This window comes from Ruminococcus flavefaciens MA2007 (assembly GCF_000621845.1).
Taxonomy (GTDB): domain Bacteria; phylum Bacillota; class Clostridia; order Oscillospirales; family Ruminococcaceae; genus Ruminococcus; species Ruminococcus flavefaciens_E.
Genome location: NZ_JHXF01000006.1, coordinates 230,686 through 288,356, shown reverse-complemented (window position 1 = coordinate 288,356; position 57,671 = coordinate 230,686). Strand labels below are relative to the sequence as shown.

General features: G+C 47.1%; 60 protein-coding genes (2 of these 60 only partly in view). 35 read left to right on the top strand and 25 right to left on the bottom strand.

All coding sequences use genetic code 11. From position 1 onward, the window contains the following. A protein-coding gene (locus T497_RS0103205) for a prepilin peptidase (protein ID WP_051530494.1) crosses the window boundary here: on the top strand, positions 1-208 show its 3' portion. It extends 665 nt beyond the left edge of the window; the window shows 208 of its 873 coding nt (coding positions 666-873); its start codon lies off the left edge, out of view; the stop codon is at positions 206-208. A gap of 61 nt (positions 209-269) precedes the next feature. Here the strand turns inward: T497_RS0103205 and T497_RS0103200 are convergent, their stop codons facing one another. The 12 genes from T497_RS0103200 to T497_RS0103145 form a co-directional block, all read right to left on the bottom strand. Next, positions 270-1,271, bottom strand: coding sequence for a type II secretion system protein (locus T497_RS0103200; protein ID WP_028514367.1), 1,002 nt, complete (start codon positions 1,269-1,271; stop codon positions 270-272). Positions 1,272-1,285: 14 nt separating this feature from the next. Further along, the gene (locus tag T497_RS17915) at positions 1,286-1,879 is read right to left on the bottom strand and encodes a PulJ/GspJ family protein (RefSeq protein WP_080693277.1); all 594 of its coding nucleotides are present in this window, start codon (positions 1,877-1,879) and stop codon (positions 1,286-1,288) included. A gap of 15 nt (positions 1,880-1,894) precedes the next feature. Continuing rightward, entirely contained in the window at positions 1,895-5,347 is a 3,453-nt protein-coding gene (locus T497_RS0103190) for a polymer-forming cytoskeletal protein (protein ID WP_028514366.1), read from the bottom strand. A gap of 68 nt (positions 5,348-5,415) precedes the next feature. Next, positions 5,416-6,210 carry a hypothetical protein gene (locus tag T497_RS0103185; RefSeq protein WP_028514365.1) on the bottom strand — a complete coding sequence of 265 codons (795 nt, stop codon included), beginning with the start codon at positions 6,208-6,210 and terminating at the stop codon, positions 5,416-5,418. 2 nt (positions 6,211-6,212) lie between these two features. Further along, positions 6,213-7,817 (bottom strand): pilus assembly protein PilM, encoded by a 1,605-nt coding sequence (pilM, locus tag T497_RS0103180; protein ID WP_028514364.1) that lies wholly within the window; start codon positions 7,815-7,817, stop codon positions 6,213-6,215. Positions 7,818-7,838: 21 nt separating this feature from the next. Beyond that, a complete protein-coding gene (locus T497_RS0103175) occupies positions 7,839-9,038 on the bottom strand; it encodes a type II secretion system F family protein (protein WP_028514363.1) in 1,200 nt (399 codons plus the stop codon). Positions 9,039-9,570: 532 nt separating this feature from the next. Next, positions 9,571-11,394 (bottom strand): excinuclease ABC subunit UvrC, encoded by a 1,824-nt coding sequence (gene uvrC, locus T497_RS0103170; RefSeq protein ID WP_028514362.1) that lies wholly within the window; start codon positions 11,392-11,394, stop codon positions 9,571-9,573. Between the two features lie 272 nt (positions 11,395-11,666). Beyond that, positions 11,667-12,206, bottom strand: a complete 540-nt coding sequence (locus tag T497_RS0103165; RefSeq protein ID WP_028514361.1) for a DUF5662 family protein — start codon at positions 12,204-12,206, stop codon at positions 11,667-11,669. Beyond that, entirely contained in the window at positions 12,196-13,251 is a 1,056-nt protein-coding gene (locus T497_RS0103160; protein WP_028514360.1) for a LacI family DNA-binding transcriptional regulator, read from the bottom strand. Before T497_RS0103160 ends, T497_RS0103165 begins: the two co-directional genes overlap by 11 nt. Positions 13,252-13,650: 399 nt before the next feature. Then, on the bottom strand, positions 13,651-13,827 hold the full coding sequence (locus T497_RS18210) for a hypothetical protein (RefSeq protein WP_155266836.1): 177 nt from the start codon (positions 13,825-13,827) through the stop codon (positions 13,651-13,653). 50 nt (positions 13,828-13,877) lie between these two features. Next, entirely contained in the window at positions 13,878-14,960 is a 1,083-nt protein-coding gene (locus T497_RS0103150) for a hypothetical protein (protein WP_028514359.1), read from the bottom strand. Between the two features lie 33 nt (positions 14,961-14,993). Beyond that, positions 14,994-17,501 carry a hypothetical protein gene (locus T497_RS0103145; protein ID WP_028514358.1) on the bottom strand — a complete coding sequence of 836 codons (2,508 nt, stop codon included), beginning with the start codon at positions 17,499-17,501 and terminating at the stop codon, positions 14,994-14,996. A 541-nt stretch (positions 17,502-18,042) separates the two neighbouring features. Between T497_RS0103145 and T497_RS0103140 the strand changes: the two genes are divergently transcribed. The 23 genes from T497_RS0103140 to T497_RS0103030 all read left to right on the top strand — a co-directional run bounded on the left by T497_RS0103140 (position 18,043) and on the right by T497_RS0103030 (position 36,699). Beyond that, positions 18,043-19,065 (top strand): glycosyltransferase family 2 protein, encoded by a 1,023-nt coding sequence (locus tag T497_RS0103140; protein WP_028514357.1) that lies wholly within the window; start codon positions 18,043-18,045, stop codon positions 19,063-19,065. 21 nt (positions 19,066-19,086) lie between these two features. Further along, complete coding sequence (locus T497_RS0103135) at positions 19,087-20,160, top strand: WG repeat-containing protein (RefSeq protein WP_028514356.1); 1,074 nt, start codon at positions 19,087-19,089, stop codon at positions 20,158-20,160. A gap of 15 nt (positions 20,161-20,175) precedes the next feature. Continuing rightward, positions 20,176-20,886, top strand: coding sequence for a hypothetical protein (locus T497_RS0103130; RefSeq protein WP_028514355.1), 711 nt, complete (start codon positions 20,176-20,178; stop codon positions 20,884-20,886). Between the two features lie 16 nt (positions 20,887-20,902). Further along, entirely contained in the window at positions 20,903-21,403 is a 501-nt protein-coding gene (purE, locus tag T497_RS0103125; protein ID WP_028514354.1) for a 5-(carboxyamino)imidazole ribonucleotide mutase, read from the top strand. A 43-nt stretch (positions 21,404-21,446) separates the two neighbouring features. Then, positions 21,447-22,103 (top strand): DUF4272 domain-containing protein, encoded by a 657-nt coding sequence (locus T497_RS15640; RefSeq protein WP_051530493.1) that lies wholly within the window; start codon positions 21,447-21,449, stop codon positions 22,101-22,103. After that, the gene (locus tag T497_RS0103115; RefSeq protein ID WP_028514353.1) at positions 22,100-22,750 is read left to right on the top strand and encodes an HAD hydrolase-like protein; all 651 of its coding nucleotides are present in this window, start codon (positions 22,100-22,102) and stop codon (positions 22,748-22,750) included. The genes T497_RS15640 and T497_RS0103115 overlap by 4 nt, the downstream gene beginning before the upstream one ends. Before the next feature lie 190 nt (positions 22,751-22,940). Beyond that, complete coding sequence (gene purC / locus T497_RS0103110; protein ID WP_072300021.1) at positions 22,941-23,660, top strand: phosphoribosylaminoimidazolesuccinocarboxamide synthase; 720 nt, start codon at positions 22,941-22,943, stop codon at positions 23,658-23,660. Positions 23,661-23,663: 3 nt separating this feature from the next. Next, the gene (locus tag T497_RS0103105) at positions 23,664-25,088 is read left to right on the top strand and encodes an amidophosphoribosyltransferase (protein ID WP_028514351.1); all 1,425 of its coding nucleotides are present in this window, start codon (positions 23,664-23,666) and stop codon (positions 25,086-25,088) included. A 59-nt stretch (positions 25,089-25,147) separates the two neighbouring features. Beyond that, positions 25,148-26,185, top strand: a complete 1,038-nt coding sequence (gene purM, locus T497_RS0103100; RefSeq protein WP_028514350.1) for a phosphoribosylformylglycinamidine cyclo-ligase — start codon at positions 25,148-25,150, stop codon at positions 26,183-26,185. Between the two features lie 120 nt (positions 26,186-26,305). Further along, positions 26,306-27,187: an expansin EXLX1 family cellulose-binding protein gene (locus tag T497_RS15635; protein WP_028514349.1), complete on the top strand. Its 882-nt coding sequence runs from the start codon at positions 26,306-26,308 to the stop codon at positions 27,185-27,187. A 46-nt stretch (positions 27,188-27,233) separates the two neighbouring features. Next, a complete protein-coding gene (gene purN, locus T497_RS0103090) occupies positions 27,234-27,857 on the top strand; it encodes a phosphoribosylglycinamide formyltransferase (protein ID WP_028514348.1) in 624 nt (207 codons plus the stop codon). A 4-nt stretch (positions 27,858-27,861) separates the two neighbouring features. Further along, positions 27,862-28,479 (top strand): putative ABC transporter permease, encoded by a 618-nt coding sequence (locus tag T497_RS15630; protein WP_051530491.1) that lies wholly within the window; start codon positions 27,862-27,864, stop codon positions 28,477-28,479. 17 nt (positions 28,480-28,496) lie between these two features. Further along, complete coding sequence (locus T497_RS0103080) at positions 28,497-29,042, top strand: putative ABC transporter permease (protein WP_242839959.1); 546 nt, start codon at positions 28,497-28,499, stop codon at positions 29,040-29,042. A 21-nt stretch (positions 29,043-29,063) separates the two neighbouring features. Then, positions 29,064-29,777 carry an IMP cyclohydrolase gene (locus tag T497_RS0103075; RefSeq protein WP_028514346.1) on the top strand — a complete coding sequence of 238 codons (714 nt, stop codon included), beginning with the start codon at positions 29,064-29,066 and terminating at the stop codon, positions 29,775-29,777. 26 nt (positions 29,778-29,803) lie between these two features. Beyond that, positions 29,804-30,286, top strand: a complete 483-nt coding sequence (locus tag T497_RS0103070; RefSeq protein WP_028514345.1) for a hypothetical protein — start codon at positions 29,804-29,806, stop codon at positions 30,284-30,286. Positions 30,287-30,319: 33 nt separating this feature from the next. After that, the gene (locus T497_RS0103065) at positions 30,320-31,501 is read left to right on the top strand and encodes a phosphoribosylaminoimidazolecarboxamide formyltransferase (protein WP_028514344.1); all 1,182 of its coding nucleotides are present in this window, start codon (positions 30,320-30,322) and stop codon (positions 31,499-31,501) included. Between the two features lie 55 nt (positions 31,502-31,556). After that, complete coding sequence (locus T497_RS0103060) at positions 31,557-32,123, top strand: hypothetical protein (RefSeq protein WP_028514343.1); 567 nt, start codon at positions 31,557-31,559, stop codon at positions 32,121-32,123. A 143-nt stretch (positions 32,124-32,266) separates the two neighbouring features. Then, entirely contained in the window at positions 32,267-32,788 is a 522-nt protein-coding gene (locus T497_RS0103055; RefSeq protein WP_028514342.1) for a hypothetical protein, read from the top strand. A gap of 24 nt (positions 32,789-32,812) precedes the next feature. Continuing rightward, positions 32,813-33,322: a hypothetical protein gene (locus tag T497_RS0103050; RefSeq protein WP_028514341.1), complete on the top strand. Its 510-nt coding sequence runs from the start codon at positions 32,813-32,815 to the stop codon at positions 33,320-33,322. An 11-nt stretch (positions 33,323-33,333) separates the two neighbouring features. Beyond that, positions 33,334-33,873, top strand: coding sequence for a hypothetical protein (locus tag T497_RS0103045; RefSeq protein ID WP_028514340.1), 540 nt, complete (start codon positions 33,334-33,336; stop codon positions 33,871-33,873). 21 nt (positions 33,874-33,894) lie between these two features. Then, positions 33,895-35,181 carry a phosphoribosylamine--glycine ligase gene (gene purD, locus T497_RS0103040; protein WP_028514339.1) on the top strand — a complete coding sequence of 429 codons (1,287 nt, stop codon included), beginning with the start codon at positions 33,895-33,897 and terminating at the stop codon, positions 35,179-35,181. Positions 35,182-35,192: 11 nt separating this feature from the next. Beyond that, positions 35,193-35,813, top strand: a complete 621-nt coding sequence (locus T497_RS0103035) for a hypothetical protein (RefSeq protein ID WP_028514338.1) — start codon at positions 35,193-35,195, stop codon at positions 35,811-35,813. A gap of 214 nt (positions 35,814-36,027) precedes the next feature. After that, entirely contained in the window at positions 36,028-36,699 is a 672-nt protein-coding gene (locus T497_RS0103030; RefSeq protein ID WP_028514337.1) for a hypothetical protein, read from the top strand. A gap of 74 nt (positions 36,700-36,773) precedes the next feature. Here T497_RS0103030 and groL read toward each other — a convergent pair whose 3' ends face one another. The 3 genes from groL to T497_RS0103015 form a co-directional block, all read right to left on the bottom strand. Further along, positions 36,774-38,396 carry a chaperonin GroEL gene (gene groL / locus T497_RS0103025; protein ID WP_028514336.1) on the bottom strand — a complete coding sequence of 541 codons (1,623 nt, stop codon included), beginning with the start codon at positions 38,394-38,396 and terminating at the stop codon, positions 36,774-36,776. A 161-nt stretch (positions 38,397-38,557) separates the two neighbouring features. Then, positions 38,558-38,830 carry a co-chaperone GroES gene (locus T497_RS0103020; RefSeq protein ID WP_024860912.1) on the bottom strand — a complete coding sequence of 91 codons (273 nt, stop codon included), beginning with the start codon at positions 38,828-38,830 and terminating at the stop codon, positions 38,558-38,560. A 151-nt stretch (positions 38,831-38,981) separates the two neighbouring features. Further along, positions 38,982-40,097 carry a hypothetical protein gene (locus T497_RS0103015; protein ID WP_028514335.1) on the bottom strand — a complete coding sequence of 372 codons (1,116 nt, stop codon included), beginning with the start codon at positions 40,095-40,097 and terminating at the stop codon, positions 38,982-38,984. Positions 40,098-40,155: 58 nt separating this feature from the next. Here T497_RS0103015 and T497_RS0103010 point away from each other — a divergent pair, with 58 nt between their 5' ends. The 3 genes from T497_RS0103010 to T497_RS0103000 all read left to right on the top strand — a co-directional run bounded on the left by T497_RS0103010 (position 40,156) and on the right by T497_RS0103000 (position 44,177). Beyond that, positions 40,156-40,467: a YabP/YqfC family sporulation protein gene (locus T497_RS0103010; RefSeq protein ID WP_028514334.1), complete on the top strand. Its 312-nt coding sequence runs from the start codon at positions 40,156-40,158 to the stop codon at positions 40,465-40,467. Continuing rightward, positions 40,415-41,572, top strand: coding sequence for a sporulation protein YqfD (locus T497_RS0103005; RefSeq protein WP_028514333.1), 1,158 nt, complete (start codon positions 40,415-40,417; stop codon positions 41,570-41,572). The genes T497_RS0103010 and T497_RS0103005 overlap by 53 nt, the downstream gene beginning before the upstream one ends. A 118-nt stretch (positions 41,573-41,690) precedes the next feature. Further along, positions 41,691-44,177, top strand: coding sequence for a glycoside hydrolase family 9 protein (locus T497_RS0103000; RefSeq protein ID WP_028514332.1), 2,487 nt, complete (start codon positions 41,691-41,693; stop codon positions 44,175-44,177). Positions 44,178-44,283: 106 nt separating this feature from the next. On the opposite strand, the gene T497_RS18455 is transcribed toward T497_RS0103000, so the two are convergent. From T497_RS18455 to T497_RS17280, 3 genes are all read right to left on the bottom strand, one after another. Continuing rightward, positions 44,284-44,457 (bottom strand): hypothetical protein, encoded by a 174-nt coding sequence (locus T497_RS18455; RefSeq protein WP_196243006.1) that lies wholly within the window; start codon positions 44,455-44,457, stop codon positions 44,284-44,286. Between the two features lie 24 nt (positions 44,458-44,481). Continuing rightward, positions 44,482-45,189 (bottom strand): PspA/IM30 family protein, encoded by a 708-nt coding sequence (locus T497_RS0102990; RefSeq protein WP_028514331.1) that lies wholly within the window; start codon positions 45,187-45,189, stop codon positions 44,482-44,484. A 158-nt stretch (positions 45,190-45,347) separates the two neighbouring features. Beyond that, the gene (locus tag T497_RS17280) at positions 45,348-45,617 is read right to left on the bottom strand and encodes a hypothetical protein (protein WP_051530489.1); all 270 of its coding nucleotides are present in this window, start codon (positions 45,615-45,617) and stop codon (positions 45,348-45,350) included. 305 nt (positions 45,618-45,922) lie between these two features. Here T497_RS17280 and T497_RS0102980 point away from each other — a divergent pair, with 305 nt between their 5' ends. The 8 genes from T497_RS0102980 (at position 45,923) to T497_RS17275 (ending at position 53,896) form a co-directional block, all read left to right on the top strand. After that, positions 45,923-47,302: an O-antigen ligase family protein gene (locus tag T497_RS0102980; protein ID WP_196243005.1), complete on the top strand. Its 1,380-nt coding sequence runs from the start codon at positions 45,923-45,925 to the stop codon at positions 47,300-47,302. Between the two features lie 42 nt (positions 47,303-47,344). After that, on the top strand, positions 47,345-48,271 hold the full coding sequence (locus tag T497_RS0102975; protein WP_028514329.1) for a transporter: 927 nt from the start codon (positions 47,345-47,347) through the stop codon (positions 48,269-48,271). 80 nt (positions 48,272-48,351) lie between these two features. Continuing rightward, a complete protein-coding gene (locus T497_RS18745) occupies positions 48,352-48,690 on the top strand; it encodes a hypothetical protein (protein WP_028514328.1) in 339 nt (112 codons plus the stop codon). Beyond that, positions 48,602-49,087: a Tim44 domain-containing protein gene (locus tag T497_RS0102965; protein WP_242839962.1), complete on the top strand. Its 486-nt coding sequence runs from the start codon at positions 48,602-48,604 to the stop codon at positions 49,085-49,087. The genes T497_RS18745 and T497_RS0102965 overlap by 89 nt, the downstream gene beginning before the upstream one ends. A 50-nt stretch (positions 49,088-49,137) precedes the next feature. Next, complete coding sequence (locus T497_RS15620; protein WP_037324299.1) at positions 49,138-49,830, top strand: sporulation initiation factor Spo0A C-terminal domain-containing protein; 693 nt, start codon at positions 49,138-49,140, stop codon at positions 49,828-49,830. Between the two features lie 229 nt (positions 49,831-50,059). Next, positions 50,060-50,767 carry a response regulator transcription factor gene (locus tag T497_RS0102955; RefSeq protein WP_028514326.1) on the top strand — a complete coding sequence of 236 codons (708 nt, stop codon included), beginning with the start codon at positions 50,060-50,062 and terminating at the stop codon, positions 50,765-50,767. Between the two features lie 48 nt (positions 50,768-50,815). Beyond that, a complete protein-coding gene (locus T497_RS0102950) occupies positions 50,816-52,282 on the top strand; it encodes a sensor histidine kinase (protein ID WP_028514325.1) in 1,467 nt (488 codons plus the stop codon). A gap of 3 nt (positions 52,283-52,285) precedes the next feature. Beyond that, positions 52,286-53,896, top strand: coding sequence for a S1C family serine protease (locus T497_RS17275; RefSeq protein WP_051530487.1), 1,611 nt, complete (start codon positions 52,286-52,288; stop codon positions 53,894-53,896). Here the strand turns inward: T497_RS17275 and T497_RS0102940 are convergent. The 7 genes from T497_RS0102940 to rpsM all read right to left on the bottom strand — a co-directional run. Then, positions 53,890-54,291, bottom strand: a complete 402-nt coding sequence (locus T497_RS0102940) for a TIGR04086 family membrane protein (RefSeq protein WP_028514324.1) — start codon at positions 54,289-54,291, stop codon at positions 53,890-53,892. The genes T497_RS17275 and T497_RS0102940 overlap by 7 nt on opposite strands. Positions 54,292-54,345: 54 nt before the next feature. Further along, entirely contained in the window at positions 54,346-54,870 is a 525-nt protein-coding gene (yajC, locus tag T497_RS0102935) for a preprotein translocase subunit YajC (RefSeq protein ID WP_028514323.1), read from the bottom strand. 168 nt (positions 54,871-55,038) lie between these two features. Continuing rightward, positions 55,039-55,380 carry a 50S ribosomal protein L17 gene (gene rplQ / locus T497_RS0102930; protein WP_028514322.1) on the bottom strand — a complete coding sequence of 114 codons (342 nt, stop codon included), beginning with the start codon at positions 55,378-55,380 and terminating at the stop codon, positions 55,039-55,041. A 48-nt stretch (positions 55,381-55,428) separates the two neighbouring features. Beyond that, positions 55,429-56,394 carry a DNA-directed RNA polymerase subunit alpha gene (locus tag T497_RS0102925; RefSeq protein ID WP_024860929.1) on the bottom strand — a complete coding sequence of 322 codons (966 nt, stop codon included), beginning with the start codon at positions 56,392-56,394 and terminating at the stop codon, positions 55,429-55,431. A 66-nt stretch (positions 56,395-56,460) separates the two neighbouring features. Next, positions 56,461-57,060: a 30S ribosomal protein S4 gene (gene rpsD / locus T497_RS0102920; RefSeq protein WP_028514321.1), complete on the bottom strand. Its 600-nt coding sequence runs from the start codon at positions 57,058-57,060 to the stop codon at positions 56,461-56,463. A gap of 21 nt (positions 57,061-57,081) precedes the next feature. Then, positions 57,082-57,486 (bottom strand): 30S ribosomal protein S11, encoded by a 405-nt coding sequence (gene rpsK / locus T497_RS0102915; RefSeq protein ID WP_024860931.1) that lies wholly within the window; start codon positions 57,484-57,486, stop codon positions 57,082-57,084. Between the two features lie 14 nt (positions 57,487-57,500). Beyond that, positions 57,501-57,671, bottom strand: partial view of a 30S ribosomal protein S13 gene (gene rpsM, locus T497_RS0102910; RefSeq protein WP_028514320.1) — the 3' end only. The gene runs 198 nt beyond the window's last position; 171 of the gene's 369 nt are visible here — the last part of the coding sequence; its start codon lies beyond the right edge, outside the window — the gene reads right to left on this strand; its stop codon occupies positions 57,501-57,503.

The following is a 57,671-nucleotide window of genomic DNA, read 5'->3' as shown; positions in this document are numbered from 1 at the left end:
AGCAGGTGCCTTCCTCGGAACACGGGCTGTTATCGCTTCAACATTTGTTGGTATCATTACTGCCGCTTTCGGAGGATTACTCGTCAAGGCAGTTACAAAGGATTCAAAGTTTGCCTTCGGTCCGTTCCTTGCAATTGGAATCGCCGTTGGCTCACTGTGGGGCAATCAGATAGCTCAGTGGTACTTGAACCTCCTGGCTACCGAATAAAAACAGTGAAAAATAAGTACAGGCAGCAGCATTGAACTGCTGCCTGTTTTTTTACATATTCTTATCTGAGCTCATCGCCGTATGCATATACAAAGTAGATATCGTTATTGAAATCTATCTTTGGATTTACCTTTTCGGTCCAAAAGCTCCAGCCTGATTCAGGGATAGTCGGATTGGATACAGTACTCTGCATCTTTACCTTTCCGTCATCGCCTCTAATCGGTCTGCTTACTCCGGCATCAAGATTTGATCTTGATTCTGAAGGAGTATTGATATTTGTCAGCGGCAGGTTAGCGATCTGAACAGCTACAGGATTCTTAAATGCTCTGTAGTTATTAACATCTACATAACCGTGCTGTGAAACATCCTTGTCAAGAACTATCTCAATAGACAGATCATCGCGCTGAGGAACGTCCTCTGTATCATCAAAGTCCTGCTTGATAGCCTTGTAGGTCTCTTTCTGATCTCCGCCTGCAGGTGTCGGAACCGATACAAGCTGTGAATGTCCAAGTGCATAGCTGAAGCTGTAGCTTGAATCCGGTGCACTGAAGAATGCAGGATTAAGAACTGCTCTCTCCGGTACTACATCGATGATCTCGTTGCCTACTGCTTCTGCATTGTCGAATACATATTCTGTCAGAGTAATCTGACCTGCGGGAGCTGTTGTGCCGTCAGGAAGCGTTGCAGCTTTATTCAGAAGACGAAGTATATATATCTTGCCTCTTACGCCTCTTATTGACGTACCGTCATCAGATTTTACAACATTATCGTAATGCTCTTTTCTGAATTTTTCAGCAAGCTCCTGCATTGAAGAATATTCACTAAGATTATCTCCTGTGAGGACATATAAGCTATCGGCATATTCAAGAGCACCCTGAAGATACTCCTGAATATTATGCGAATAGGAATATGTTTTCTCTGCAAGAGCTGTATTCTTATACATTCTTGATACAGGTGTAGTAAGTGCAAGTGCCGCAGCCATAAGAACTGAGAAGATAGCCATAACTACCAGAAGCTCTACAAGGGTAAAGCCCTTGAGCACTGATTTTTTCATTTTATCCATATGTCTGCCTCCCATTATGTTGATGAATTAGAGTCAGCTGGATTTGCATTCGGATCAGCTGGGTTTGCGTTAGGATCCGCATTAGGATCAGTGTTAGGATCCGCGTTAGGATCAGCATTAGGATCCGCGTTAGGATCAGCGTTAGGATCAGCATTAGGATCCGCATTAGGATCAGTGTTAGGATCAGCATTAGGATCCGCGTTAGGATCAGCTGTCTTGTATTTTACAAACTGGAAGTTAAGTCCGCCGTTTGCCTTATTTCTGATAGCGATCTTGTCTGCTTCACTGAGACCGTCCTCAATAATTTCTCTTGTGTTGTACTTTACAGCTTCAAGAGATACAGAAGCCGGATCACCCATATCATTTATGCTTACATCAACTGAGATATTTGAAGGTGTAAGCTCAACAGGTGATTTATCAGGCCGTCCGTTTGCTGCAACAGGCGACTCTGCTGAAATTTTGCTTTTCAGGACATTTGTCGCTCTGTTTGTAGCGTCTATATGCGTTCCTACAAGTATGAGCAGACCGCCCATAACCGCAAAGATCGCAATAGAAATAATCATTTCAACCAGAGTCATGCCCTTTAAGCTTTTTTTACTTTTTTTCATAGAACACGCCTCCTTTTATGTGGCTGAATAGAACTCGAAGAACCATTTCTCGCCAGTAGCGGCTCTGATTACTCTTGTGGTAACACCCTGATTACCCTGCTGATCAGTATCGCCTTGGTCGCCTATCTGGCCTGATTCGGTGTAGTAGAGACCGAAGTCATTCTGTGTCTGTAATACATCGTCAAACAGAGCGTTACCAATAATACATGGACAACCCTGAACCTGATCTCCGCCACGTGTCTGTGCACCCTGTGGCTTCTTCGTCCAATCAACACCGTATTCATCGATGTAGTGAACTCTGTATTTACCTACTACAAGGCTTTGGAAATCAGTGTATGGACACTTGAATGTTCCGGTAAGTGTACAATTGTTACTAAGGAATAATTCTGAATCATTTTCTCCGTAGAATTCCATACGGAAATCAGTATTTGTATGATTTACCATATTGATCTCTAAAGGATTGGAATCATCTGTACCGCTTGCTATCTTCTTATTGATGATAGAGCCCTTGTCGATCTTTACAGTTCCCTTGATAAAGAACTTGACTTTTCCTTCCTGCTTACTATTTGCCGGGTTTGTGAAATCAACGTGTATCTCAGCTTCATTGCCCATAGTAACATTGTCTAATACTACCCAGATTTCTTTACCAAGAGGATTGATCTCAATTACCTTAGGTTTATATTCTTCATCCTTAGAATAGTTTCCATTTGTATATACAGCTCTTTTATAAGGTCTGTCTTTGGCTTTAATCTTGCCGTCATTGCCGTCATTGACGCTCATATCGGAACCACTTATCGAACCTGTGATAACACAGTTACCTGTGATGATATCCTTATCTGTCGGATGTCCCCAGATACTTGTGTTACTTGCATTTTTCTTATAATTGCCATCGAGAGCAATTGCTGTTTCCTTAGATGTCTCGTCTGCATTCTCCAATGTAGCAGCTATAGCTTCGCCTGCTGCTTCCTTAAGAGTACGAGGATAGTCAACGCCTGTCTTCTTGAATCCAAGATCCTGACGAACCTCCTGAAGAGTCTTTATGATCTTTGTTCCATCAGGTGCAGAGTTAAACATACCCGTAACACCCTCGCCGCCTTCGACTGTGTAATAGCCATAAATCTTTTCTCTTGTCATATCCTCAGGATATGCAGACTTTCCATACGCTTCAATGCTCTTTATTTTATCAGCATCGTCTATTGGAGCCTGAGGCTCTTGACGCGGTGCGTCAAAAGTTTCCTTATCTACTTCAATACCATTAATATAGTACGTATACTGGTTTGCACCAACATTTACAGGAGGATTAATTTGCTGACCATTAGCATCTGCCTTATTATAATGAGGAACCACTGCATTTGGAACAATATTACCTGTAAGAGGATCGATCATAACCTTTTCGTAATCACATTTAATTGATGTTTCACGATATACAGTTTCATTTGCTGAATTGGTTACGCGCTCAAACTCACAAGGATATGCCGGTCTGTTATAATCCGACGATTCCTCAGCATTTGCAAGGTCTATCCACTTTTCTACTACACTGGCAGTTTCTGGATCCGACATGTTTGTCTGTCCCTCTAAAAGAGCCTTTATGATATCGTCTACATTCTTTATTACTTCGTAACTGTCTGCAGTAGCATTTTCTTTTTCATCAGGGAAATAATAAGTATAATCTCCGCCATTTCTGCACATTATTATGCCCGGACAATAGTTGTCCTTATACTTATAGAAAGTTCTTTTAACATCACCTTCAATAGGATTACCATACATATCTCCTGGTTTATAACTGTAATTGCCTGCATCTACATAATGTTGATCTGGATTCCATACAAACCATTCACGCTTAGGGCAAGTCAATACTTTAATATCATCCCAATTAGGCTCTTCACCCTCCTTAGGCTCATACTCAGGAGGACCATCATAAATATTCTTTACTCTAGTGTATGTAGGTGTAGCATTATTGTTATTATTATTGTTATTACCGTCGACAGAATAACCTTCTATATTATCGCAGTAAACATGACCGTCAACAATAAGTGTACCTGTTACTTCAAGTTTTCCGCCTACAACGAGATCACCGTGAATGTGTACGGTTGCAGGTCCTGTAATTATACAATTCTCAGTAACACGAACATCGCCGTCATATTCACCACCGCCGAGGTGAAGTCTTCCGTTACAGAAGATATTACCACCCTCAGAATAATTCTGAGACGCTGTCTGGTTTACTGTATCATATGCCCACCTATAAAGCTGTGAATTATTCTGGTTATTTCCGCCAAAATAATTATTTCCTTTTTCTACCTTTCCATTTGTAGTAGGGTTAGTAACATCATAGAACTCGCCTGGCTGATACCTATCCATAAAATACATATCAGCGTGAACAAGATAATTGTTATTACCTGTAGCCATTGTACCAACAAAAAGGTTATATGGTGAAGCTGGTCGGTTTATATGCTGTGACATTTGCTTGTTTTCGCCCTTATAAGTAATAAGATTTCCGTCTGAAGTCTGAGTAGTAAAGGCGTCATTAACATATAAATATGGTATCTGCTTCTGAGTAAAATCATGATTCATCTTATAATTCAGCTCAACAAGCTCATTATTTGGGAGTAAGAGACTTCCTGTTATAACAGTCTGTGATACAGGAACATCAGCAGCCTGATCTACGTTAATACCGAATGTACCAGTTTTAAAAGATACATCTCCGTTAATGAATGTGAGTGTAGTATTAAGCTCACATGAGTTATCAAGCACATAACTGTATTTCATACCGTTTTTTTCGGCGTCGCTGGATAGACCGATACCCATACCGCCTGTGTAACGTCCGCCGTTTTGGAAGACACCGTCACCAACAGTATTAAGTCCCTTGATACCGCCTGTGTTTGTTCTTGGGGTAGTAGGTACTGTCTCTGTTTCCTCGGGTTCACCGGGCATTTTTGTCAGATATGCAGTTACAGTGGATTCCTCTCGACCAACACGAGCAGTAGCTGTGATCTTAACTCTTTCGATCTGAACCCACTTCTGAGTTTCCTTCCAATCGTAAACCCATTCAGTCTTTTCAGGGTGCTGAGGATCGGATGGATTTGTAAGATTTTCTCTTTCAACGGTTATCTGATTGTCATGCCAAACGCCGTGTTCGTCCCAGTAGCCAATAATACCCATGGCTCTGTCCTGCGATCCACCTTCGTTAAAAGTTATTGTCGGGTGTATAATATTAGTATTTCCGTCGATTCCGAGATTAACTATCTTATTACGGACTTCTTCACTTGCCTCTAAAGCCTGAGTGAAGCCCGTGATCGCAGTTTTAGCCGTATAGCTTGCCTGCGATGACGAGTAGGACTTATGCGCGCGATTGTTTGAAGCAGTCGCAAGCGCAAGGGTACCCGTCAGAAAAATTATGAGTAATGCCATTACTGCGACAACGGTGAACAAGACCGTACCGCGCAGTCTGTTGTTTTTCTCTGTTTTCATTTCCCTAACCGCCTTTCAAGTTATATTTTTCTCATAACTATAGCGTTTGAAGTAGGTATTTCTGCATTTTACTTCATCTCAACGTCGGGCTCTTCCATTTCAATTACTGAGTAAAGTGATAATACGATCTGTGCATCAGAAATATTCTTTATTTCCTTTTCGCCTGCCTGAACAGAAACCTCTTCGCCGTCCTTTGACTCCGGAAGCTCTACTCCAGCCTTTTTAGCAGCGTCCTTACCAAATGTATAATCGCTAAGAGTTACCGAATTAATAACAACTGCCTTATCAAAATTCTTCATAGCATCAAGATACTTCCAGATATTTTCCTTTGTACCTGTGATCTTCATAGCATACTGTGTCTTGATAACGCTTTCCTTTGCTCTCTGAGAAAGAGCAGTACTCTCAGCAATAGAAGCCTCGTACTCTTTCTTAAGGGTGCCGTTTACGTCAGCCTGATCTCTGAGTGCTGAAAAGCCGTCCTTGTTTGAAGAATAGTAGTAGTTAAGAGGAGTAACTGTTGAATCGCCGAGTTCAAGGTTCTTTATCTTGATCTTGCACTCATCAGCATACTTCTGCATATAACTATCAACTTTTATCTGTGATTTTACCTCATCAAGAGGAACAAAAATCTTTGTAGCGTCGCTTGCATCACTGTAAAGGCTGCGGATAGATTCCTGTAATGAAGGTATCTTTGCTATCTTAGCCTCATAATCAGCCTTTATTGTCTGCTTTTCTGCCAGGATCTTTTTATCTGCCTTATTCTTGTTGTTCATATTCTTTACGGGTACAAAAAATCCTATAAGCAGAATAACGATTGCTAACAGTACACCTGCTATGATCTTGTCTCTATAATTAAGTTTCATTATTACTTCTCCTCCTCTGAGCTTTCTGCAGGATGATACGCACTCTTATTGCCTTCAAGCTTTACACTTGAGCTGAATGTGATTCTATCCTGTGCTTCTTCCTTGCCCTCTACCTTTACAGTCTTGATAGTATAGCCCTTATATGAAGCTTCACTGAACAAGTCGCTCGCGAAAAGGTTCTTTGCGAAATTAGCAGGTATTCTCTGTGCATACTCTTTGCTTGAAGCATCACAGGTAACATTGAATGTTATAGTACCGTCAGCGTACTTAGGAGAACTTACCTCCATAAACTCGATCTTATCGTCCTTCTCATCTTCGCAGGTCTTTTTAAGGATCTTCTCGATCTCCTCGTAATCCTTGCCTACGATACGAGGCTGTGACTGATATGCATCACTTGCATTGTTCATCTTTGTATTATATGCCTGAACAACATCCTGGATTTTAAGAAGCTTTGCATGGTGATCAAGCTTTTTCTTTGTATCAGGACTATCGATGTAGTCAACACATTCCTTGATATCATGCTGGATGCCGATATTCTTGAGCTTCAGGATACCCCAAGCACCGCCTACGATAATGCCGGCTGCGAGAAGTGAAGCAAGAAGGATAACGCTTCCCATTGCATCATTGTTCTTTCCGCCGACACGGTTCTTAACAGCTGTGCTGAAGTCTGTGTCGAGAAGGTTGATCTTTTCGATCTCTCTGTTTCTCTTGAACATAGCGCCGATAGCGTTAGCGTAGAGAGAGAACTCAAGATTTTCATGACCGTGGATCTGTGGAGGAACGTTGATAAGACTTGTCTTGAGGTCGAGCTTTTCAAGCTCATCAGTAAGTCTTACATACTCATGTGTATCTCCGTAGAAGATAACGTTCTCAATGGACTCACCTGTGTTACGGCTTCTGTGGAACTGGAGCATACGGAAGATGTTCTCGTTGACTGCTTCAAATACGTAGTCATCCGAGTAACCGTAGTCGGCAGCGTCGATAGAAGCGAAACGTGAGAATGAAAGCTGTCCCTGCTCATAGAGGTTGAGTGAGATGAAGTTGTTATCGATCTGTACAGCAAGGAGAGGCATCTTTGACTTGATCTTTGTATCGGCAAGAAGTACCTTTGTGATACAGTTGCAGCCGATCATTACTGATCTGAGTGAGATGCTGAGGAGCTTGAACACTTCTCTGTAGCTGTTTACGATCTCATAAGGACAAGCTGTAGCGAGGATCTTGTACGAAGGCTCGTTTACATCTCTGCTGTCTGCGTCGCCTACTATAATGTAGGATACGCTGTATGAATCGTCGAGGTTGAGCTCAGCCTGCATCTGGAGCTTAACTGTCTTCTGGAGATCCTGACCTTTGCCCTTGGCAACTGTCATTTCCTTGAAGATAGTAAGGTTGGAGGAAATCGAAACGATCGCTTCTTTATCAGGCATTCTGTGCATTTTAAGTACGTTGTTAATGAGTGTAGCAACTGCAGGAACATCCTTAACGTGACCGTTTACGATAAGTCCCTCTTCAACATTTACGGTAGCAGCAGAACTGATCTTGATCTTGCCGTTACTTTCAACGCCCTTAACAACTCGTATATTTCTATCAGTGATATCAAATGAAAGCATTTATCTTTCCACCTTTCTTTATTAACCGTTTTCTACGTTTTCCATTGCTCCGTAAAGCGCTGGGTAAATACCACATACGACAAGTCCGATGATAACGCCCATGAAGATAAGGAGTACAGGCTCTATCGTACTAACAAGTCGCTGAACGGCTGAATCTGATTCATCTTCGTAGTAATCAGATGTTTTCTCAAGGATCGAGTCAAGCGCACCTGACTCTTCGCCGACGTAGATTACCGAGCAGAACATAGGCTCGAAAATCTCTGTACGTGTTATCGCAGACGAAAGCGTCTCGCCCTGTTTTACTTCGTCGATAACGTCAACGAACTTTTCGTCTACGTAAGCATTACCGAGGATCGATGATGCTCTTTCGAGGCATTCAACCATCGGAAGACCGCTTGAGTAAAGTGAGGAAAGAGTTCTTGCGAAACGTCCTGTGTAGATCTTTGTAACGAGAGGACCGAAGCCCGGACCTTTGATAAGCATTCGGTCAAACTTTATTCGGAATCCCGGAGTTCTGAGAGCTGCTCTGAAGCCCAGAACCGCTACGATAAGGATAACGACAAGTATGTACCACTTATGTGTCAGGAAGTCACTGATTCCGGCCATTATTCGAGTCAGAACAGGCATATCTTCCTTGCTGTCGAACATATCGATGAACGTCGGCATGATAACTGTAAAGAGGAAGATTACGATAACTACACAGAGCACCAGAAGTATGATAGGATATATCATAGCGCCTCTGATAGTGTTCTTGAGTTTATTTTCCTTTGCATAGTGGTCTGACATTCGGTTCATAATGATATCCAGCGAACCTGAGCTCTCGCCCGCGCCGACCATCGAGATAAGGAAGTCCGGGAATGAACCCGAGTGCATTTCGAGAGATGACGAGAAGGATTCACCCTTCTGTACGTTCTCGTAAATGTCCTGCCAGATCGCTCGCGGCTTTTCGTTTTCCTGCTCTTTTGTCAGGATATCAATGGCTTTTACAAGTGTAAGACCTGATGTGAGCATCGCAGCAAGCTGTCGGCAGCAGAATGCGAGCTCGTTGGTTTTAAACTTGTAAATTGATTTTGTGTCATCTGAATCGCTCTCCTTGTAATCCCTGACATACAAGCCCTTTTCCTTGGCTTTCTGCAAGAATTCCTGCTCATTCTCCGCGTTAATGATTCCCTTAGCCTGTCTGCCCTTCGCGTCCTGAGCTACATAGGAAAAACTCTTCATGAAACCACCTCCATAATTAATTACTTGTGATGAACGTTTCTCACTGCCTTAATAATAACAATTATAACATTTATAGTGTTACTTTTCAATCGCTTTTTTGACATAAATAATCTACCGTTTTTTATCAATATTTACCAAGATTTATACCATCGGTAATATCAAGACGTCCAAACGGCTATTATTCTGCGAAAAACAATATAAAAAGGCAGCACAACATGAGGTATAAGCACACTGATACCAAACATTGTTAAACTTCCACAATAATTATATCACACCCGCTTTTAAATTGCAACATAAAAGCTCATATTTTTCACGAATTTTTACAGAATTGTAAACTGCGGCAATTTGCATATTGGTAATTTAGTCATTTTGACCGTTCTGTCCAAAGATTCGAGTACAACTATACAAAATAATACGACAAAATCCGCATTATTGTTTATTTATTTTACTATAGCTACCCCGTTTTTAAATTTCAGGCGCCGTATACTATTATAATATACTGGTATTATTTGCTGAATATTCTTACTACCGTTCACATCTCGCGGATAGCCCTCCAGAGCTCCTGCGCAGTCTCCATATTCACTCCTGCCGCAGCGGCTAATTCCTCGGGCGAAGCCTCCCTCAGCTTCGCTATGGTCTTGTACCTCATAAACAGCTTCGCCGCCTTTTTTTCGCCTATTCCGCGTACTTTCAGCAGCTCCGAGCTGTAGGTCTTTTTCTTGTGCTTTGTATGCATGAAGCTGACGGAATAGCGATGCACCTCGTCCTGTATCCGCGTCACTAAGTCAAACACCGAACGCAGGCTGTTTATCTGTATCTCCCTGCCGCCCGTTGCGATAGCTCTGGTGCGGTGCTTGTCGTCCTTGACCATGCCGAAGAGCGGTATGTCCAGCCCGAGCTCCCGAAGCAGCGGTGCTACGGCATTTACGTGACCTTTTCCTCCGTCAAGGAGTATCAGGTCGGGAGTCCTCGTGAAGTACTCGTCCCCCTCCCCTGTCACGATATGCATGAGCCGCCTTTTCAGCACCTCGCGCATACTTCCGTAGTCGTTTTGCAGCTCCTGCTCTTTGACGGTGAAGCGCTTGTAGGCTTTTTTCAGCGGTCTGCCGTCCTCGAATACCACCATTCCTGCCACCATTGATTCAGAAGACAGGTTGGATATGTCGTAAGCCTCGATATATCGCGGCGGCTTGGCAAGTCCCAGGCTCTGCCCCAGCTGCTCCAGCGCAAGAACTTCTTTTCCCGTGCGGTCATTTTTTATGGCAGCATATTCGGCGCTGTTGTTTTTTGCCAGCTTGAGAAGCTCCAGCTGACGGCCTTTCTGGGGCACATGGAGCTTCACCTTTCGCCCTGCCTGCCCCTCCAGCATTTCTGTCAGGAGCTCCGAGTCCTCGGGTATGCGCTCGACGATGACAGAGTGCGGTATATCAGGCTTTTTGTAGTAAAATTGCAGCATGAACTGACTGAGGATATCGTCGCCCTCGTCAGGCAGCGGAAACTCGAAAACAGCCTTGTCGAAAAGCCTGTTTTCGCGGTACATCAGCACGGAAATATACAGACCGCCGCTGTACTCGGCAACTCCGATAACGTCCGCGGAATCCACGCCGCTGTTGATTATCTTCTGCTTCTCGGAAGCCTTTTTCACGGCGTTTATCCTGTCGCGTAGCATAGCCGCTTTCTCAAATTCAAGCGCCTCCGCAGCCTCGTTCATCTCCGCCTCCATACGCTCAACGGACTGGGCGCTGCCGCTCTTTATGAACTCCACAGCCTGCTCGACTGCCGCCTGATAATCCTCGGCGCTTATCCTGCCGCGGCATACTCCCATGCACTGCTTTATGTGATAGTTCAGACAGGGACGGCTTTTGCCGAAATCCTGCGGAAATTTACGCCTGCAAGTGGGCAGCATGAAAACACGGTTCGCCTCGTTGACAGCCTCCTTTGTGATGAAGCCGCTGGTATAGGGACCGAGGTAACGTCCGCTCTGCTTGGTGTTTTTTTCGTTGGTTATGCGAGGGTACTCCTCGTCGGAAATTCGGATATAGTGGTAGCCCTTGTCGTCTTTCAGGAGGATATTGTACTTTGGCTTGTGCTGCTTGATGAGACTGCATTCAAGCAGCAGAGCCTCGTATTCGCTGTCCGTAACGATGAAATCGTAGTCGTAGACGTTGGAGACCATAGCTGCGACCTTTGGAGCGTGGTCGGGATTTTCGCGGAAGTAGCTGCTCACGCGGTTATGGAGATTTTTCGCCTTGCCGATGTAGATTATGGAGCTGTCCTTGCGGCGCATGATGTACACCCCAGGGGACGTTGTCAGCTTAGCGGTCTTTTCGCGCAGATACGGCAGTCTCGGGTTCATGTTCTCCCTCCTTTTCTCAAAAATACAGAGGACGCCCCACGGCGTCCGTTTTAGTAATTAGTGATTAGTGAATTAGATTTGCCGAAACCATGAAAGGGATTCCAAAGGGACTGTGTTCCTTTGGCGGAGTGACTCCCCATAAGATGGGGAGATGTCCGTAGGACAGAGGGGACGTACCGGTAAGGTCAGAGGCAGCGCCCCGAAAAAACGAAGGCGCTTCGCAAGGCGTCCCCTAATGGGCTGTCGCGGACGCCGTCCCCTACAGCTAAAGGCTAACGGCTCTTTCTGACGTGTCGGCGGATATAGCGGAACACCTCGTCCTCGCCCTTATCACGAAGCATCGTCAGCAGAAATTCCAGCTTCGCCGCCGTCGTTTTTTCGATGATACGGCGCGGCTTTGCTCTGAGAAAATACTCCAGCGGCATCGAGTCGTTGTACTTCTCCTTGTTATAGGTCTTTGAAGCCGCAACACGGTCACAGAACATCTCAAATATAAATATATCGGGCATTTTCACGGGTTCGAGCCGTTTCGTTTTCATGTTGTAGTCCGTCCAGTACTCGAAGTGATGACGGTTCCTGCCCTTGTGGTGCATCCAAGCCTTTGAAGCGCCGTCCACCTCGCGCTCACGCTCGTTGGGACTGCGGTCTCCCTGATAATACTTCACTCCGGGGATAAACTCCGTCGGCGAGAATTTCGACAGGTCATGTAACAAGCCCCTCAGCGGTATACCCGCCTTTACGCAGTGGATAAAGACCGTATGACGGTGGTGGAGCACAGTCCGCAGGTGTCCGAAAAAGTTCTCAATAAGCATTTGGACGCTCCTCACTGTAGCTTCCGTTTATATCAAGCACACTTTCTTTTTCAATGAGTTTACCGCTGATTATGCGGCGTCCCTCCCTGTATTTCGGATCAGCCAGCTTCTTCGCCATTATCTTCACGGAGACCTCAGCCATTTTGGTAAGGTCTACCTCAACCGTCGTTATAGTAGGTATACAGATACTTGAAACGGTATAATTATCGTAGCCCACCACGCTGATATCCTCGGGAACGCGGACTCCCTTGGTCTTGAGTGCCGATATTACGCGGAATGCGGTCTCGTCGCAGTTGCACACAAAAGCCGTGGGCATTTCCTCGGGGAAGTCTATCTTCTCGTTGAGTATACCCTTTTCGTTGCGGTCTCCGATTATCCATTCCCTGCGGAATTCCAGCTCGTTTTCCATAATGCACTTCACATAGCCCAGATAGCGGTCATTGATGCTGCTGGTAGCGTTCAGCGTACCGAAAAAGCCTATTTTACGGTGTCCCTTTGACACCAGATAGTCCGTGAGGATATAGCCGCCGTTGAAGCTGTCGGAAATTACCGAGTCAATATCGTACCTGTTGTCGTAGAAATCCACGAACATCAGCGGTATAGTCAGCTTTTTCAGACATTCTATGTAGCTCCTGTGGACTTGTCCGATAACGATGACGCCGTCCACCTTGCCGTCAGTGACCATATTCGGCAGTATACCGTTAGTTTCGCTGTCTGCGGTCACGCACTCATAGACCGTGCAGATATTCAGCTGTGCAAGCTGATTGGAGATACTCGCGGTGAGCTCCCAGTAGAAAGTACCTCGTGCGCCAACGAAACGCTCGGAGGTAAGTATACCCACGTTTTTGCTGACCTTGGACATGGAAAGGCGTTTTCTCTCGCTCTTGGTATTTGAAGGTTTATAGCCCATTTTCTCTGCTGTCTCGCAGATCTTCTTTCTCATCTGCTCGCTTACTCCGTCGCGCCCTGCAAGAGCATTTGAGACCGTAACAACGCTGACGCCCAGCTTTTCTGCAATGTCCAGCATTTTAACTCCGTTTTTCATATGCCACCTCTTTTTAAGTAATTATAGCTGCTGCCTATAGCTTATAATACTGAAATTTCAAAGATCTCGCCTTAAATTAACAAGATATATTATATCATGCTTTAAGTGATAAATAAAGTCATTTTTCAAATTTTGTTGCAAGTGCATAAATCAGCGTAGGAAATTTGTGCATATAAACAAAGCGGTTCATATGTAGGGGCTGACGTCCTCGGCAGCCCATTAAGGAACGCTCTTTCTTGCAGGACGTCCCCTATGGAGTTTCTCGGTTATCGCCTTATCATCACGGGCGAGCGGAACTCGCCCCTACATACGGTATTTACATTTTCAAACTCGGGACGTCGAGGACGCCGTCCCCTACAATATTCCGACAAAAAAGGACGTGATATCTCACGTCCTCGCTTAGTCTCCCTCATGTTCGGGCAGGAACGGATAGACCTCGTCATAGGAGGCTCGCTCCATCATGTCCTCTGCGGAATACGGGATAATTCCCGTCCTATCGCCCCATGAAGCCGCAGGACAGATGTATTCATCGTCGCTTTCGGGCTCGGGCACGGGGATCTTCTTGTTTTTGCTCATAAAAAATCATCTCCCACAGCTATTATCTGCAGGAGATGAGATATTATTCATTATTCCTCGGGAGAATCGTTCACCGTCTGAGTGATATTCGGCTTTTCGCCCTCCTGTACAGGAACTGCCATTTTAGCGTCAGGCTCGTATTTGAGGATAATTTCCTTGACCTTTTCGTCACGGGTGAGGTTATAGGTCATTTTCAGAGCTTTAAGCGCATTCGGTATGTCCTGTTCAATGAGATAATTCGCGGAAAGCTGAGCCGCTACGGAGATAACGTCCTCGTTGGGACCGAATTCAAAGTCATATTTCTTCAAAGCCTCGACCATTTGCTCGTGGGAAGGCTTGGTAATATGACTGCCCTTGCGGTTTGCGATGTCTCTCAGTTCATATTGTATGGCAGGGTGCGGTGCAAAGATAAGGCTTGCAGTATAGAAAGCCACTGCGTCGTCATACTCGCCCATATCTGTAAGGATATAGCCTACATTGGCGTAAACTCGCGCAATTGCCACAGGTGAGGAAGCACATTTAAGAGTTTCTCTCGATGTTTCAAGAGTCATTCTCTTGTTTTTCAGAAGCTTGTAGACCTCTGCGAGCTCGAATCTTGGTCCCACATCAACGGGATTGTACTCGATAGCGTCCTCAAGTATCGGGATAGCGTCAACGGCAGAGCCTGTTTCCACCATAAGATAGCCGTATGTAGTGATAAACGTTGCGAAATCAAAGGGAGTACGGTTAAGAGTTTTCTCGGGCTTGTATCTGAGCTGATACAGGTTATCCTCAAAGGGATTTCTGAGAGAAACGAACTTGTTCTCCTCGCCCTCGCCGTAATCCAGCTTTATTTTCTTGTAAAGTCTCTCTGCAAGGGCTTTAGCCTCGACAGTATTCTTTTCCTTTATGAGCTTTATTATCTTCTCATGCACTTCGTCGAGACGCACACCGTCAATGGTGATAAGTCTCTCTATCTCGTCCTTCTGCGACTGCGGCATAAGCTCGATAAGAAGCTGTGTTGCGGCTTCTACGCCCTCCACATTCTTCTGCTTGGCGAAGCGCTCTGCCTCCTCGCGGAGGAACTTGCTATTCTCCTCGTCAGAGCCTGTGAGCTTAGCTCTCAGCTCCTCGAGGATCTTGTTTTCTGCCATTGTTTTTCCTCATTTCATTTGTGAATGACCGACTCAGAAGCCTCTCTTGTTCATTTCCTTTCTGAACTTAGCGTCGATCTTGTCCTGCTTCTTCTTAGCCTTGAGCTCGGACTTTGTCATGTAGCGAACATCTTTGTCGAAGGACTGCTGAAGTCTTGGAGAAGAATTGTTTCTTCTGTTGTAGGAAGATGATGCAGGAGCCTTGTACTCGTCGAATACAGGCACGTTCTGCTGAGACTGAGCAAGCTTCTTCTGTCTTGCTGAGTCATCGCCCATTGTTGAGAGAACGTCCTCAACAGAATTGAGGATAGGGCTGTTAGCCTGAAGTCCCTGTGTCTCGATGAGGTTCTTGTCAGCATACTCTCTTGAGCTGGAAATAGCGTTGATGAATGCCTGTGATGTTGACTTTGCGTGTGGGTTTACAGCTATCTTGGAAATATTAGCTGTAGGAACGCCCTCTGTCTGAACAGGCTTCTTAGGTACGATAGACTTTACGGGTGCAGGTGCAGGAGCAGGAGCTGCTGCGGCTCTCTGAGCCTGTGCTGCTGTCTGCTGAGCAGGAGCTGCCTGCTGCGGCTGTGCAGCCTGCTGAGGCTGTGCGTTGAGAGGTGCGAAAACAGGCTTGCCGTTCTGGTCATAGCCCATAAGTCTCATTGGAACGTACTTGTATACAGGCTGATTGTTAGCGTCATAGCCTGCAAACTGTGGTACCTTTACTATCTGAGGCTGAGCCTGCTTTGGCTGCTCAGCACCTGTATTCTGTGCGTTAGCATCGAAATTATTATAATCGCTCATGTTAAATTCAAACTCCTCTTCTGCCATATAAGGCGCATTATAGATTGGTGCGGTTATATCATCAAGCACAGGTATCTGCATATCGTCAAGACCTTGTGCAGCGATGTCTTCAATTGTGGGCAGCTCGTCTAATTCAGGCACTGCGATATCGTCTACCTTAGGAGCGCCGTTGAGGGCCTCTGCCGCAAGCTGTGCTGCGGAGGGCAGCTCGTCGAATTCGGGAGCTGTGATATCATCAACTGTAGGAGCTCCGTTGAGAGCCTCTGCCGCAAGCTGTGCTGCGGAGGGCAGCTCATCGAACTCGGGAGCTGTGATATCGTCAACTGTAGGAGCTCCGCTGAGAGCCTCTGCCGCAACGCTTGCAGCAGACGGGAGCACGTCATTTTCGGGAGCTACTATATCCTCAACAAGCGGGATATCTCCGTACATATAAGCTGTATTCGGATCAATGGGCTGACTGTTCACAGGGGCAGCCATATCATCGAGAACAGGTGCATTCAAGCCGCCGGGAACTCCACCGTAGGGCTTTGAAGCTGCCTCGATAGCTGCGCCGATATCGTCGATAACAGGAGCAGCGATGTCTCCTATAGTCGGGATATCAAGGTCTGCCATTTCACCGGGCTGAACGTTCTCATAGCCGTCGGGAGCTGCTGCAGCACTTCCCTGTGCGGCAGCGTCGCCGCCGAAGAACTGGTCTGCAACATAATCCCACGCTGTATCCTGCGGAATATTCATCACAGGAGCGTCAGCATACTCGTCCAAAGGTGTTATGACACCCTGTATAAGGTTGCCCTGAGCGTCATAAAGAGGCTGGCTGCCGTCGTAGATGACGGGCTGACCGTATACGGGCTCTTCCTGTACGGGAGCGCTGTTGTTTATCGAGAACAGGTTCATTATATCCTCGTCGCTGTGTACAGGCTGAGGAGCCGGTACAGGCTCGGGGACAACGGGCTGTTCATAGCCGTAGCCGCCCATAGGCTGCTGCGGAGCTGCATTATACTGCTGAGGTGCATTATAATAAGGTGTTGTGTCTGTATTCTGTGTCTGCTCAGGAGCAGGTATAGCGAACTGTGCAAGGAAATCGTCCTGTTTAGGAGCGGCAGCAGCGGGAGCAGGTGCTGCATTATCGCCGGGCTTGTTTATTGCAAACTGTGCGAGGAAATCGTCTTCGGCAGCAGGTGCGTTTGCAGGTGCAGGAGCAGGTGCCTGTGCTTCGTTATTCGGAGCATTTATTGCAAACTGTGCAAGGCTTTCGTCCATAGGAACGCCTGTGCCCGGAACGGTCTTTCCGTCCTTATTAAGGAACTGATCGTAAAGCTCCTGTTCCTCGGCTTCTTTGGCAGCAGCCTCGGCAGCACGTTTTTCCTCTGCTGCTTTTCTCTGCTCCTCAAGAGCCTTCTTTCTCGCTTCCTCTTCCTTTCTCTTAGCATCGGGATCTCTTGTGATCCTTGCGGTAGTATTTCCCAGCGGAACGATTCCTGCGTCGTTCATGCCGAGCTTTTCACGCTTTTTCTCTTCTTTAAGAAGAAGAGCCATTTCCTTTTTGTCAGCTTTTATAAGCTTTTTAGCCAGATTGGCTTTACATTTCTCACAGGTTATCTCCTTCAGATCCGTCATCTGCGAAGTTCTGTGGAAACGAGTTACATTTTCAGGCTTCAGAAGGTTGATACCACAGCCTGTTTTCTTTTCGTTTTCGGTTCCGTGAACCAGCTTGTCAAACGAAGATGTTACCAGTGTTATATCCATATTCCTCTCTCCCAACCGCAGCAAACGCCGCATATTCCGCTTTTACGGCAGCGGAACGCCGATTTCCCACATCGCCGCAGGGCTTCGCTTAATGATCTGACATCACCGCCTTGCGAAGCGTCCGCAGCGCGAACAACTATACAAGTATATTATACATGACATTTCAAAAAAAATCAACACTTTCTTCAAAAATGAACGCAAAAATTATACCGATTTTAAAATTTTCGGTGAAAATAACAAATCGTTATTGATTTTTTTGTCAGAAATTCCATACTTTGTTTAAGGTAAATTATACAAATAATAACATACGCAAATACGCCATATTTCGTTATTTTTTTGTTTTTTACCTCCTGCCCGACTATCAGATAGACCAAAAACCGCTCCCTTATGTGTCATTATTTTACATAGGTGTAAAAAATTATGAAATCATACATTTTGCTATTGCATTATCATGGATTTTGTTGTATTATTAATAGTGTATTGGCAGATAAGGAAACGGCTTTTCAAACTCTGTCACAGCTTCTTTGAAGGAGGAAAAAACGTGAAACTCGTTTCAGTAGTAGTTCCATGCTATAATGAGCAGGAAGTCCTGCCCATGTTCTACGAAGAGATAACCAAGGTGACCGACCAGATGTCAAAGGATTTCCCCGAGCTTACCTTTGAGTATCTTTTCATCAATGACGGTTCAAAGGATACCACTCTTGACATTCTCCGCTCTCTCTCGGAAAGGGACAAGCGGGTAAGATATATTTCATTCTCCCGTAATTTCGGCAAGGAATCAGGTATGTACGCAGGTCTGAAAAACGCAAAGGGCGACTTCGTTGTCGTTATGGACGCAGACCTCCAGCACCCCCCTGCTTTCCTGCCCAAGATGTACAGCTATGTACGCAGCGGCGAGTATGACTGCGCTACCACACGCCGCGTCAGCAGACAGGGCGAGTCAAAGGTGCGCTCATGGTTCGCAAGACTTTTCTATAAAATAATGAACAAGATATCCCAGACCGAGATAGTGGACGGCGCTCAGGATTTCCGCTTCATGACCAGACAGATGGTTGACGCTATCCTCGATATGACCGAGTACAACCGCTTCTCAAAGGGCATATTCAGCTGGGTAGGCTTCAATACCCGATATATCGAATACGAGAACGTAGAGCGCCCCGCAGGTACTTCCTCATGGTCGTTCTGGGGACTCTTCAAGTACTCCCTTGAGGGTATCATGGCGTTCTCGACAGCTCCGCTGGCTATCGCCTCGCTGCTGGGAATCATAACCTGCTTCATAGCATTCGTGCTGATAGTCATCACTATCATCAGGTCAATGTTCGGCTGGCTGGACGCTCCCGACGGATATCCCACCATGCTGTGCCTCATATTCCTTTTCAGCGGCTTGCAGCTCTTCAGCGTAGGTATTCTCGGACAGTACCTTTCAAAGACTTATCTTGAGACGAAAAATCGTCCTATCTATATAACTAAGGAGACCGAGGACCTCTACCGTCAGCGCAAGGCTGAGGCTCAGAAGTCAGCTCCCGAGGCAGGCGGCAGTGCTCCCGAAAATGAGAGCAAGTGACCGTAAGGAGGCTTTGAGATAATGAATAAGCAGACAAGACTCATAGTCTCCCTGTTATTTATCGGCATCATCGTGCTTGCAGTGGCTATCACGCGCTTTTACTCCAGAACGGAAAAGAGCGCAGACAGCCAAAAATCGCAGAACGACATCGAAAAAAGGCTGAACTTTGATTCCTCGGGCAACCGTGCTTTCAAGAATGGCGAAGGACTTGTGGGTATCATCGACAGCAGTGAACGTATTATAGTCTCTCCCGAATGGGAGAGCATAAGGTTCACCAACAATAAGGACAGATGTATCGCTTCAAAGCGTATCCGCGGCAAGGAGCTCTTCGGTTGCATTGACTATGAGGGAAATATCGTTGTTCCCTTTGTTTACTCGAATATAGACCTCATATCCAGTGCCGAGCGCGTGATATACATAGCTCACGCTGCCGACAAGAAATCCTCTGTCGTCTATAACAGCGACTTTTCCCCCTGCTTTTCAAGAGCATGGGACAGCTGCGAATACAACAGCGGCGAGCTCACTGTCACAGCAGGCAGCGGCTCATATACATATCTTGTGAAAAACTCGGTGTTCGTTTTCAAGAATGCCGTTATAACGGGCGAAGCTCTGAAGTGCGACTACAGCATAAATGTAAAGGCTTCGGGACTTACAGTGCCCATGATAGAAAAGATAAACGAAAATGTAAAAAAATACATTGAATTTGCTTACGAAAGAGACGCAAAGAAAGCCGAAAATCTGCTTTCCGAAATGGATATCTCCTCAAAGGAGGATTTCCATTGCCTTTTCCCCGATGAAAAAAGGGTAACAACAAAAAAGCTTATCGGCTTATCGGATATCACGGTGACATCAGCACCGTCAAGCGGCAAACTGCCGCAGTACATGGTCACTCTGAAAGCACTCACAGGTATCACCTACAAGAATGAGGAGAACAAGCCTAAGCGCCTTAAAGAAAAATATGAGGCTGTTATCATGTTCACAGGCAGCTCAGAGGACGACTTAAAATTGATATCAGGCTATTTCATCGATGAAAAGCCCGATTATCCAATACCTGCTCCCGAAGCTCAGCCTGAGACAGAGCCGCAGGAGAACTGATAAAAAGGAAAAAATATGAAAAGAAAGCTTGCATTTATCGCCGCAGCCGCTCTGCTTATGACAGCAGGCTGCGGAAAAATAAACGATCCTGCTGCTGAGACAGAGGAAAGCACAACAGTCACCGAGGCTGAGACCACCACCGCCGAGGAGACCTCCGAGACAGCTGTGGAAACCACTGCCGAGCCGACTGCTGCCGCTCCCGAAACAACTTCGGAAGCTCCCGCGGAAAACAACGCCGCAGCAGGCATAAATGTACTGTCGGAGCTCCGCACAGGCATGACAGAAGATGAAGTCTTCTCCATTATAGGTGAGAATTACGACTACAAATCAGATGTGCGCTACAATTCAATGGAATACGATTACAGCTTTGCGTCCGATGAAGTTTTCGGCACAGGGCTCAGCGGATATATGTTCGCAGAGTTTGACAGTGAGAGCAAACAGCTCATATGCTGCGGCTATCACATCGGCGCTGTAGGCAATGTGGATGAGTCAGAACACCCATACGGCGAAGATAAGCTTGCAGAGGGCTATGCAAAGGTCATTGAAAAGCTCACCGCCGACTACGGTGACGGACAGCGTCCCATAGAATACTCAGGCAAGGGCATAAAGGACGAAATATCATGGAGTGACGGCTCCGACCAGCTCTGGGCTATATACGGCACAGACCTGTGGGGTAAGGAAAGCGGCGTGAACGAGATGATCGTCTCGCGTTCTATAGAAAGATAAATAAGGAGAAAAAATCATGGCTAAAAAAGTTGCAGTTATCATGGGAAGCGACAGCGACTTCCCTGTTGTAAAATCAGCTCTCACAGAGCTCAAGAAGTACGGCGTAGAGTTCGAGTGCCGCGTAATGAGCGCTCACAGAACTCCTGCTGAGGCTTGCGAATTTGCTTCAAACGCAAGAGCAAACGGCTTCGGCGCTATCATCTGCGCAGCAGGCATGGCTGCTCACCTTGCAGGCGTTGTGGCAGGTCACACAACTCTCCCAGTTATCGGCATACCCATGAAGTCAAAAGCTCTCGAGGGAGTTGACGCTCTCCTCGCTACAGTTATGATGCCTCCCGGAGTACCTGTTGCTACTGTTGGTATCGACGGAGCAAAGAACGCAGCTGTACTCGCTGTACAGATGCTCTCTCTTGCCGACGAGGAGCTGGCTGAAAAGCTTGCTGCCGAGAAGAAGGCAATGGCTGAGGGCGTTATCGCCAAGGACAAAGCTTTACAGGAGCAGATAGCTGCTCTTTAAGGTATAAACGACATCATATTTCACTGCAAAAGGAGGTTTATTCATGACACCAGAAGAAAGAAAAGCTAATTCCGAGAGGATACTCACCGAAAAAGGCATAGGCTTTCAGGAGGAGATCCCCCCTATAAAGCCTGCTTCAGAGGTAAAGCTCAGAAGCTTTGACGACATATGCAGGCGTGCGATAGCCGCTCTGCTCTCAACACAGTCAGCTATCGAGCTCAGCGACAAGAATCCCGAGGGCATTGAGAAATTCAAGCGCCTTATGGTATATTTCGGCGTCGAGGAATGTCTTAACAAGTATGAAACGCTTGTCATGGAGAAAAGAGCCTCCAAGGAAGACCTGGTCGAGGTAGTCTGGGAGTACGAGTGCTGCTGGGCACTGTTCTGGATACTGGGACTTGTAGACGATATCACAGACGCAGGAAAGATATGCGACTGCGAAAAGGCTATAAGGTTCGTTTCACAGTGCGAGAGCTTTGAGGATTTCAAGGCTCAGTGCAGTCTGAGAAGCGTTGACGAGATACTGGACATGGCTGACCTCTATTTCCGCTATGACTGGGCTTGCGACCACCACAACCACGTCGACAGCGACTGGGCTGTGGGAGACCTCGACAGTGATATAGTCTACGAGCGCAGACTGGCTATCGAGTGGACAATGAGGACCACCGACGACTGGTTCGATATACAGCTTGATACATGACAGATAATTTCGATACCCTTTTATTCGACCTTGACGGCACTCTTACCGATTCAACCGAGGGAATAGTCAGATGCCTTGAATACGCTTTAGAGCGCATGGGCTTTGATATCCCCGAGGATAAGAATAAATTTCTCGGACCGCCGCTGTACCGCTCCTTTGCGGAGTTCTGCGGCATGAACGAGGAGCAGGTAAACGAGGCTGTCAGGATATTCCGCGAAAGGTACTCCACCGTGGGGCTCTTCGAGAACCGCGTTTACGAGGGAGTCCCCGAAATGCTGAAAAGGCTCAGAGACGGCGGCAAAAGGATAATGGTCGCCACCAGCAAGCCTGAGGTATACGCGGTGCGCATATTTGACAGATTCGGACTGTCGCAGTTCTTTGAAATAGTGGGCGGAGCCAATATAAACGGCACACGCAACGACAAGGACGAGGTCATCGAGTACGTTCTCGAAAAAGCAGGTATTTCCGACAGGAGCTCTGTGCTCATGATAGGAGACCGCAGACAGGACGTTATCGGAGCTCATAAGACAGGACTGAAATGCATGGGTATTCTCTGGGGCTTCGGCTCAATAGAGGAGCTCACCGAAGCAGGGGCGGACTTCATAGCAGAAACGCCTGAAAAAGCAGCGGATATGCTGCTCCAATAACTATTCATAATTCGTAATTCATAATGCATGATCGCGGTGTCACCTCGCGACATATTTAAATAATATCGCATAAGCGATACGATAATTATGAATTAAGCATTATGCATTGATTTTAAGCCTACAATTTCCGCGATGATGCGGAATTGCATATACAATCATTCATTTATTATTCTCAAGGAGGAATTTTAAAATGTCAAACATCGAAAAGAAGGAACAGCTCTATGAGGGCAAGGCTAAGAAGGTCTATGCTACAAACGATCCTAACCTCGTGATCGTTGATTACAAGGACGACGCAACTGCGTTCAACGGCGAGAAGAAGGGCACTATCTCAGGCAAGGGCGTCATCAATAACAAGATGACAAACTATATGTTCAAGATGCTCGAAAAGGAAGGCGTTCCCACTCATCTCGTTGAGGAGATCAGCGACCGTGAAACTATCGTTAAGAAGGTTTCCATCGTTCCCCTTGAGGTAATCATCAGAAACGTTGCAGCAGGCAGCTTCTCAAAGAGAATGGGCGTTGAGGAAGGCAAGAAGCTCCTCTGCCCTATCCTTGAATTCAGCTACAAGAACGACGACCTCGGCGATCCATTCATCAACGACTACTATGCACTTGCTCTCGGTATCGCTACCAAGGAAGATATCGACACTATCTCAAAGTATGCTTTCAAGGTAAACGAGTTCATGGTAAAGTTCTTCAAGGGACTCAACATCGACCTCATCGACTTCAAGATCGAGTTCGGTAAGACTGCTGACGGCACAATTATCCTCGCTGACGAGATATCACCTGATACCTGCCGCTTCTGGGATTCAACAACCCACGAGAAGCTTGACAAGGACCGCTTCCGCAGAGATATGGGCGGCGTTGAAGAAGCATATCAGGAAATCATGAAGAGACTTATGGGAGAGTAATATATGGGCGGTTTTTTTGGTGCAGCCTCTAAAAACGACTGCGTTACCGACGTATTCTTCGGAACAGACTATCACTCACATCTCGGTACAAGACGCGGCGGTATGACCTCATGGTCTGAGGAGAACGGCTTTCAGAGAAATATCCACAGCATTGAAAACTCTCCTTTCCGTACAAAGTTCGAGAATGACGTAACAAATATGAGAGGCAAGCTCTGTATCGGCTGTATCAGCGATACAGATCCTCAGCCTATCCTCGTGCGCTCAAAGCTTGGCATCTACGCTATCTGCTCTGTAGGTATCATCCGCAACGCCGACAAGCTGGTAGACGAGCTCCTTGAAAAGGGCTGCGCTAACTTTGAGTCGATGAGCAGCGGCAATATCAACTCCGGCGACCTTATCGGCGCTCTTATCGCACAGAAGAACTCCTTCGTCGAGGGTATCCGCTATGCTCAGGAGAAGATAGAGGGCACTATGTCCCTTATTATCCTCACAAAGGACAGCATTATCGCTGCAAGAGACCAGTTCGGCAGACTTCCTATCATCATAGGCAAGAGAAGCGACGGCTTCTGCCTTTCAACCGAGTCCTTCGCTTTCCAGAAGCTGGGCTATGCCACATATAAGGAGCTTGAAGCAGGCGAGATAGTCGAGCTCACAGCCGACGAATGTAAGACCATTGCCGAGGGCGATCCCTCAAAGATGAAGATATGTACCTTCCTGTGGACATACTACGGCTATCCCAATGCCGTATACGAGGGCGTCAACGTTGAGGTGATGCGTACCCGCAACGGCGAGATAATGGCTGAAAACGACATCAAGAACGGCAGACTTCCCGATGTTGACTATATCTGCGGAGTTCCCGATTCAGGCACTCCTCACGCTATCGGCTATGCTAACAAGAGCGGCATACCATTTGCAAGACCGTTCATCAAGTATACTCCCACATGGCCGAGAAGCTTCATGCCTACAAACCAGAGCATGAGAAATCAGGTAGCTAAAATGAAGCTCATTCCCGTACATGAGCTTATCAACGGCAAGAAGCTCCTCTTTGTTGACGACAGTATCGTAAGAGGAACACAGATGAGAGAGACCGTTGAGTTTCTCTACGAGCACGGCGCTAAAGAGGTACATATGCGCTCTGCCTGTCCACCAATAATGTACGGCTGCAAGTACCTCAACTTCTCACGCAGCACTTCCGAAATGGAGCTTATCGCCCGCCAGATAATCGACGAATTTGAAGGTCCTGTAGGCGTAAGACACATCGAGGAATACAGCAATTCCGCAACAGACAGAGGACGCAGACTCAGAGATGAGATATGCAAGAGACTCCGCCTTACCTCACTGGAATTCCAGACTCTTGAGGGCACAGAAAAGGCTGTAGGTCTTGACGCCTGCAAGCTCTGCACATATTGCTGGAACGGTAAAGAATGAAACTATAATTCTGTCTCCCTGCCTGCGGCAGGGAGACAGGCGACTATGGAGGTAGATTAATGAACAACAGTTTTTCCGAAAGCTACAAGAAGGCAGGCGTTGACGTTACCGCAGGCTACAAGTCAGTTGAGCTGATGAAGGAGCACATCGCCCGTACTATGATAAAGGGCGCTCTTTCAGGCATCGGCGGCTTCGGCGGTCTCTTTGAGCTGGATATGACAGGTATCAGCAAGCCTGTTCTCGTTTCGGGCACAGACGGCGTTGGTACTAAGATAAAGCTGGCTTTCATCATGGACAAGCATGATACTGTAGGTATCGACTGCGTTGCCATGTGCGTAAACGATATCATCTGCTGCGGCGCAAAGCCACAGTTCTTCCTTGATTATATCGCCTGCGGCAAGAACTTCCCCGAGAAGATAGCTACTATCGTTTCAGGCGTAGCAGAGGGCTGCGTTCAGGCACAGTGCGCTCTCATCGGCGGCGAGACTGCCGAGCACCCAGGTCTTATGCCCGAGGACGAGTACGACTTAGCAGGCTTCTCTGTAGGCGTTGTTGACAAGGACAAGATCCTCCAGCCCGATACCCAGAAGGCAGGCGACGTTCTCATCGCTATCAAGTCCAGCGGCGTTCACTCAAACGGCTTCTCTCTCGTAAGAAGAGTCTTTGACGTAAACGAGCATAACCTCAATATGCACTTCGACGACCTCGGAACTACCCTCGGCGAGTGCCTCCTCACACCCACACGCATCTATGTAAAGGCTGTAATGAGCCTTCTTGACGCTGTTAAGGTAAAGTCTATCTCTCATATCACAGGCGGCGGCTTCTATGAGAATATACCACGTTCTCTCCCCAAGAACCTCGCTGCAAAGATCGAGAGAAACGCAGTACAGGTGCTCCCTATCTTCGACCTCATCAAGAGAACAGGCGATATCCCAGAGAGAGATATGTTCAACACCTTCAACATGGGCGTCGGCATGATAGTTTCTGTTGACAAGAACGACGCTGACAAGGCTATCGCTGCTATCAAGGCAGCTGGCGAGGACGCTTACGTTCTCGGCGAGCTTGTCGAGTCAGAGGAAGGCGTTATCATCTGCTGATAAAGCAAGAGATACTTCAAACATCATAGCAATTACCGCAAAAATATCCGAATTCACAATAAAAACTACAAGCACCACGGGATATGGGATTTGGAAGATTTTTAAAGTATGGTGATGTTTATGAAATTTGTAAAATTTGCGGCTGTGGGAATGGTTTGCGCCATTCTTGCAGCGTCGCCTTTATACGGCGGAGCGGCTTCACAGATAGATATGGATTATAACTCCGACGGCAGAGTGGACAGCTTTGACCTTATAACCGCCCGTAAAAACAAGGAGATATCAAGAGCCGAGCTCAATGCTCTCCAGAAGTTCGTGCTGGGCGTAAACGGCAAGATACCCACTGAATTCGAGATACCCGACCTGCCCATAGACGAGGACGCTATCCTCGAACCCAAGGGCACTGTACATACAGGCGAGGGTACCTTCTACGGCGGAGGCTATACAGGCGGTCACGCTATGCTTGATCCCGTTTCCCACGACTACTGGATAGTCGCTATGAACCACTCCGACTACAACGAAGCACAGCTTGCAGGCGCTTATCTTGAAGTCACAGGCGAGCTGGGCACTATCAAAATGCTGGTAACAGACGAGCTCCCCGAGGGCAAAAAGGGCGACCTTGACCTCTATACGGACGCTTTCCCCCTCATCGCTCCCGTTGAGAAGGGCAGAGTTCCCGTAAGCTGGAAGATAATCCCCCTTGATACCGCGGCAACAGCTCCTATCTCATTCAAATACAAAGAGGGCAGCACAGAGTTCTGGTGCGGAGTACAGGTGCGCAATCACCGCTACCCCATAACCAAGCTGGAATACCTCAATGAGGACGGCGAATTCGTTGAGATACCGCGCCGCCCGTACAATTATTTCGAGACCAGAGAAATGGGCAAGGGACCTTTCACATTCCGCATAACCGATATTTACGGTCAGGTGGTAATAGACAAGGATATCCCCCTGTCCTACGACGATACCGAGATAATACAGGGACACGTTCAGTTCCCCGAATAAGCGGCTGAGTATCACCTGCCGCTTTTATACAAAGGAGGAAAACCTCATGAAGAATATAGTCGTGCTCGTTTCGGGCGGCGGCACTAATTTACAGGCTCTTATCGACGCCGAAAAGTCAGGCATCATCAAGGGCGGAAAAATAACCTGCGTTATCTCCTCAAAGGAAGGCGTGTACGCTCTTGAAAGGGCTGCGCAGAATGGCATAAAAAGCCGCGTTATCCCGCGTAAGGAGTACGCTGACATAGCGTCCTACACAAAGGCAGTAACCGACGCTCTCATCGAGGAAAAGGCAGACCTTGTGGTATATGCGGGATTCATGACCATACTCGACAAACAGGTAGTAAAGGCGTTCCCCTACAAAATGATGAACGTTCACCCTGCACTGATACCCAGCTTCTGCGGAAAGGGCTTCTACGGACTGCACGTCCATGAGGCTGCTCTCGCGGCAGGAGTGAAGCTCTCAGGCGCAACGGTACATTTCGTAACCGAGGAGTGTGACGGCGGACCAATAATAATACAGAAAGCTGTCCCCGTAGAAAACGGTGATACTCCCGAGTCACTCCAAAAGCGCATAATGGAACAGGCTGAGTGGAAGATACTCCCCGAGGCTGTATCCCTTTTCTGTCAGGACAGGATAGAGATAATCGGCGGCAAGGCTTTCGTAAAGTAAAATCATGGCAAAAATAAAGGAATTATTGGAAAAACAGACCATTCAGAAGCTGTTTCTATGCTTCTGGATGTACGCGGTTCTTGGCTGGTGCTACGAGGTATTCCTCGAAACAGTGGTCTACCGCTGGGGATTTCACAACAGAGGCAATATGTTCGGTCCCTACTGTCCCATATACGGCGTGGGAGCGCTTCTGTTCCTGCTGTGCTTCGGCTGGCTCATGAAGAAAAAGGACGTAAAATGGCTGAATATCGTAAAGCCGCTGCTCATCTTTCTCGGCTGTATGGCTGTGGCGACTCTGGTGGAGCTTGCCGCTACCTACATTCTTGAAGCCACCACAGGCTCGTGGCCGTGGCAGACCTACGCGCGGTACAAGTACAACTTTCAGGCGCGTATCGCCCTCAGTACCTCTGTCCGCTTCGGACTTGGCGGTATGCTGTTCATGTATGTTGTACAGCCATTCTTCGACTGGCTCCTTTCAAAGCCAAAGAAAAGAACTCTCAATATCATCACCCTTGCGGTGCTGGTGATAGTCCTGACGGACTTCATATTCACAAAGGCAACAGGCTATACACCTAAGCTGGCAGAAGCCGCTGTGTTCATACATCACATTGTAAGGCTATGACAAAAATAAAGGAATTATTGGAAAAACAAACTATCCAGAAGATGTTCATATGCTTCTGGCTGTATGCCATACTGGGCTGGTGCTACGAGGTATTCCTCGAAGTAGTCGTATACAAATGGGGCTTTACCAACCTCGGCATAATGTACGGTCCATACTGTCCCATATACGCGGTGGGAGCAATGCTGTTCCTGCTGTTTTTCGGCAAGCTGATGAAAAAAGAGGGCGGACGCCTTTTGCAGATATCCCGTCCCTTTATAATATTCTTCGGAAGTATGGCTGTGGCTACTGCGGTAGAGCTTGCAGGCACATACGTCCTCGAATTCTTCACAGGCGGCTGGCCGTGGGACACCTATGCGGACTACGATATCAACTTTCAGGCAAGGATAGCTCTCTCCCCCTCGCTAAGATTCGGCATGGGAGGTCTGCTGTTCCTGTATTTCGTCCAGCCCTTTTACAACTGGCTTCTTGCAAAGCCAAAGAAAAAAACTCTCAACATCATCACGCTGATATTGCTGGTGATAGTTGTGACAGACTTCACGCTCTCACTTATTTTAAGATATTAAAATCCGAAAGGAGTATTTATTATGAAAAAGCTTGATTTAGCAAAGGAACTCAGCACAAACGCTTACCCAGGAAGAGGTATCGTCATCGGTAAGAGCGACTGCGGAAAGTACGCTGTAACTGCTTACTTCATCATGGGCAGAAGCGAGAACAGCCGCAACCGCGTATTCATTGAGGACGGCAAGGGTATCCGCACAGAGGCTTTCGATCCCTCCAAGCTCACTGATCCCCACCTCATCATCTACGCTCCCGTAAGAGTTCTCGGCAATAAGCTCATCGTTACAAACGGCGACCAGACCGATACTATCTACGAGCTCATGGACAAGCAGTACACCTTTGAGCAGGCTCTCCGCACAAGAGAATTCGAGGACGACGCTCCTAACTTCACACCTCGTATCTCAGGTATACTCCGTTTCGGCGAGGAGGGCTTCAACTACGCAATGTCTATCCTCAAGAGCGCTAACGGCAATCCCGATTCCTGCCAGAGATACACATTCAGCTACACAAATCCCCTTGCAGGCGAGGGACACTTTATCCACACATACATGGGCGACGGCAATCCGCTCCCGAGCTTCGAGGGCGAGCCTAAGCTTGTCGGCATCAGCGGCAATATCGACCAGTTCACAGATATGCTCTGGAACAGCCTCAACGCTGACAACAAGGTATCCCTTTTCGTCCGCTATGTGAACCTCGAAACAAATGCTGAGGAGACACGTATCGTAAACAAGAACAAGTAATAACGCCGCCTTTCGGCTTGATAATTATGAAAATATCATTTGATCTTGATGAAACTCTGTTCGTAAATCCTGCGGAAGTCCCCACAGAGCCCGAGCTTAAATTCCCGTATAACAAGCTATACAAGGATAAGCTGAGAAAGGGCGCTGTGAAGCTTCTCACGGAGATAAACAAGTCCGATACAGAGCTGTGGATATACACTACCTCCAACAGAACGGAGCGCTATATCAACGGTATATTCAAGCATTACGGCATAAGGATAGACAGCATAGTCAACGCCGTCCGCCACGAAAAAGAAGTGGCAAGGGGCAGGGCGAATTTCCCATCGAAATATCCTGCGGCTTACCGCATAGACCTCCATGTGGACGACGAAAAGTCCGTCTACGAAAACGGTATCGCCAATGGCTTCCGTGTGTACCGTATAAGCAACGACGATGCAGACTGGGCTGACAATATCCGCAAAGAGCTTGAAAGGATAAGAAAAGTCAATCAGGCAGATCAAAAGGCATAAGAATTATGAATTATTATAAGGAGGACATTAACAATGTCAAATGAAATGCAGTTAAAATACGGCTGTAACCCGAATCAGAAGCCTTCAAGAGTCTATATGGCTGACGGCAGCGAGCTCCCTATTGAGGTTCTCTGCGGAAAGCCCGGCTATATCAACCTTCTTGACGCCTTCAACGGCTGGCAGCTTGTCAAGGAGCTCAAAGCTGCTACAGGTATGTGCGCAGCTACTTCATTCAAGCACGTTTCACCTGCTGGAGCTGCTATCGGCAGACCGCTCAGCGATGACCTCAAGAAGATATACTGGGTAGACGACCTTGGCGAGCTCACTCCCCTTGCAAGCGCTTACGCAAGAGCAAGAGGCGCTGACAGAATGTCCTCTTACGGCGATTTCATCGCTCTTTCAGATAAGGTTGACGTCTGCACAGCAAAGATGATACAGCGCGAGGTATCAGACGGCGTTATCGCTCCCGATTACGAGCCCGAGGCTCTGGAAATTCTCAAGTCCAAGAGAAAGGGCACTTACTGCATTCTCAAAATGGACGAAAACTACAAGCCTGCTCCTATCGAGACAAAGCAGGTTTACGGCGTATCCTTCGAGCAGGGACGCAACGAGCTTGACATCAACCGCGAGCTCCTCGCTAACGTTGTTACAGAGAACAAGAATATCCCAGACGACAAGAAGGACGACCTCCTTATCTCTCTTATCACTCTTAAATACACACAGTCAAACTCCGTTTGCTACGTAAAGGACGGACAGGCTATCGGTATCGGTGCAGGACAGCAGTCCCGTATCCACTGCACACGTCTTGCAGGTCAGAAGGCTGACAACTGGTGGCTGAGACAGTCCCCACAGGTAATGGGACTCCAGTTCGTTGACGATATCCGCCGCGCAGACCGCGACAACGCTATCGACGTTTACATCGGCGACGAGTACGAGGACGTTCTCCGCGAGGGCGAGTGGCAGCGTATCTTCAAGGTTAAGCCTGCCGTATTCACACGCGAGGAAAAGAAGGCATGGCTTGCCAAGAACACAGGCGTTTGCCTCGGTTCAGACGCTTTCTTCCCATTCGGCGACAACATCGAGCGTGCTAAGAAGTCAGGCGTTGAGTACATTGCAGAGCCCGGCGGTTCTATCCGTGACGACAACGTTATCGAGACCTGCAACAAGTACAACATCGCAATGGCATTCACAGGTATCCGCCTGTTCCACCACTAATGACCTACGGGCTGCGGTCAGGATATGACCGCAGCCTTTACTATGGAGAGATATTATGAAAAAATACAGGATAACAGCTTTTATGGCTGCTTCGCTGCTGTTCGCAATGAGCAGCTGTATGGAAAAGAAGGCTGCTCCCACCTCTTCGGAAAGCTCAACGGAAACCGCATCAGATGTCATTATGACGGAAAACGTCCACAGCGGCGCCAAGTACGAAAACGGCACCTACAGCGGCGAAGGCTTTTCGCTGTATGCAGATCCGAACATCTGGAAATGGAACGGCGATAACAGCGAAGCTGCCTGCGACTTGCAGCTCATTGTGGATAAGGAGATAAACACCTGCGGTATCAGCGTCTATGTATCAGACGACGACCACGGCGGCAAAAGCGCTCAGGACATCGTTATGAACGCTGATAATAAGGATATCGTCTTTACGGGAGCGGCTGCTACCTCGGCAATGACCTTCTATTACTACGAATGGGCTATAGACGACAATACCCACGGCAGGACTTATTTTGCTGATTTTAACGGCAAGTACCTCTGCGCATACGCCGAGAGCACCAATTTCGGCTATGTCGAGAGCAAGCTATCAGAACTCCTCGGAAGTATAAAAACCAATTAAAGCACCGTTATCTCCCCTATCGCAGACGGTGAAAATAACTCAATAAAGCTCTTGAAAAATTCCCCGTACTGTGTTATACTATACTTGTATATGCAAAACATGGGATAAATACTGCGTATTATATCGCTTCAGGGGGGGATATAATGGGAAACTATAATTCCATAAAGCTTGAAAAGCTCTATATAGCCGCCGCTTTTCTGTGCGGTCTTTATATGGTGCTGTCTGTACTGATGTATCTGCTGTCAGGCGGCATATTCGGACTTTTCACAGGCTCGGGCGACGACTATGTCCCCGTCCACCCGGAAATGATGATATCAGGAAAATGCAAGGCTCTGCTGTGTATTTCCGAAGCAGTATGGCTCCCGTTCATAATATACATACTCAGCTGTGTGGGCTGGGCGTTTTCGGCAAAGAGGTGCAAACGCACCCTTAAAGCCGCTCCTGCTCTCTGGATAGCAGGCTTTATTGCCGAGCATATCATAGCCCTGCTCATTTCACATTCTTCAATGACCAAGTATATCTCAGAGGGCTGGCTCATTCAGCGCACTGAATATATAAATTTCTTCCTCGGCATTTTCCTTGTGGGAGCTCTTGTGCTGGTCTGCACTGCTGCCGCTCTCGGAATAGACGAGGACAGACACGTAAAGCACTTGAAATACAAATAAATCCAACAGAATAAAGGAGAAACAATGTCAAAACCGAATATACTAAGAGTCACACAAATCGTTGCTGTTCTTTTCTCTATCACAAAGCTGGCGCTGGACATATTCTTTGTACTGAACAATTACTATTCGGTGCATACAGCACTTTTCGGCGAAAAGTTTCAGCAGGACATTCTGCCAATGGATATAAAAATGTGGCTTATTATCGAAGCTATAATAATTTCTGTTCCCATAGGAATAGTTGCTGCGGTAAACTATACCAAAACTGATATGAAACAAAAAAGAGGCATTATAACCATTGCAACATCAGGACTGATGTTTTTCGCAGATTATCTTGCCTCTGCAATACTGCACCATACCGTTATTTTATCCCTTTCAAATAAATACGGTGAAAATGTCATATCCATGATATCGTCTATCAATTCCGTGAGAAGCTTCACGTCGATACTTAGCTGTACAGCGCTTGTCATGTTATGCTGCTGCGGCGCTGTGGAGATATACGGCGGAGCTTTAAATAGCGCTGAAAGCCCTGCATAAGGAGAATACTAATGGAAAAAAGACACAGCATAAATACTGCGCTGCGTTTGGCAGCCACATTTTTTGTGATAAAATTTGTACTGGATATGCTCATATTATGCTGTGAGCCGCTGCAAAAGCTTTTTCGCATGATGTTTTACAACGGTCTCCTAACGGACCAAAAGCTTTCCTCACGTGCAATAATAATTTCCGTAATTCAGCTTCTCATCGCGCTTCTGCCGAAATGCATACTGGCATTTTATAATCTCGGCAAAAAGGATATGCAGAAGCAGCGCGGACTGAAAACTATTATCCTTACGGCAGGTTTTTCACTGCTTTCATCGGTCTTCTCCTATGCGGCAAGTCTGATAATAGGTATTACAACATCAGCGAATGAGGTCGCGCTTATAAGCAGCTTGAGCATTCCGAGAACTGTTACGGGCTTGCTTTCAACTGCCGCAACGATAATTCTTTACTGCTACGGAGCCATAGAGCTTTACAACGGCGCTGAAAAGCCAACATATCCGCCATATAACGGCGAAAATATCAACACGGAAGATACTTTATCTTAAATATACAGGAGGAATTTCCCAATGAAGAACGTATTAGTAGTAGGCGGCGGCGGACGCGAGCACGCCATTATCATGAAGCTGGCTGAGAGCCCCAAGGTAGGCAAGCTTTACTGCACACCCGGCAACGGCGGTATCTCAAAGTATGCTGAATGCTTCAATGTAGGCGCTACAGATGTCGACGGCGTTGTTGCTCTCGCAAAGAAGCTCAAGCCCGATATGGTAGTTGTTGCTCCCGACGATCCGCTTGTACTCGGTATGGTAGACGCTTTGCAGGCAGAGGGCTTCATGACCTTCGGTCCAAAGGCAAATGCCGCTATCATAGAGGGCTCTAAGGTATTCTCAAAGGAGCTCATGAAGAAGTACAATATCCCTACAGCCTTTTACGAGGTCTTCACTGAATCCGACAAGGCTATAGCTTATCTTAAAGAGCAGAACAGCTATCCTGCTGTTATCAAGGCTGACGGTCTTGCTCTCGGAAAGGGCGTTATCATCGCTCAGAACGAGGAGGAGGCTGTTGCCGCTGTACATGAGATGATCGACGAGCTCAAATTCGGAAAAAGCTCCGCACGTATAGTTATAGAGGAATTTCTCACAGGTCCAGAGGTATCCGTTCTCAGCTTCACAGACGGCAAAACAATGGTACCTATGATATCATCTATGGACCACAAACGCGCTCTCGACGGCGACAAGGGACTCAACACAGGCGGTATGGGAACTATCTCGCCTAACCCCTGCTACACCGAGGATATCGCCAAGGAGTGCATGGAGAAGATATTCATTCCAACTATGAACGCTATGAACGCAGAGGGACGCACCTTTGAGGGCTGTCTCTACTTCGGACTTATGATAACTCCAAAGGGACCAAAGGTCATCGAGTACAACTGCCGCTTCGGCGATCCCGAAACACAGGTTGTTCTCCCAATGCTTGACGCTGACCTTTACGAGATATTCGAGGCTATCTACAACCATGAGCTTGACAAGGTAGACATCAAGTGGCACAAGGGCAGCTGCGCCTGCGTAGTTATGGCAAGCGGCGGCTATCCTGAGAGCTATCCCAAGGGCATAGTCATGAACGGCTTTGACGAAAAGGGACAGGTAGAGGGCTGCTTCGTATACCATGCAGGCACCAAGCTCTCCGACGACGGAAAGTTCCTCACAAACGGAGGAAGAGTCATCGGTGTTACCGCAAAGGGCGACAGCTTGCAGGCTGCACTTGATAAGGCTTACGAGGGCGTTTCAAAGATAAGCTTTGAGGGAGCTCACTACAGAAAGGATATCGGACAGAGAGCACTCAAGGCTCTCGGTTAAGGAGCTTTGCCATGCATGAACGTCTAAACAGCGGAATAAAATTCTGCATTATCGGAAATCTTCTGTTTCTTGCTTTCAGCATAGTCTGCTTTATCTTTTACACGACCTATGAAGCAGGCTCGGCATTATCCACGATACTCGAATATATAGCATATGCTACGGAGTTTTCGGGCTTTGCAGCGTTTATATTCGGAGACTGGCTCATATCCTCGTCTATCAGATTCAGAGGTCTTATGAAGATATGCCTTACTCTTTATATAATCCTCGAAGCAGTAATGATGGTGCTGGAGATAAACGCATTCAGATTTGAATTCTATCACCCATATTCAAGAGCACTGGCAATATTCCATTCTGCGGTATCGGGCTTTGTATGCCTTACCTTTTTACAGCTTGACAAGGACAAGAAAAAGCTGGAAATGATGATAATCATATGCATAGCTATGATGTTTGCAGGAATGCTGGGAAATATCCTCGGAATAAGAATATATTTCAGTATCCTTGTAAATGCGGTAGCATATGCGGTAATGTTCTATTCTATTGCAAGACTTATCAGAAACGACGAGATAGAAGTCGACTGCCACGGCGACAGAGCAAGAGTCGCCGAATTCAAAAGTACAATTGTTGACGACTAAAAAGCCTGTACTTTAACCGTGATACTCATATAGGAACTTATATTTATTTATCGGGGGAAACCTTTCTGAGGAAAGGCTTCCCCCGAACCCATTTCCAGAGACTTTTATCTGTTTTTTCTCAGCCAGAGCGCTCAGGCATTTTAAATTGACAATTCATTCATTTGGCTGTATAATAACTAATATATGTAATAAGTTATAATCAGGAGGTCGTAAAATGGACGGAACGGCATTAATGATATATCTAACGCTTCTTTTTGTGGGCGCAGTCTGCGGAGCCTTATGGCTGATACTTCTGATAATCGGCTGTGTTAAAAAGAACAAAAAGCGAATCGTATTGTCATTTATCCCTCTTGGAGTATTTGCGTTAATTGCAGGCAGTATATTTGCTTATGACGCTGTAAAAACACATAATTTCAATAATATCCCATGTCTTGAAGTAAAAAAAGATACGGTCACCATACTGAACAACGGTACAGGCTCAATGGGAAGCAAATCAAACTATGTCCTTGCAGAAGAAGATGAAAACGGTAATATAATCGTCAGAAGCACTGAAAGAAGCACTATAAAATATAAAGGCAGTGTTTTTGTCCCTGCTAATGACAGCATTTTAACGGAGACAGACCAGCCTTACTACCACTCGCATATCCATGAAAAATTCGGATATACATTCAAAGCCAATAAAACAGGAACTGCATATGTATGCATTCTGGAAAGTGACTGCGGAAGTCCTGCATATCTGGATATATATAAGATCACCGTTGACAATGAAAAAAACGCTGCGGCTGATAATATCAGGCATATAAACTGTGATAATAATTTCAGGAATGAATTGCCCAAGGAGTTTTCATTCCTTATGGAAGCGTTTGATGAGCTGAATATAAAATAATAAAAAGGCGAACCGAAAGGTTCGCCTTATTTTTATAATTCCGAATTCCGAATTGATAATCAGCAAGCTGATTATCAATACATTCCGCCTGCTGGCATTGCAGGAGCAGCAGGTGTGTCCTCTTTGATATCAGCAACAAGGCTCTCTGTTGTAAGAACCATTGAAGCTACAGAAGCTGCGTTCTGGAGTGCGCTTCTTGTTACCTTGGTAGGATCAACGATACCGGCAGGTATCATGTCTGTGTAAACCTCGTTGTATGCGTCGAAGCCGTAGCCTACCTTGCGTGAACGTACTATCTTGTCAACGATAACGCTGCCCTCAAGACCTGCGTTCTCAGCTATCTGACGTACAGGAGCTTCAAGAGCCTTGAGGATTATCTTAGCGCCTGTCTTCTCGTCGCCCTCAAGTGTAGGAACGAGCTTGTTTACAGCAGGCATAGCATTTACGAATGCTGTACCGCCGCCTGCTACGATACCCTCTTCAACAGCTGCCTTTGTAGCTGCAAGAGCGTCCTCGATACGGAGCTTCTTTTCCTTCATCTCGATCTCTGTAGCAGCGCCGACCTTGATAACTGCAACACCGCCTGCAAGCTTAGCAAGTCTTTCCTGAAGCTTCTCGCGGTCAAAATCAGATGTTGTAGTCTCGATAGCTGCACGGATCTGGTGAACTCTTGACTCGATAGCCTTCTTGTCGCCAGCGCCGTCAACGATGATAGTGTTCTCCTTCTGGATAACTACCTGCTTAGCCTGACCGAGCTGCTGGATAGTAGTCTCGCTGAGTTCGAGACCGAGCTCAGAGGAGATCACCTCGCCGCCTGTGAGAACTGCGATATCCTTGAGCATTTCCTTGCGTCTGTCGCCAAAGCCCGGAGCCTTAACAGCTGCAACCTTGAATGTGCCTCTGAGGTTGTTGAGGATAATTGTTGTAAGAGCCTCGCCCTCAACGTCCTCAGCAACGATAACGAGCTTCTTGCCCATTTTTACTATCTGCTCGAGAAGTGGAAGTATCTCCTGGATAGAAGATATCTTCTTGTCTGTGATAAGAATGAAAGCGTCGTCGTAAACAGCTTCCATCTTGTCTGTATCTGTAACCATGTAAGGTGAGATGTAGCCTCTGTCGAACTGCATACCCTCAACTACCTCGCTGTAGGTCTCAGCAGTCTTGCCTTCCTCGATAGTGATAACACCGTCAGATGTAACCTTTTCCATAGCCTCAGCGATGAGCTTACCAACGTTTTCGTCAGCAGAAGAAACTGTACCTACCTTAGCGATATCCTCTGTACCCTGTACAGTCTTTGAATTCTCGACGATAGCCTTTACAGCCACGTCAACAGCCTTAGCGATACCCTTCTTGAGAACCATCGGATTAGCGCCTGCTGCGATGTTCTTCATACCCTCACGAACGATAGTCTGAGCGAGGAGAGTAGCTGTTGTAGTACCGTCGCCTGCTGCGTCGTTGGTCTTTGTAGCAACTTCCTTAACGAGCTGAGCGCCCATGTTCTCGAAAGCGTCCTCGAGCTCGATGTCCTTAGCGATAGTAACGCCGTCGTTTGTGATAAGGGGAGCGCCGAACTTCTTATCGAGAACTACGTTTCTGCCCTTAGGTCCCATTGTTATTCTTACAGTATCAGCAAGCTTGTCGATACCTGCCTGAAGAGCCTTTCTTGCGTCTTCGCCGTACTTTATATCCTTAGCCATTGTAAAAAACTCCTTTATAATATAGTTTAGAATTGAGAGTTAAGAGTTGAGAGTTGCGGTGTCCCCTTATGGGGACAAATCTAAAAGTCTTTTTAATTGATCGGCGTAAGCCGATACATTAACTTTCAACTTTCAACTCTCCACTCTCAACTCATTATGCATTACTTAACTGTTGCGAGAATGTCTTCCATTTTAACGATGATGAACTCTTCGCCCTCGAGCTTTACATTAGTGCCCGAATACTTGGAAATGAGCACCTTGTCGCCCTTTTTAACTTCCATTTTAACATCAGAAGTACCGGGACCTACTTCAACGACCTCGGCTACCTCAGGCTTTTCCTTTGCAGAGCCCGAAAGAATGATACCGCTCTTTGTGGTCTCCTCAGCCTCGACCATTTTAACTACTACTCTGTCCTGTAAAGGTTTGATAGTCATGATATATACCTCCTGAAAAATTAATAAGCAATTCAAGTTTAGCACTCTTTATCTTTGAGTGCTAATTATATTTTACCACCTTTTTACAATAAATCAAGCCTTTTCTGCAAGCTTTCACAATTTTTGGCACTGTACACAAATAATTCAACTTTCAGAAGCTTTTTGTGTGCTGTAAGCTGCTTTTGCCGCCAAATTCCACCATTAACATAACTGTCATTATGATAAGCATTACCGACGGCACAGGGGAGCTGTTCCCTGAGCTGCTTATCCGCGGTGACAGGACCTCCGTGACTTCTCCCGTCATAAAAAAAGGCATTATGAGCCTGCATATGAAGAAGCTCAGCACCGCCGCTGCGCTTCTCATTATTATAAAGTATTTCAGTGAAAGCTTTCCTGCGGTCAGCGCCCTTAGCTGAAGCAGAACACAGACTCCGCCAAACGCCGTCAGGGCGCTGATATACGGCAGCAGCAGCCAGTCGCCGCAGGGCAGCTTGCTGATATTCGTAACATCTAAAAATGCGGCGACTAATACCTCGCCGCGTATGCGGTCGAGGTCGGGGAGCTTCCCCAGAAGCTCCCCTGCTGCTGCCGTCACGCCCGTTCGGGCAAGGGCGGCGTTTGCGGCTGCAAACGCCGCTATCATAATGCATATGTCTGCCATAGCCCTGCCGCTGCGCAGGACGCAGTCAGTGAGCATATCAGCCGATATGCTCACACTGCGCGGAGCACTTTGTGCCCGCGCAGTTCTGCGCAGCGGCACCGACAGAAGCAGAGCAAGGATAATATTTGCGGAAACTGTTGATATCAGTATGACCAGTCCTGCGCTGCGTGACGAGTAGAGCTGCCGCGAGATACAGCCGAAAATAAAGGCAGGACCTGCTCCGAAGCAGAGCCCAGAAAGGAGCTCCGCCCGTTTTTTGTCAAGCCTGCCGCAGGAACGCTCCTCGCATAGCATTTTCACCCCCACGGGATAGCCTGCTATCATGCCAAAGGTGAATACTGGCAGTTCCCTGCCCTCGATGCCGAAAACAAGCCTGCTGAGCCGTCCGAGACAGCGCGGCATAAGCGCTGTCATACCGCTTGCTGTTATCATGGAGGATACTATCATCATGGCAAACAGGGACGGTATAACGATATCTATGCAGCGCTGAATGCTCTCCCCTACCGCCTCGGCAGCTGCTCCCGTATCGCCGAGAAAGTACAGAAAAGCAGCCGATATCGCCGCTATTTTTGCAGCTTTTATGGCTTTTTCGGCGTATTTTTTCATAATCATCACCCCATAAATCATATTATTGGAAATGAAAAAATATACAGGAGTGAAGCTTATGTTTGAATGGCTTGCGGAGCTCACACGGGAGACTCTTTACCTTAATACGAGCATACATATTTCGGGAAATAACGAGCTTATCATCGACAACTGCCAGAGAATAGAGGAATACAACGAGGTCTTCATGCGGCTTCTGTCAGGAGGTCTCTACATAAATATCCGCGGCAGTGATTTACGGGCATACGATTTCCGCACAGGAGGACTTGTTATCCGCGGCTGCATAGAAAGTATCGAATTTACTGAAAGGAGCAGACGTCATGAAAATGAAGAGAAGCATAAGGATAAATGCCAAAGGGAAGCAGCTGAATAGGTTCATCAACGCCATACATCAGCACAGGATAGACTGTCAGGGACAGTTCTGCCGCGGCGAGGTCTTTCACTGCGATATCTACCGCCGCGACCTTAAAGAATTGCAGGATATAGCGAAAAACTGCGGCATAGAGCTGAAAACCGCCGAATACGACAGCCTTTCCGCACGGCTTTTCCGCTACCGCAGGCGTTTTGGACTTCTCATCGGCATATTGCTGGCATTTACGGCAGCTCTGTACTTCTCGCAGGTGGTTGTCACTATCGAGATCGAGGGCAACTCCGTTGTCAGCGACGAGGTCATACTCTCCGCCCTCGAAGAGCTGAACATAAAGGCAGGAACACCTGTCTGCAAAATAAATATCCCCTACTGTGAGAACAAGCTCCGACTTATGATAGATGACGTGGCGTGGGCAGGTATCCGCCACACAGGCAGCCGCTTAGTGGTACAGGTCACCGAGGTGGAGCACGTACCCGAAATGCTCCTTGACCGTGTTCCCTGCAACATAGTCGCCAGCCGAAACGCCGAGATAAGCTCCATCCTCGTCCGAAGCGGTCAGCTGAAGCATATCGTGGGAGACTACGTCCCAAAGGGAACTATCCTCATCAGCGGCGTTGACGAGACCGAGAACGGACGCACCTTCGTTCATCACGCTATGGGAGATATCCGCGGCATATATGAGGAGAATGTCAGCTTCTCCGCCCCTTTTCACGCAGAAGAAGCCCTTCCCACAGGCAGGACCGATACTCAGCGCACCCTGCGGCTTTTCAGTCTCGATATACCGCTGTACTTCGGGAAAAGCAATTACAGCTCACCGTCGGAGACAAAGGAGAAAAACGCCGTTATCTTCGGGCATGAGCTGCCCCTCGGCATAAAAACGCGGACTGTCTCCGAGACTGCCGTCACCGAAAAGGATTACACCGAGGAGGAGCTCACAGAAAAGCTCATGGAGCGCGTCTATCTCTACGAGAACAATTTTCTCGGAAACGGAACAAAGATATTAAGCCGTGATATCACCACAGAAACAAACGGCGATGCTCTCACTCTCCGCGCCGCCTACAGGCTGGAAGGCAATATCTGCGAGCAAAGGGATATCTTCATAAAATGAACCCGCAAGCCTTGACATGAACGGTGTTTTGTGGCATAATAACATTGTATAGCTATGTATACTCGTGAGGAAGCTCCGCGCAGAGCGGAGCAATATATTATGAGAGGAGAGTTTTACAATGCTAAAGAAAATGACAGGCGGTATCCTTTCCGCTGTCCTGCTTGCATCAACAACAGTTTCGGCTCTGCCCGCAGGTGTTATGACTACTGTAAACGCAGCTGACAGCAAGTTCAACTACGCTGACGCTTTGGATAAGTCGCTGTTCTTCTATGAGGCACAGCAGGCAGGTCCGCTCCCCGAGTGGAACAGAGTTGAGTGGAAGGCTGACTCGGCTATGAGCGACCCCGTACTGGGCGGCTGGTACGACGCAGGCGACCACGTAAAGTTCAATCTGCCTATGTCCTACTCGGCTTCAATGCTGGCTTGGGGACTTTATCAGTACCCCGACGGTCTTGAAAAGACAGGGCTCAAGCAGACCTATGAGAACAACCTCATGTTCGCTCTGGATTATCTCGCTGAGTGCGACAAGGGCACAGAGATAGTATATCAGGTAGGTATCGGTAAGCACGACCATACATGGTGGGGACCTGTTGAGCTTCTGGAATACGGTATGGAGGACAACGGACATTCCGTTGCAGAGGCAAGAGCTTCACTCACAGCTTCCAAGGGCTGCTCCGCTGTATTCGGCGAAATGGCAGCTGCTCTCGCAGCAGGTGCGGCAGCTCTCGACGGCGATATAGACGCTTCAAAGAAGGCTGACTATATCAAGCACGCTGAGAACATCTACAAGATAGCAAAGACATCTCCAAGCGATGATGTTTACAATAAGAGCGACGCTCAGGGCTTCTATCAGTCAAGCCACTTCTATGACGAGCTCTTCTACGCTGCAAACTGGCTCTACATCGCTACAAAGGACGAGAGCTACCTTGCTGACGCAAAGGGCTACATTCCTAATCTCGGCAAAATGCTGGGCGAGGGCGATACTCTCGCTTACGGCTGGTCACACTGCTGGGACGACAATATGCAGGGCGCTATGCTGCTCTACGCTATAAACACCAACGACTCCAGCGCTATCGCTCACGTTAAGAAGCACTGCGACCGCTGGGTAAACGGCGTCGAAGCTAAGAAGATAGACGGCGGACTCCGCTGGCTCAGCAACTGGGGCTGTCTCAGATACGCTAACACAGCTGCTTTCATCTCAACTGTTGCAAGCGATACTATCCTCAAGTCAGAGGCTGACAAGTACACAGAATTCGCTGAGACTCAGGTAAACTACGCTCTCGGCGACAATCCGCTGAAGCAGAGCTACGTTGTAGGCTTCGGCGACAAGTATCCTCAGAACCCACACCACCGTACGGCTCACGGCTCATGGAAGAATGACCTGAAGATACCTGATAAGACAAGACATATCCTTTACGGCGCTCTCGTAGGAGGCCCTAATGAGGACGGCTCATACCACGACGACCGTCAGGACTTCATCAACAACGAGGTAGCTACAGACTATAACGCAGGCTTCACAGCTATGCTCTGTAAAATGGTAGACAAGTACGGCGGAACAAAGGACCCAAGCTTCCCACAGAAGGAAGTTCACGACGGTCCCGAGTTCTACGTTGAGGTACTCTCAAAGGGCGCTGAATCAAGCGGACAGACTATCAGCTTCAAGGTAACTAACCACTCCGCATGGCCTGCAAGAGTACAGGACAACATCTCATTCAGATACTATATGGACCTCAGCGAGGTAAAGGCTCAGGGCAAGAACCCCGAGGACCTCGTTATCCGCTGTGACCGTGACCAGTCCGCTATGTATTCGGGCAAGGGCTACAAGACAGCTGAGATATCCAAGCCTATTCAGTACAGCGGAGACATCTACTACATCGAGGTAAATCTCCCCGACGGACGAGTTGTTCTTCCTATTTCCGAGGGACAGCAGCAGTGCGAGATACTCCTTGCACTTGTAATGCCTGACTACGGCAGCGGCTGGGATTCATCAAACGACTGGTCAGCTAAGGACCTGGGCAAGACAGCAAAGGGCGCTGACGGCTCTGCTGTAGGCGTTATCACTCCTTATGTTCCTGTATACGTAAACGGCAAGCTCTACTACGGCGAGGAGCCCGACGGCACAAAGGCTGACGGTCTCGGCGGCACAGGCAGCGATACTCCAAAGACCACAACAACTACTGCTCCGCAGCCAAACAAGACCACTACTACAACTACTTCTACAACAACCACCACAACAACTGGGAGTACTACAACTACGACAGTTACTGACCAGCGTACAACAGTTACTACAACAAGCAATACAACAACTACAACAGACAGCAAGCCAAACTCAGGCGGAAAAAATGAGCCTGTTGACGGTGTAGTATACGGCGACGCAAACTGCGACGGCACAGTTGATATGTCAGACGTCGTTCTTATCATGCAGTCACTTGCTAACCCGAACAAGTACGGCATAAACGGTACTGACAAGAACCACCTTACAGAAAAGGGCTCTGCAAACGCAGACGTTGATAAGAATGTACGCGGCATTACATCAAACGACGCACTCTTTATTCAGGAGTTCCTTCTCAACAAGAGAACAAGCCTCTTCCCAAACACAAAGTAAGATAACATCGAAAGCTCCCCGAGTATATCGGGGAGCTTTTTTGCAGCGTTGACCGGAAATTTGAAAAGCTCCGAAGCTTTATGCTTTCGGAGCTTTTATGTCTTATTCAGATACCGCAATCCTCGTATTCCTTCCATTTCTCATAGTAGAGCTTGTTGCTCCAGCTGCGGAAAAGTATGTATGATACTGATACGATAACAAGGCATATCGCGCCTGTAACAGGCAGCGAATCCCTGAACATTTTCTTTGCGGAATATTCGTCCTTTTTCTTGCGGCTCATAATCAATTGTCCTTTTTCTTAGTATTATTCAGCGTCCTGTGAAGCAGCGCCGCCGTTCATCTCAGCCATGAGTCTCTGGAGCTCTGCGTCTACCTTTGCGTCTGATTCGAGCTTTGCAAATGAGTCCTTGAGGTCGTCGCCGCTTCCGCCCGAAAGAGCGTCGCCTGCTATCTCAGAAAAAGCGTCAGCCTCTGCTTCCTTGCGCTCTATCTTTTCTTCCATTCTCTGGAACTTCTCAAAAGACGAGTTGCCGTCAAAGCTTCCCGAAGCCTTTGCTAAATTCTTCTTTGTGTCAGCCATCTGTGAACGTGCGATGAGCATTGCCTGACGGCTCTTAGCCTCTTCAAGCTTTGACTTGAGCACCTCTACCTGATCGCCGATAGCCTCGGTCTGGTCAGAGATAGACTCATACATCTCTTTATAGTTAGAAACGTCCTCGTCAGCCTTGACCTTTCTTGCGAGAGCCTGCTTAGCCAGTTCCTGATCGCCCTTTGCGAGAGCCTGCTTAGCCTTAGCCTCCCAATCAGCAGAGATCTTTTCAGCCTCAAGGTACTTCTTTTCAGCAAGTCTCTCACTTGCCTTAGCCTTGCCGTAATTCTGAGTAGCCTTTGTAAGCTCGGTCTGCATATCGATGATGACCTGCTTGACCATCTTCTCAGGATCTTCAGCTCTGTCGATAAGGTCGTTTACGTTTGACTTGAGAAGGTCGCTTAATCTTGCAAAAATTCCCATAATAATGATCCTCCTGTTTCATGTAAGAATGCTTCATGACACACCCCCTGCGTCACAAGTTCATTATATTGTATTATAATTTACTTGTCAATAAAAAGGGTATTGATTTCATCTGATTTTCATTTATCAGCAGTATCTGTGAACGCATTATTACCCAATTATTCCCCGTTTTTTTCCAGTTCGCCGATATACTGTCCCAGCTTTCTGAAATCATCGTTTTCAGAGCTCAGATATGTATCGGTGTCTGTGCCGAGGATTTTTTCGCGGAGATCAAGCAGCTTTTTGCGTTTTTCAAAGGTATCGGCTGTCATAACTATCATGTCGGAGCAATTATCCTTTACAAGTCTGAGAGGCTCGCCCGTCATAGAGCAGAGCTTCACGAAAAGCTCATAATTATTGCTGAAGTCCTCATTTTTTATAGATATCATGGAAAGCCGCTCCCTTCAGAAAAAATGATCCCCGACTACTATTTTAACTTGAATTTATAGATTTGTCAATATTTTTTGGTGAAAAAGTGCAAAAACAGTCCTTGATTTTTTGACCATAACGTTCACATCACAAAAAGAGAGGCGTTTTTTTGTATAAAATGACATTCGATTTTATGTGACAAAATTGACAAAGTATGTTATAATATAACAGATGTATATAAATCTTATATATTATTATAGCCGGCGCCGGATATAATTGCCGTTTGCCGTAATATCAGATGATCAGAAAGGAACATAAACCCGATATGCAGGAGATCAAAGCTAAAATCTCAGATATTCTGGAAAAATTAACATCAGAAACGTTTTTCTATTATTACATAATCTTTGTAATGATATCACTGCCTGTTACCGAAATATTTGACGGAAGACATTCACAAGTTTTTGCAAGTCAGCCTATAATTGTTGAAATGGCAGGTTTTTTAGGAGGATTTCTGTTCATAGTACACTTCATAAAACACAGACACATAAAATATTATCCTTCAGACCTTTTCTGCATACTGCTCTTTGTTTTTGCATTGTTATCAGCTTTTTTTACTCAAAATTACAGTGCTACAGCATTTGGATTTTATTTTGATGAATGGCTCTCGCATTTTGTGGGCTATTTCGGTCTTATGTTCGCGGGAACAATGATACATGATAAACAGCTTAGAAAAAATATACTTAAAGCTTTTGTAGCTGTTACGGTTATTCAAGTTACAGTAGCAACACTTCAAACCTTTGGCATTCCCGTAATATCATGCTATTGGTTTGGCGAAAACACTTACTCAAATCGCCTTGCATACGGTCTGACACAAAACACCAACTTCTATGGCGGATTAAGCGTATTTTTATTTGCCTGCACTTCCGGCATATACCTTTTTACCTCAAATAAACTGATACGGAATATCTTGTACACCTTATCCATGTTCTGCTTTTACACTCTTATCTCATCAGAGGCAAGACTTGCATGGGTAGGTACATTCGCAGTTCTTGTGTTTATGGTCGTTTCAATGATAGTAATGCGTCATAAGGGCTATGACAAAGTAAAGCTAAAAAGTATACAAAAGCGCTTCGGAATACTTTTAGCAGGCATGACAATTGTCATTATTATTTGCATAGTATTCTTCGGAAGGATAATCAGCAGATTAAACAAGACCTCCAATGAACTTAATTCCGGATTCGACGGCTTCGGCTCCGGAAGAGGCGCCATCTGGAGACAGGGCTTGAAAATGTTCCCTAAATACTGGGCATTCGGAATCGGTCTTGATAACTACAGAGATGCTTATTTCCTTGATCCCGATTTTCATGGTACTGAAATGGATACATCAGGCAAAGCAAACAATGAATACATACAATATCTTGTAACTCAGGGTATATTCCAGTTCATAACATATATTTCACTGTTGGTATATACTGCCAAAACAGCTGTAAGGAATGTTATACACAACGAAGACAACGAAGAACGCTTCATCAACTGGATACTTTTGGGAATGTTTTTTGGTTATGCGGCGCAAGCATTTTTCGACTGCAACGTTGTAAATATACTTCCGTATTTCTGGATAACCATAGGAATGCTTTTAACAAAGAAAGGCCAGCGACACTTCGGATATCATAAAATGAACAAGGCTGTTTCCGAAAAGAAATGACCTGACTAAAGACATGATTCATGATATAGGGGGGAAAATATTATGAAAAAAATACTCAGATTGATACCAATGATAGTTCTTATACTCGGACTGGTCATAGTGCCTGTCCGAGCAAAAGGACTGGACTTCGGCGACTTCTCGGGCGATTCCGACTTTGGCGGAGGCTGGGACAGCGGTGACAGCGGTTGGGACAGCGGCAGCGACTGGGGAAGCAGCTGGGACGATGATGACTACTCCTACAGCGGACATCACAGCGGCAGTTCAAGCTCCGACGGCGACTGGATAATCATTCTCATATTCCTTATACTTATAATTGGTCCTTCACTGCTGAAATCGGGCAAAAAGTCCAACAGACCTGTGAATACTCCTCACATACAGCCTACCTCAACGGCTTCGCTGAAGAGTGTTGCTTCATATTCGGGAGTCGATCCTTCATTCTCGCCTACCGAGTTCAAGGAGAAGCTTGCAAATCTCTATGTGCGTTTCCAGAACGACTGGCAGGCTAAGAATATCAGCGAACTCCGCCCGTATATGTCAGACGCAATGTTCGCGCAGATGGACAGACAGCTTGACGCTCACCGTCAGCGCTTTGAGACCAACTGCATTGACCGCATATCAGTTCTCGGAGTAGAGCTCCTCGGCTGGAAGCAGGAAAACGGCTTTGATATCATGATAGCAAAGCTCAATACAAGGATCGTTGACTACGTTGTTGATGACCGCACAGGCAAGGTTATCCGCGGCAGCAAGACCAAGGAGAAGTTCATGACCTATGAGTGGACAATGGCTCGTACAACAGGCGTCGTTACATCACGCTCGACAGGCACTACTTCACAGACCTGCCCGTACTGCGGCGCTCACGTAGATATCAACCACTCAACTGTATGCGAATACTGCCAGTCTGTACTGACAACAGATACCTTCGACTGGGTAGTAACAAACATCAAGGCGCTCTCTCAGCAGACAAGATAACGTCTTCGGGGATATGATATAAAAAACTTAAACACATAATACCGCTGATACTGACGGCGATTTGTCTGCTGGCCATGCCGATGAACGCCAAAGGTCTTGACTTCGGCAACTACGCTGGTGAAGAGGATTTCGGCTACGACAGCAACTGGCAGGTGGAGCAGAATACCACTGCTCCCCAGTATACAGCAGACGGCAGTGACAGCAGCGGCGACGGCTGCTTCAGCTGTGACGGCTGTACCATGTGCAAATCAAAAAGCGAGATGAAGTTCTGGCTTCTTGCCATACTCGCCTGCGGACTTCAAGGAAAAGCTCTCCAACCTCTATATCCGTATGCAGGAGGACTGGCAGAGCAAGGATATCTCGGAGCTCCGCCCGTATATGACGGACGCATTCTACGCTCAGATGAAGCGCCAGCTTGACCAGCTCCGCAAGGACGGTCAGACCAATATCGTCCGCAGACCTGCGGTCCTCGGCACTCCCCTTTTAGGCTGGCGTCAGGACGGCGGCAAGGATATCATCATCGCACAGCTCAAGACACGCTTCGTCAACTACATCAAGGACGACGTTACGGGAGCTATCGTAAGCGGCAGCGAGGTCAGCGAGAAGTTCCTCACCTACGAATGGACGCTGACAAGGACTACAGGTGTGAAAACAAAGACCTCAACGGGAGTCACCGCCCAGACCTGTCCTCACTGCGGCGCACAGGTAAATATCAACCAGACCGCCGAGTGTCCGTACTGGGGCTCTATAATGACCACAGATACATTCGACTGGGCTATCGATAATATAACCGCACTTTCACAAAAGACAAAATAAACCACATAGGGCTCCCGAAAAACGGGAGCCCTGAATATATCGGTGAAAATATGGCTACGAAACTTCTTATCTGTGACAACACAGCCGCTCTCGGCAGGGTTATCGCGCGGAAATTCATGAATATGGGCATACCGTCGGACTGCTGCCGCGACAGCCTTTCCGTCATGGAAAAAAGCCTCCAAAGCGGCGGATATAATGGTATCGTGCTGTTCGCATTCCGTCCCGACGAGAAGCTGCTTAGCTTCATAGCCTCCGCCAAAAGCCGCGGCATATCCGTATTTGCAGGGCTCTACACCTCTCTCGGCAGTATCCGCAGAGCCTTTCTGCAGGCAGGCGCCGTTCAGTGCGTCACCATGCCCTGCTCTGTAAATACTCTCTGCAACAGAGTAATGCTTAGGCTCGACTATCCTGCGGAGCTCCTGCCCCGTATCGAGATATTCCTCGAAGAAACAGGCTTTCCGCGCAGGCTCGGCGGCTTCTGCTGTCTTGCCAAAGCCTGCGAGCTGTGCATAAGAGCTCCCGAAAGGCTGTGGGGCGGCATGAGCGGCATTTACGCGGAGACTGCGGAATGCTTCTCAGGTACCTCATCTTCTGTAGAGCGCTCCCTGCGACTTCTCGGTGAAGCGGCAGGCGAAAACGGTACGCTCTCCCGTCTGACAGACTATCAGATATCCCAAAAGCCCACGAATACGGAGCTCATTTGTGCCGTTTGCGACGCATTTTTTCGTCAACCCTACAAATAAACAGCTCCGCATTTGTGAATTTGTCAAAAATTATCTCACATATTCAAAAATCGGTTATTTTTGATTGACATTTTCGTAAAACTGAGTTATAATAATTTTAATATCTTATATGCGGGCGGCTTTCCTGTTTGTCTGCATAATGACTTGATTTAGGGGCAAAAATACTTTCTTTGCAAAGCGCAAAAATAAGGGGAAGTATATGTTTTATACGGAAGGAAGGTATTAACAAATGGCTAACGAAAAAAATCCAAAGGTCCTGATAGTTGACGATGACAAGAATATCTGCGACCTTCTCAGACTTTATCTCGAAAAGGACGGCTACAGCGTTCTTCTCTGCCATGACGGCGACGACGCTGTCGTAAAATTCAAGGCTCTCAGCCCTGACATGGTGCTTCTTGACATAATGCTGCCGGGTAAGGACGGCTGGCAGGTATGCCGTGAGATCAGAAAGATATCAAACGTTCCGATCATAATGATAACAGCCAAGGGCGAGACTATCGACAAGGTAATCGGTCTCGAACTGGGCGCTGACGACTATATAGTAAAGCCTTTCGACGCAAAGGAGGTCATCGCACGTATCAACGCAGTTACACGCCGCGTGGGTACAGGCATGGCTGAGCCCGAGGAAAAGGAAGTCCACTATGACAAGCTCTCTGTTAATATGGACAGCTATGAGCTTAAAGTAAACGGCAAGAATATAGATACTCCGCCAAAGGAGCTTGAGCTTCTGTATTACCTTGCTTCCAATCCCAACAGAGTTTATACCCGTGACCAGCTCCTTGACGAAGTATGGGGCTTTGAGTACTACGGCGATTCACGTACTATCGACGTACACATCAAGCGTCTCCGTGAAAAGCTTGAGGGCATCTCGGAAAAATGGACTCTCAAAACAGTATGGGGCGTGGGTTATAAATTTGAAGCTGAGGAAGAGGAATAATTCTTCAAGGGGACGTCTGTCCCCTTGTTTTGTATAGAGGTGATACCCTTGAAAAGCAAAAAAAGCTCATACGATAAGCTATTTATATTTATCATTCTCATAATGGTATCGGTAAATCTCCTTATCGGTATCGCGGCGATAACGGTCAGCTCATCTTTCTACAAATCCTCTAAGCTCAACGACTTGCAGTCCATAGGTGACCTCTTCACAAAATCCATGCAAAAGGACTACAGCGACACCCATGACACCCGTTCAGCCAACATAAAAAAGCTTCACGAGGTATTCTCCCATGAATACCACCTGATGATATATATCTATGACGAAGACGGAAACTGCGTCCTCTCCGACGCGGATTACAACAAGGAACCCAAAAAGGTAGTAAAGAATGCCCTGAAGATATCCGAGGCAGAGCTTGACAGACTCAGCGCCAAGGACTTTCTCAACCTTGAAACGAAAAATATCTCCGCCGACGAGCCCTATATGCTCTACGGCACCTGTTTTTTCCTGAAAGGCGAGAACGACCTTGTACCAACGCGAATGTTCGCCAAGTTCTACACCAAATCCAACGATATCAATTCCTTCTCCGTAAAGATGACCATAGTCTATGCGCTGATATGCGCTGTGAGCATATTCATTCAGCTCTTTGTCATCAGGCATAAATTCAATAAGCTCTCAAACTATGAGAACGATTTCAAACGCATAAGCGAGCAGTATGCAAGGCGAGATTTCTCCGAGAAGATACCCACGGACGTGCCGTATACTACTCCCGAGATCGCAGAATACGTGAATACCGTCGCCGCAGACGTCGCCAAGAGCGAGGAGACCAGCAAGACCTTCATCGCCAACGTCTCTCACGAGCTGAGAACGCCTATCACTACCATAGGCGGCTTCGTAGACGGCATACTTGACGGTACTATTCCCAAATCCAAGCAGAACGAGTACCTTGTGCTCGTCTCAAAGGAGATAAAGCGTCTGAGGATACTCATTTCCTCGATGCTGAATATGTCGAGATTTGAAACAGGCACTCTCATGCCGAATTTCCGCGACGTGAACCTGACAGAGATAGTTATACAGACCGTTCTCATGTTCGAGAAGAAGATAGAGGACAAGCACCTTGAGGTAGAAGGTCTCGGCAGTGACCGTATGACCTGCGAGGTAGACGCAGACCTTATCCAGCAGGTAGTCTACAACCTTGTGGAAAACGCCGTAAAATTCGTAAACGACGGCGGTATACTCTCGTTCCGCTTCGAGCGTTCCGTAACCGGTATGTGCACCATAGGCATTAAGAATACGGGCGAGGGACTTAAAAATACCGAAATAACTCAGGTATTTGACCGCTTCTACAAGACAGACTCATCACGCGGCAAGGATACCACGGGACTCGGTCTCGGACTTGCCATTTCAAGAAAGATAGTTCATCTCCACCACGGTCACATCGTTGTCAAGAGCGTTGTGGGAGAATATACCGAGTTTCTCATTCAGCTGCCCGAAAAGCAGCCCCAAAGGAAAGGATAAACAATGGACGAAAACAACAACTACAATAATTCTCCCTACGGGAGCAATTATCAGCAGCCCTATGTCCCAAAGCACGAAAAGCCCTCTTCGGAGAGCGGCTTCGGCGGCGGTATGCAGGGCATAAACGAGCCTGACAGATACAGCAGCCCTCCCCCTCCGCCGCAGAATAACTACAATCAGCAGAGCGGCTACGGACAGACAGGCGGCTACAGCCAGCCCAATAATTACGGAGCACAGGGCGGCTATAATCAGTTCGGCGGTGCTCCCCAGCAGGGCGGATACGGTCAGCAGGGCTACAATAATAACGGCGGCTATGACCAGCAGCCAAGACGTCCTGTATACGACCAGTTCATGTATGAGCCCATAGGCTTCCCCGAGGCTGACCGCGGACAGGACAGCTCCAATGAGTTCGGCTTTGCTGAAAAGAAAAGCCATCCCACCAGCGAAAAAACTATTGCCTCACTGTTCCTTATCCTCATTCTGATATCCGCAGGTATAAGCATTTTCGGCATTATCCACGATATCGTCAAGAGCGATGAGTTAGTTGACAAGATAGGCAATCCCCAGCAGGTAGTGCTCTATAAAGAGTCAAAGCCAAAGGGAGCCAACGACGAGGAGAACTTCAAGGACGAGAACGGCAAATATACTCCCGAGGGAGCAGCCGCACTTGTTAAGCCCTCTATCGTCAAGATATACACCTATGCCGATTATGCAGGATATATGGCAAAAAGGACTGTGGGAACAGGCTCGGGCATAGTTCTCAACGAGGACGGCTACATCGTTACAAACGCTCATGTTTTGCAGTCCGACGGCTACCACAAGGTAGAGACAGTTGACGGAGACCTCTACGACGCAAAGATTGTCGGCAGAGACGCAAAAACCGATATCGCCGTTGTCAAGGTCAATGCAAAGGACCTCACTCCTGCTACCTTAGGAGACTCCGACGAGGCTATGGTAGGCGAACAGGTCATCGCTATCGGCAACCCTGCAAACCTCTCCAATACCGTTACAGACGGAATAATTTCAGCTGTGAACCGTAAGATACGCAGCGACTCCACAGGCTTTGAGATGAACTGCATACAGACCAACGCTGACATCAGCCCCGGAAATTCAGGCGGTGCGCTGGTTAATATGTACGGTCAGGTGATCGGTATCACATCTTCAAAGTACGTAAGCGCCGAATTTGAGGGACTTGGCTTTGCTATCACTATCAACGAAGCCTCCCCTGTTATCGAAGAGCTCATAAAGAACGGCTTCGTAGGCGGACGCTTCCGTATCGGTATAAGACTCCGTGATATGGAGACTGAGGAAAAGAGAAAGGCTCTCGAAGAAGTGCTTGGCTATGAGCTGCCCGAGGACTTCAAGGGAATCTACATCGACAGTATCGACAAGGACAGCGATATCGCCAATACCGAGCTAAAGTCGGGCGACTTCATCACCGAGATAAACGGCAAGACCGTAAGCACCTACGACGAGCTCTACGACACCATAAGCAGCCAGTATGAGGCAGGCGATACAGTACCTGCTACCTGTGCTCATGTGGATAAGAACGGCAAAATAGACTATTACAACATAGAGTTCAAGCTCATGGAGGACACATCGGGCAATTACTGATCCCGAAGATTCCTGGGACGCTTTGAATTTACACCTGCAACTCCCCCTGCTGCGCCGAAAAAGGTAAGCAGGAGGAGTTTTTTTATACCCGTTATCTCCCCCGTAAAAACTATGGCTGCCGCCGCTATGACCAGATACATCAGCGCACCGCACAGCGAGCCCCCGAAAATACCCTTTCGCCGTCTGTATTTGCCGTATATGTAAGCTCCCGTATAAGCTCCGAATACAAGAGCCGCCCCTGCAAATGCTCCTGCCATAGACATATCCTTCATCACGTAAAACAGCAGAGCCGCAAGTGCAGCCGCCGCTGCCACTGTACAGCCAAGCCCTATCAACACAGCCGCAGCCATACTGAGCCCACTGTTTGTCCAGAAACTTTTCCTGTGTCTGCCCATAAAAAAGACCTCCGCCATAGAATCCATAGGAATTCTATGCGGAGGTTTCTGTTTTTATTCTTCTTCGTCGTCCTTCTTTTTCTTGGACTTCTTATCCTCAGTATCGTCAACTACGGCAGCAGTTGCAAGACCTGCGGTCTTTTTGCCTGTAGCCTTAGCTTCCTTCATGCGCTCAATTGCAGTTACATTCTCTGTGATAGCCCAGTTCTTTATTCTGAGCTTGTGCTTAGCGCCGCCTGTTTCGATAACGACTGTGTCATCGCCAACGCTTACAACGATACCAACGATACCGCCGCCTGTAACGATCTCGTCGCCTACCTGAAGGCTCTGCTGCATTTCCTTGAGCTCCTTGTCGCGCTTCTTCTGAGGTCTGATAGCCACGAAATAGAGCAGTGCGAACATGATGACGAGAGGAATGAGCATACCGCCAAGTCCCATAGCGCCTGCCTGTGCAGTAGCCTGACCGTCAGCAGCTGCGCCCTGTGCAGCGTCATCAGCGAAAGCGTTCATAGCTGTAAAACCTGCCATAGCAGCTGTAGAAACAGCCGCAGCAAGTGAAGATATAAGCTTCTTATTCATAATTATTCTCCATTCGGTTTTATTTTGTATTTCATACGAGAATTATTATATCATATCCGCGATCATATTTCAAGTACTTTTAGGCGATTTTTCGTATTTTTTTATTATCTGTATATATAAAAAGCCGTTCCCATTAAGGGAACGGCTCATGTGTATCGATATCTGCGATCAAACGAGCTTGATGATAGCCATTTCAGCAGCGTCGCCACGGCGAGGACCGATCTTTACGATCTGTGTGTAACCACCGTTTCTCTCTGCATACTTTGGAGCGATCTCATCGAAAACCTTCTTAGCAACAGACTCCTTAGTGATGTAAGAGTATACCTGACGCTTGGAGTGCAGATCAGCGTTTTTACCGATAGTGATCATTTTTTCTGCAACTGCACGAACTTCCTTTGCTCTTGTTACGGTAGTTTCGATCTGACCGTTCTCAAGCAGGAAAGTTACCATGCCTCTGAGCATAGCCTTTCTATGATCAGATGTTCTGCCCAGCTTTCTTGTACCCGGCATTGTATTCACTCCTTTTTATAGTTGTGCGCTATACGCACGTTTTATGGTTTATTCCTCTTCGGAAGAAAGGTCAAAGCCCAGTGACTGGAGCTTTTCCTTTACCTCATCGAAGGACTTCTTTCCAAGGTTTCTAACCTTCATCATTTCTTCCTCAGACTTATTGATCAAGTCATCTACGGTATTAATACCTGCACGCTTCAGACAATTGAATGAACGTACAGATAAGTCAAGATCCTCAATGGTCATCTCAAGGATTTTTTCCTTACCCTTCTCGTCCTTTTCAACAAGGACCTCAGCAAGTCCAGCCTCTTCTGAGAGGTCGATGAACAGCTTCAGATGCTCGTTGAGGAGATTGGCTGCCTGTGACAGAGCTTCCTTAGCGGAGATAGTACCGTCGGTCCATACCTCCATTGTGAGCTTGTCATAGTCGGTGACCTGACCGAGTCGCGTATCCTCTACGGTATAGTTTACCTTGAGGACAGGAGTATATATGCTGTCTACAGCGATAACATCAACGGGGAGGTTGATCTGCTTCTTGTTTCTTTCTGCGGAAACATAGCCTCTGCCTCTGTCGATAGTTATCTCCATATAGAGCTTTGCGTCCTTACCAAGTGTAGCGATGTGCATACCTGGATCGAGGATATTTACCTCAGAGTCGGTTTTTATATCGCCTGCTGTAATTTCACATTCGCCCTCTGCCTCTACATACACTGTCTTAGGTCCTTCGCCGTAAAGCTTAGCGGTCAGTCCCTTGATACTGAGGATTATCTCTGTAACGTCTTCCTTGACGCCAGGGATAGTTGACAACTCATGGTGAACTGTACCATCCTTGCCCGAAAGCTTTACAGATGTTACAGCTACGCCAGGAAGTGAGGAGAGCAGCACACGTCTGAGGCTGTTTCCAAGTGTAATACCGTATCCACGCTCCAGCGGTGCTAAAACGAATTTGCCGTACTTGCCGTCGCTTTTGAGTTCGACGATCTCAATATCAGGCTTATTAATTTTTTCCAGCATAAAAACCCTCCTATTTCGCAATTAATGTTGTTTTGGTAAACTGAATCTTCAAGTATATCAAACTGATTACTTGGAGTACAGCTCGACGATGAGGTGAGTAGCTACCTCGTAGTCAATATCCTCAGCCATTGGGAGACGATTTACCTTAGCAGAGAAGTCGTCCTTGTTAGCTGTGAGCCATACAGGAACGAGTCTGTCCTTAGTCTCTTCCACTGTAGCCTTGAACTTCTCAGAAGTTCTGTCCTTTTCTCTGAGGGCGATAACGTCGCCAACCTTAACTCTATAGGAAGGAATGTTTACCTTCTTGCCGTTTACTGTATAGTGGCTGTGTACAACGAGCTGTCTTGCTTCTCTTCTTGTGAGAGCGAGGCCCATTCTGTAAACAACACTGTCAAGTCTGGATTCGAGAACTGTGATAAGGTTATCACCGGCCTTACCCTCCATCTTTTCAGCGATTGAGAAGTAGTGTCTGAACTGCTTCTCCAGTACGCCGTAGATAAACTTCAGCTTCTGCTTTTCCTTGAGCTGGAGTCCGTATTCAGATATCTTCTTTCTGTTGTTAGCGTTCTTGAAACGGATTGACTCCTTCTTTGAAACGCCCATTACAGCAGGGCTGATGCCCAGATATCTGCACTTCTTAAGAATTGGTTCCTTCTGTACTGCCATATTAATACACCTCCAATTTGATCAGACACGACGTCTCTTAGGCGGACGGCAGCCATTGTGCGGGATAGGAGTAACGTCCTTGATCATTCTTACCTCAAGGCCTACAGTCTGAAGTGCTCTGATAGCTGCTTCACGACCTGCACCAGGTCCCTTTACGTATACTTCTACATTCTTGAGGCCGTGCTCCATAGCTGCCTTTGCAGCTGTCTCAGCAGCTGTCTGTGCTGCGAAAGGAGTGGACTTCTTTGAGCCTCTGAAGCCGAGTTCGCCAGCGCTTGCCCAAGAGATAGCGTTTCCGGCTGTATCTGTGATCGTAACGATCGTGTTATTGAAAGTGGACTGGATATGAACAGCGCCGCTTTCGATATTCTTACGTTCTCTACGTCTTCTGACAGTAGTAACTTTTTTACCCTTCTGCTGTGCCAAAGCTCATGACCTCCTTACTTCTTCTTGTTAGCGATAGTCTTTACAGGGCCCTTGCGGGTTCTTGCGTTTGTCTTTGTTCTCTGTCCTCTTACTGGGAGTCCCTTACGGTGACGAACGCCTCTGTAGCAGCCTATTTCAACAAGTCTCTTGATGTTAAGAGCAACTTCACGGCGGAGGTCACCCTC

Coding starts and splice junctions, on each gene's coding strand:
- T497_RS0103200 (WP_028514367.1), bottom strand. CDS start 1,271: ATGGATAAAATGAAAAAATCAGTGCTCAAGGGCTTTACCCTTGTAGAG.
- T497_RS17915 (WP_080693277.1), bottom strand. CDS start 1,879: ATGAAAAAAAGTAAAAAAAGCTTAAAGGGCATGACTCTGGTTGAAATG.
- T497_RS0103190 (WP_028514366.1), bottom strand. CDS start 5,347: ATGAAAACAGAGAAAAACAACAGACTGCGCGGTACGGTCTTGTTCACC.
- T497_RS0103185 (WP_028514365.1), bottom strand. CDS start 6,210: ATGAAACTTAATTATAGAGACAAGATCATAGCAGGTGTACTGTTAGCA.
- pilM (WP_028514364.1), bottom strand. CDS start 7,817: ATGCTTTCATTTGATATCACTGATAGAAATATACGAGTTGTTAAGGGC.
- T497_RS0103175 (WP_028514363.1), bottom strand. CDS start 9,038: ATGAAGAGTTTTTCCTATGTAGCTCAGGACGCGAAGGGCAGACAGGCT.
- uvrC (WP_028514362.1), bottom strand. CDS start 11,394: ATGAACCCGAGACTGCCGTATCTGCGCGAAAAGACCGCTAAGCTGACA.
- T497_RS0103165 (WP_028514361.1), bottom strand. CDS start 12,206: ATGCTTATTGAGAACTTTTTCGGACACCTGCGGACTGTGCTCCACCAC.
- T497_RS0103160 (WP_028514360.1), bottom strand. CDS start 13,251: ATGAAAAACGGAGTTAAAATGCTGGACATTGCAGAAAAGCTGGGCGTC.
- T497_RS18210 (WP_155266836.1), bottom strand. CDS start 13,827: ATGAGCAAAAACAAGAAGATCCCCGTGCCCGAGCCCGAAAGCGACGAT.
- T497_RS0103150 (WP_028514359.1), bottom strand. CDS start 14,960: ATGGCAGAAAACAAGATCCTCGAGGAGCTGAGAGCTAAGCTCACAGGC.
- T497_RS0103145 (WP_028514358.1), bottom strand. CDS start 17,501: ATGGATATAACACTGGTAACATCTTCGTTTGACAAGCTGGTTCACGGA.
- T497_RS0103135 (WP_028514356.1), top strand. CDS start 19,087: ATGAATAAGCAGACAAGACTCATAGTCTCCCTGTTATTTATCGGCATC.
- T497_RS0103130 (WP_028514355.1), top strand. CDS start 20,176: ATGAAAAGAAAGCTTGCATTTATCGCCGCAGCCGCTCTGCTTATGACA.
- purE (WP_028514354.1), top strand. CDS start 20,903: ATGGCTAAAAAAGTTGCAGTTATCATGGGAAGCGACAGCGACTTCCCT.
- T497_RS15640 (WP_051530493.1), top strand. CDS start 21,447: ATGACACCAGAAGAAAGAAAAGCTAATTCCGAGAGGATACTCACCGAA.
- T497_RS0103115 (WP_028514353.1), top strand. CDS start 22,100: ATGACAGATAATTTCGATACCCTTTTATTCGACCTTGACGGCACTCTT.
- purC (WP_072300021.1), top strand. CDS start 22,941: ATGTCAAACATCGAAAAGAAGGAACAGCTCTATGAGGGCAAGGCTAAG.
- T497_RS0103105 (WP_028514351.1), top strand. CDS start 23,664: ATGGGCGGTTTTTTTGGTGCAGCCTCTAAAAACGACTGCGTTACCGAC.
- purM (WP_028514350.1), top strand. CDS start 25,148: ATGAACAACAGTTTTTCCGAAAGCTACAAGAAGGCAGGCGTTGACGTT.
- T497_RS15635 (WP_028514349.1), top strand. CDS start 26,306: ATGAAATTTGTAAAATTTGCGGCTGTGGGAATGGTTTGCGCCATTCTT.
- purN (WP_028514348.1), top strand. CDS start 27,234: ATGAAGAATATAGTCGTGCTCGTTTCGGGCGGCGGCACTAATTTACAG.
- T497_RS15630 (WP_051530491.1), top strand. CDS start 27,862: ATGGCAAAAATAAAGGAATTATTGGAAAAACAGACCATTCAGAAGCTG.
- T497_RS0103075 (WP_028514346.1), top strand. CDS start 29,064: ATGAAAAAGCTTGATTTAGCAAAGGAACTCAGCACAAACGCTTACCCA.
- T497_RS0103070 (WP_028514345.1), top strand. CDS start 29,804: ATGAAAATATCATTTGATCTTGATGAAACTCTGTTCGTAAATCCTGCG.
- T497_RS0103065 (WP_028514344.1), top strand. CDS start 30,320: ATGTCAAATGAAATGCAGTTAAAATACGGCTGTAACCCGAATCAGAAG.
- T497_RS0103060 (WP_028514343.1), top strand. CDS start 31,557: ATGAAAAAATACAGGATAACAGCTTTTATGGCTGCTTCGCTGCTGTTC.
- T497_RS0103055 (WP_028514342.1), top strand. CDS start 32,267: ATGGGAAACTATAATTCCATAAAGCTTGAAAAGCTCTATATAGCCGCC.
- T497_RS0103050 (WP_028514341.1), top strand. CDS start 32,813: ATGTCAAAACCGAATATACTAAGAGTCACACAAATCGTTGCTGTTCTT.
- T497_RS0103045 (WP_028514340.1), top strand. CDS start 33,334: ATGGAAAAAAGACACAGCATAAATACTGCGCTGCGTTTGGCAGCCACA.
- purD (WP_028514339.1), top strand. CDS start 33,895: ATGAAGAACGTATTAGTAGTAGGCGGCGGCGGACGCGAGCACGCCATT.
- T497_RS0103035 (WP_028514338.1), top strand. CDS start 35,193: ATGCATGAACGTCTAAACAGCGGAATAAAATTCTGCATTATCGGAAAT.
- T497_RS0103030 (WP_028514337.1), top strand. CDS start 36,028: ATGGACGGAACGGCATTAATGATATATCTAACGCTTCTTTTTGTGGGC.
- groL (WP_028514336.1), bottom strand. CDS start 38,396: ATGGCTAAGGATATAAAGTACGGCGAAGACGCAAGAAAGGCTCTTCAG.
- T497_RS0103020 (WP_024860912.1), bottom strand. CDS start 38,830: ATGACTATCAAACCTTTACAGGACAGAGTAGTAGTTAAAATGGTCGAG.
- T497_RS0103015 (WP_028514335.1), bottom strand. CDS start 40,097: ATGAAAAAATACGCCGAAAAAGCCATAAAAGCTGCAAAAATAGCGGCG.
- T497_RS0103010 (WP_028514334.1), top strand. CDS start 40,156: ATGTTTGAATGGCTTGCGGAGCTCACACGGGAGACTCTTTACCTTAAT.
- T497_RS0103005 (WP_028514333.1), top strand. CDS start 40,415: ATGAAAATGAAGAGAAGCATAAGGATAAATGCCAAAGGGAAGCAGCTG.
- T497_RS0103000 (WP_028514332.1), top strand. CDS start 41,691: ATGCTAAAGAAAATGACAGGCGGTATCCTTTCCGCTGTCCTGCTTGCA.
- T497_RS18455 (WP_196243006.1), bottom strand. CDS start 44,457: ATGAGCCGCAAGAAAAAGGACGAATATTCCGCAAAGAAAATGTTCAGG.
- T497_RS0102990 (WP_028514331.1), bottom strand. CDS start 45,189: ATGGGAATTTTTGCAAGATTAAGCGACCTTCTCAAGTCAAACGTAAAC.
- T497_RS17280 (WP_051530489.1), bottom strand. CDS start 45,617: ATGATATCTATAAAAAATGAGGACTTCAGCAATAATTATGAGCTTTTC.
- T497_RS0102980 (WP_196243005.1), top strand. CDS start 45,923: ATGCAGGAGATCAAAGCTAAAATCTCAGATATTCTGGAAAAATTAACA.
- T497_RS0102975 (WP_028514329.1), top strand. CDS start 47,345: ATGAAAAAAATACTCAGATTGATACCAATGATAGTTCTTATACTCGGA.
- T497_RS18745 (WP_028514328.1), top strand. CDS start 48,352: ATGAACGCCAAAGGTCTTGACTTCGGCAACTACGCTGGTGAAGAGGAT.
- T497_RS0102965 (WP_242839962.1), top strand. CDS start 48,602: ATGCAGGAGGACTGGCAGAGCAAGGATATCTCGGAGCTCCGCCCGTAT.
- T497_RS15620 (WP_037324299.1), top strand. CDS start 49,138: ATGGCTACGAAACTTCTTATCTGTGACAACACAGCCGCTCTCGGCAGG.
- T497_RS0102955 (WP_028514326.1), top strand. CDS start 50,060: ATGGCTAACGAAAAAAATCCAAAGGTCCTGATAGTTGACGATGACAAG.
- T497_RS17275 (WP_051530487.1), top strand. CDS start 52,286: ATGGACGAAAACAACAACTACAATAATTCTCCCTACGGGAGCAATTAT.
- T497_RS0102940 (WP_028514324.1), bottom strand. CDS start 54,291: ATGGGCAGACACAGGAAAAGTTTCTGGACAAACAGTGGGCTCAGTATG.
- yajC (WP_028514323.1), bottom strand. CDS start 54,870: ATGAATAAGAAGCTTATATCTTCACTTGCTGCGGCTGTTTCTACAGCT.
- rplQ (WP_028514322.1), bottom strand. CDS start 55,380: ATGCCGGGTACAAGAAAGCTGGGCAGAACATCTGATCATAGAAAGGCT.
- T497_RS0102925 (WP_024860929.1), bottom strand. CDS start 56,394: ATGCTGGAAAAAATTAATAAGCCTGATATTGAGATCGTCGAACTCAAA.
- rpsD (WP_028514321.1), bottom strand. CDS start 57,060: ATGGCAGTACAGAAGGAACCAATTCTTAAGAAGTGCAGATATCTGGGC.